Source organism: Actinomycetes bacterium (assembly GCA_022396035.1).
Taxonomy (GTDB): Bacteria; Actinomycetota; Humimicrobiia; order Humimicrobiales; family Humimicrobiaceae; genus Halolacustris.
In genome coordinates this window covers 1-52,006 of sequence record JAIOXO010000011.1, presented here as the reverse complement: position 1 = coordinate 52,006, position 52,006 = coordinate 1, and the positions used below count along the sequence as shown (strand labels likewise).

52 protein-coding genes are annotated in these 52,006 nt (G+C 39.0%); 7 read left to right on the top strand and 45 right to left on the bottom strand.

Annotated elements, in window-relative coordinates; genetic code table 11:
* The 24 genes from K9H14_05065 to K9H14_04950 form a co-directional block, all read right to left on the bottom strand.
* The coding region (locus tag K9H14_05065) for a hypothetical protein (GenBank protein ID MCG9479565.1) at positions 1 to 345 on the bottom strand (345 nt) is incomplete at its 3' end.
* A 225-nt stretch (positions 346 to 570) separates the two neighbouring features.
* On the bottom strand, positions 571 to 1,599 hold the full coding sequence (locus K9H14_05060; protein ID MCG9479564.1) for an NAD-dependent epimerase/dehydratase family protein: 1,029 nt from the start codon (positions 1,597 to 1,599) through the stop codon (positions 571 to 573).
* On the bottom strand, positions 1,584 to 2,894 hold the full coding sequence (locus K9H14_05055; protein MCG9479563.1) for a nucleotide sugar dehydrogenase: 1,311 nt from the start codon (positions 2,892 to 2,894) through the stop codon (positions 1,584 to 1,586). Before K9H14_05055 ends, K9H14_05060 begins: the two co-directional genes overlap by 16 nt.
* 178 nt (positions 2,895 to 3,072) lie before the next feature.
* The gene (locus K9H14_05050) at positions 3,073 to 4,056 is read right to left on the bottom strand and encodes a glycosyltransferase (GenBank protein MCG9479562.1); all 984 of its coding nucleotides are present in this window, start codon (positions 4,054 to 4,056) and stop codon (positions 3,073 to 3,075) included.
* Entirely contained in the window at positions 4,053 to 4,991 is a 939-nt protein-coding gene (locus tag K9H14_05045) for a glycosyltransferase (GenBank protein ID MCG9479561.1), read from the bottom strand. The genes K9H14_05050 and K9H14_05045 overlap by 4 nt, the downstream gene beginning before the upstream one ends.
* Positions 4,992 to 5,139: 148 nt before the next feature.
* Positions 5,140 to 5,643, bottom strand: coding sequence for a UDP-4-amino-4,6-dideoxy-N-acetyl-beta-L-altrosamine N-acetyltransferase (gene pseH, locus K9H14_05040; protein MCG9479560.1), 504 nt, complete (start codon positions 5,641 to 5,643; stop codon positions 5,140 to 5,142).
* A gap of 86 nt (positions 5,644 to 5,729) precedes the next feature.
* A complete protein-coding gene (locus K9H14_05035) occupies positions 5,730 to 6,836 on the bottom strand; it encodes a DegT/DnrJ/EryC1/StrS family aminotransferase (protein ID MCG9479559.1) in 1,107 nt (368 codons plus the stop codon).
* Positions 6,837 to 6,915: 79 nt separating this feature from the next.
* Positions 6,916 to 8,535: a methyltransferase domain-containing protein gene (locus tag K9H14_05030; protein MCG9479558.1), complete on the bottom strand. Its 1,620-nt coding sequence runs from the start codon at positions 8,533 to 8,535 to the stop codon at positions 6,916 to 6,918.
* A gap of 12 nt (positions 8,536 to 8,547) precedes the next feature.
* On the bottom strand, positions 8,548 to 9,555 hold the full coding sequence (locus tag K9H14_05025) for a glycosyltransferase (protein ID MCG9479557.1): 1,008 nt from the start codon (positions 9,553 to 9,555) through the stop codon (positions 8,548 to 8,550).
* A complete protein-coding gene (locus tag K9H14_05020; protein ID MCG9479556.1) occupies positions 9,536 to 11,065 on the bottom strand; it encodes a lipopolysaccharide biosynthesis protein in 1,530 nt (509 codons plus the stop codon). The genes K9H14_05025 and K9H14_05020 overlap by 20 nt, the downstream gene beginning before the upstream one ends.
* Before the next feature lie 141 nt (positions 11,066 to 11,206).
* Positions 11,207 to 12,214 carry a hypothetical protein gene (locus K9H14_05015; protein MCG9479555.1) on the bottom strand — a complete coding sequence of 336 codons (1,008 nt, stop codon included), beginning with the start codon at positions 12,212 to 12,214 and terminating at the stop codon, positions 11,207 to 11,209.
* Positions 12,215 to 12,750: 536 nt separating this feature from the next.
* Positions 12,751 to 13,680, bottom strand: a complete 930-nt coding sequence (locus K9H14_05010; protein MCG9479554.1) for an SDR family oxidoreductase — start codon at positions 13,678 to 13,680, stop codon at positions 12,751 to 12,753.
* Positions 13,681 to 13,687: 7 nt separating this feature from the next.
* Entirely contained in the window at positions 13,688 to 15,046 is a 1,359-nt protein-coding gene (locus K9H14_05005) for a UDP-glucose/GDP-mannose dehydrogenase family protein (protein ID MCG9479553.1), read from the bottom strand.
* Entirely contained in the window at positions 15,046 to 16,047 is a 1,002-nt protein-coding gene (rfbB, locus tag K9H14_05000; protein ID MCG9479552.1) for a dTDP-glucose 4,6-dehydratase, read from the bottom strand. The genes K9H14_05005 and rfbB overlap by 1 nt, the downstream gene beginning before the upstream one ends.
* Positions 16,048 to 16,056: 9 nt before the next feature.
* The gene (locus K9H14_04995) at positions 16,057 to 16,512 is read right to left on the bottom strand and encodes a dTDP-4-dehydrorhamnose 3,5-epimerase family protein (GenBank protein MCG9479551.1); all 456 of its coding nucleotides are present in this window, start codon (positions 16,510 to 16,512) and stop codon (positions 16,057 to 16,059) included.
* Positions 16,505 to 17,713: a glycosyltransferase family 4 protein gene (locus K9H14_04990; protein MCG9479550.1), complete on the bottom strand. Its 1,209-nt coding sequence runs from the start codon at positions 17,711 to 17,713 to the stop codon at positions 16,505 to 16,507. Before K9H14_04990 ends, K9H14_04995 begins: the two co-directional genes overlap by 8 nt.
* Positions 17,714 to 17,750: 37 nt before the next feature.
* Positions 17,751 to 18,674 carry an NAD-dependent epimerase/dehydratase family protein gene (locus tag K9H14_04985; GenBank protein ID MCG9479549.1) on the bottom strand — a complete coding sequence of 308 codons (924 nt, stop codon included), beginning with the start codon at positions 18,672 to 18,674 and terminating at the stop codon, positions 17,751 to 17,753.
* A gap of 46 nt (positions 18,675 to 18,720) precedes the next feature.
* Positions 18,721 to 19,422, bottom strand: a complete 702-nt coding sequence (locus K9H14_04980) for a glycosyltransferase family 2 protein (GenBank protein ID MCG9479548.1) — start codon at positions 19,420 to 19,422, stop codon at positions 18,721 to 18,723.
* Between the two features lie 74 nt (positions 19,423 to 19,496).
* A complete protein-coding gene (locus K9H14_04975; protein MCG9479547.1) occupies positions 19,497 to 21,380 on the bottom strand; it encodes a DUF4214 domain-containing protein in 1,884 nt (627 codons plus the stop codon).
* Positions 21,381 to 21,479: 99 nt separating this feature from the next.
* Positions 21,480 to 22,247 (bottom strand): GerMN domain-containing protein, encoded by a 768-nt coding sequence (locus K9H14_04970; protein MCG9479546.1) that lies wholly within the window; start codon positions 22,245 to 22,247, stop codon positions 21,480 to 21,482.
* Between the two features lie 35 nt (positions 22,248 to 22,282).
* The gene (locus K9H14_04965; GenBank protein ID MCG9479545.1) at positions 22,283 to 22,780 is read right to left on the bottom strand and encodes a hypothetical protein; all 498 of its coding nucleotides are present in this window, start codon (positions 22,778 to 22,780) and stop codon (positions 22,283 to 22,285) included.
* Positions 22,781 to 22,816: 36 nt separating this feature from the next.
* Positions 22,817 to 23,347, bottom strand: coding sequence for a hypothetical protein (locus K9H14_04960; protein ID MCG9479544.1), 531 nt, complete (start codon positions 23,345 to 23,347; stop codon positions 22,817 to 22,819).
* 12 nt (positions 23,348 to 23,359) lie between these two features.
* Positions 23,360 to 24,376: a metallophosphoesterase gene (locus K9H14_04955; GenBank protein ID MCG9479543.1), complete on the bottom strand. Its 1,017-nt coding sequence runs from the start codon at positions 24,374 to 24,376 to the stop codon at positions 23,360 to 23,362.
* Between the two features lie 56 nt (positions 24,377 to 24,432).
* Positions 24,433 to 25,956: a hypothetical protein gene (locus K9H14_04950; GenBank protein MCG9479542.1), complete on the bottom strand. Its 1,524-nt coding sequence runs from the start codon at positions 25,954 to 25,956 to the stop codon at positions 24,433 to 24,435.
* A gap of 124 nt (positions 25,957 to 26,080) precedes the next feature.
* Here K9H14_04950 and K9H14_04945 point away from each other — a divergent pair, with 124 nt between their 5' ends.
* Together K9H14_04945 and K9H14_04940 are read left to right on the top strand one after the other, a co-directional pair.
* Positions 26,081 to 26,968, top strand: a complete 888-nt coding sequence (locus K9H14_04945; protein ID MCG9479541.1) for an NAD(P)H-binding protein — start codon at positions 26,081 to 26,083, stop codon at positions 26,966 to 26,968.
* A 5-nt stretch (positions 26,969 to 26,973) separates the two neighbouring features.
* Positions 26,974 to 28,017 carry a hypothetical protein gene (locus K9H14_04940; protein MCG9479540.1) on the top strand — a complete coding sequence of 348 codons (1,044 nt, stop codon included), beginning with the start codon at positions 26,974 to 26,976 and terminating at the stop codon, positions 28,015 to 28,017.
* 367 nt (positions 28,018 to 28,384) lie between these two features.
* Here K9H14_04940 and K9H14_04935 read toward each other — a convergent pair whose 3' ends face one another.
* The 7 genes from K9H14_04935 to K9H14_04905 form a co-directional block, all read right to left on the bottom strand.
* The gene (locus K9H14_04935) at positions 28,385 to 28,708 is read right to left on the bottom strand and encodes a type II toxin-antitoxin system RelE/ParE family toxin (GenBank protein MCG9479539.1); all 324 of its coding nucleotides are present in this window, start codon (positions 28,706 to 28,708) and stop codon (positions 28,385 to 28,387) included.
* Positions 28,695 to 28,964 carry a type II toxin-antitoxin system Phd/YefM family antitoxin gene (locus K9H14_04930; GenBank protein MCG9479538.1) on the bottom strand — a complete coding sequence of 90 codons (270 nt, stop codon included), beginning with the start codon at positions 28,962 to 28,964 and terminating at the stop codon, positions 28,695 to 28,697. Before K9H14_04930 ends, K9H14_04935 begins: the two co-directional genes overlap by 14 nt.
* A 239-nt stretch (positions 28,965 to 29,203) precedes the next feature.
* On the bottom strand, positions 29,204 to 29,410 hold the full coding sequence (locus K9H14_04925; protein MCG9479537.1) for a dodecin family protein: 207 nt from the start codon (positions 29,408 to 29,410) through the stop codon (positions 29,204 to 29,206).
* 166 nt (positions 29,411 to 29,576) lie between these two features.
* Entirely contained in the window at positions 29,577 to 30,506 is a 930-nt protein-coding gene (locus K9H14_04920) for a DUF4214 domain-containing protein (GenBank protein MCG9479536.1), read from the bottom strand.
* Between the two features lie 147 nt (positions 30,507 to 30,653).
* Positions 30,654 to 31,718, bottom strand: a complete 1,065-nt coding sequence (locus tag K9H14_04915; GenBank protein ID MCG9479535.1) for a DUF4214 domain-containing protein — start codon at positions 31,716 to 31,718, stop codon at positions 30,654 to 30,656.
* Between the two features lie 116 nt (positions 31,719 to 31,834).
* Positions 31,835 to 32,392, bottom strand: coding sequence for a chromate transporter (locus K9H14_04910; protein ID MCG9479534.1), 558 nt, complete (start codon positions 32,390 to 32,392; stop codon positions 31,835 to 31,837).
* Entirely contained in the window at positions 32,389 to 32,943 is a 555-nt protein-coding gene (locus K9H14_04905) for a chromate transporter (GenBank protein MCG9479533.1), read from the bottom strand. Before K9H14_04905 ends, K9H14_04910 begins: the two co-directional genes overlap by 4 nt.
* Positions 32,944 to 33,097: 154 nt before the next feature.
* On the opposite strand from K9H14_04905, the gene K9H14_04900 reads away from it, so the two are divergent.
* Together K9H14_04900 and K9H14_04895 are read left to right on the top strand one after the other, a co-directional pair.
* Positions 33,098 to 33,418 carry a cupin domain-containing protein gene (locus tag K9H14_04900; protein MCG9479532.1) on the top strand — a complete coding sequence of 107 codons (321 nt, stop codon included), beginning with the start codon at positions 33,098 to 33,100 and terminating at the stop codon, positions 33,416 to 33,418.
* A 102-nt stretch (positions 33,419 to 33,520) separates the two neighbouring features.
* Positions 33,521 to 35,416 carry a diguanylate cyclase gene (locus tag K9H14_04895; protein ID MCG9479531.1) on the top strand — a complete coding sequence of 632 codons (1,896 nt, stop codon included), beginning with the start codon at positions 33,521 to 33,523 and terminating at the stop codon, positions 35,414 to 35,416.
* Here K9H14_04895 and K9H14_04890 read toward each other — a convergent pair.
* Genes K9H14_04890 through murA form a run of 4 tightly spaced genes read right to left on the bottom strand, consistent with a single transcriptional unit; the run spans position 35,409 to position 41,142 of the window.
* Positions 35,409 to 35,981 (bottom strand): sugar transferase, encoded by a 573-nt coding sequence (locus K9H14_04890; GenBank protein MCG9479530.1) that lies wholly within the window; start codon positions 35,979 to 35,981, stop codon positions 35,409 to 35,411. The two genes, K9H14_04895 and K9H14_04890, sit on opposite strands and share 8 nt — an antisense overlap.
* Positions 35,981 to 37,849 carry a polysaccharide biosynthesis protein gene (locus K9H14_04885; GenBank protein ID MCG9479529.1) on the bottom strand — a complete coding sequence of 623 codons (1,869 nt, stop codon included), beginning with the start codon at positions 37,847 to 37,849 and terminating at the stop codon, positions 35,981 to 35,983. The genes K9H14_04890 and K9H14_04885 overlap by 1 nt, the downstream gene beginning before the upstream one ends.
* Before the next feature lie 4 nt (positions 37,850 to 37,853).
* Complete coding sequence (locus K9H14_04880; protein ID MCG9479528.1) at positions 37,854 to 39,869, bottom strand: LCP family protein; 2,016 nt, start codon at positions 39,867 to 39,869, stop codon at positions 37,854 to 37,856.
* 1 nt (position 39,870) lies between these two features.
* Positions 39,871 to 41,142, bottom strand: coding sequence for a UDP-N-acetylglucosamine 1-carboxyvinyltransferase (murA, locus tag K9H14_04875; GenBank protein ID MCG9479527.1), 1,272 nt, complete (start codon positions 41,140 to 41,142; stop codon positions 39,871 to 39,873).
* 215 nt (positions 41,143 to 41,357) lie between these two features.
* On the opposite strand from murA, the gene mgtE reads away from it, so the two are divergent.
* Entirely contained in the window at positions 41,358 to 42,713 is a 1,356-nt protein-coding gene (gene mgtE, locus K9H14_04870) for a magnesium transporter (protein MCG9479526.1), read from the top strand.
* A gap of 66 nt (positions 42,714 to 42,779) precedes the next feature.
* Positions 42,780 to 43,208 (top strand): hypothetical protein, encoded by a 429-nt coding sequence (locus K9H14_04865; GenBank protein MCG9479525.1) that lies wholly within the window; start codon positions 42,780 to 42,782, stop codon positions 43,206 to 43,208.
* Here the strand turns inward: K9H14_04865 and atpC are convergent, their stop codons facing one another.
* The 10 genes from atpC to K9H14_04815 are packed head-to-tail and all read right to left on the bottom strand — an operon-like array spanning position 43,209 to position 50,451.
* Entirely contained in the window at positions 43,209 to 43,595 is a 387-nt protein-coding gene (gene atpC / locus K9H14_04860) for an ATP synthase F1 subunit epsilon (protein MCG9479524.1), read from the bottom strand.
* Positions 43,595 to 45,043, bottom strand: a complete 1,449-nt coding sequence (gene atpD, locus K9H14_04855; GenBank protein MCG9479523.1) for a F0F1 ATP synthase subunit beta — start codon at positions 45,041 to 45,043, stop codon at positions 43,595 to 43,597. The genes atpC and atpD overlap by 1 nt, the downstream gene beginning before the upstream one ends.
* A 17-nt stretch (positions 45,044 to 45,060) precedes the next feature.
* Entirely contained in the window at positions 45,061 to 45,975 is a 915-nt protein-coding gene (gene atpG / locus K9H14_04850) for an ATP synthase F1 subunit gamma (protein ID MCG9479522.1), read from the bottom strand.
* Between the two features lie 13 nt (positions 45,976 to 45,988).
* Positions 45,989 to 47,497 (bottom strand): F0F1 ATP synthase subunit alpha, encoded by a 1,509-nt coding sequence (gene atpA, locus K9H14_04845; protein MCG9479521.1) that lies wholly within the window; start codon positions 47,495 to 47,497, stop codon positions 45,989 to 45,991.
* Positions 47,493 to 48,068 carry an ATP synthase F1 subunit delta gene (gene atpH / locus K9H14_04840; protein ID MCG9479520.1) on the bottom strand — a complete coding sequence of 192 codons (576 nt, stop codon included), beginning with the start codon at positions 48,066 to 48,068 and terminating at the stop codon, positions 47,493 to 47,495. The genes atpA and atpH overlap by 5 nt, the downstream gene beginning before the upstream one ends.
* Positions 48,069 to 48,542 carry a F0F1 ATP synthase subunit B gene (atpF, locus tag K9H14_04835; protein ID MCG9479519.1) on the bottom strand — a complete coding sequence of 158 codons (474 nt, stop codon included), beginning with the start codon at positions 48,540 to 48,542 and terminating at the stop codon, positions 48,069 to 48,071. It lies immediately after the preceding gene.
* 52 nt (positions 48,543 to 48,594) lie between these two features.
* Complete coding sequence (gene atpE, locus K9H14_04830; protein ID MCG9479518.1) at positions 48,595 to 48,825, bottom strand: F0F1 ATP synthase subunit C; 231 nt, start codon at positions 48,823 to 48,825, stop codon at positions 48,595 to 48,597.
* 14 nt (positions 48,826 to 48,839) lie between these two features.
* Positions 48,840 to 49,592, bottom strand: a complete 753-nt coding sequence (atpB, locus tag K9H14_04825; GenBank protein ID MCG9479517.1) for a F0F1 ATP synthase subunit A — start codon at positions 49,590 to 49,592, stop codon at positions 48,840 to 48,842.
* A gap of 9 nt (positions 49,593 to 49,601) precedes the next feature.
* Positions 49,602 to 49,973 (bottom strand): hypothetical protein, encoded by a 372-nt coding sequence (locus K9H14_04820; GenBank protein ID MCG9479516.1) that lies wholly within the window; start codon positions 49,971 to 49,973, stop codon positions 49,602 to 49,604.
* A 22-nt stretch (positions 49,974 to 49,995) separates the two neighbouring features.
* Positions 49,996 to 50,451 carry a cytidine/deoxycytidylate deaminase family protein gene (locus K9H14_04815; protein MCG9479515.1) on the bottom strand — a complete coding sequence of 152 codons (456 nt, stop codon included), beginning with the start codon at positions 50,449 to 50,451 and terminating at the stop codon, positions 49,996 to 49,998.
* Positions 50,452 to 50,587: 136 nt separating this feature from the next.
* Between K9H14_04815 and K9H14_04810 the strand changes: the two genes are divergently transcribed.
* A complete protein-coding gene (locus K9H14_04810; GenBank protein MCG9479514.1) occupies positions 50,588 to 51,760 on the top strand; it encodes an MFS transporter in 1,173 nt (390 codons plus the stop codon).
* Positions 51,761 to 52,006 lie beyond the last annotated feature (246 nt).

Genomic DNA, 52,006 nt, shown 5'->3' with positions numbered 1-52,006 from the left:
TAAAACTTTGTATCGCCGATCATCATAAAAAGGCAGATAAACTCTATAGAAAAAGAATTCTGGTATATAATTCAACAGTGCTTTATCACTTAATTGTTTTTCTTTTTTATATAAATAATATCTAAAATAGTGAAGGGGATAACATTTCCAATAATTTTGGATAAGTAGTATTTCTTTTTTTATCTGTTGGCTACTTTTTTTATTAGAGCAATTTTTAAAATCTTCTTCTGCATTCTTTTGGTTCTCATATGTTATTCTAAATATATACCTATGTCCATACTCCCCAGCTTTAAGAAAATAATATATAGGAATTTTATTACTTTCTAAAATACTAATATTATTCAACTCCATCCAAGCTTAAAAGGTTAAAACATATTATTTTAAAGAAATTAAATAGAATTTACATATCTTTTTTTAATTCTTTCAATTTAAAAAGTATATTCTCTCTATATAATTTTTATATATATAAAAAAATCTACTCTCTTATTTTTTGAGTATATATCCTTCATTTATCATTCAAAAATAGCCATGATTTCCAATGAGTTTTGTTTCCAAATAGAACCTTCGACTTTAGGCATTTCCCAATTGTAATACCTTTATTAAATCAACTAATCCTCTATAGAATTTTTTCACCGGTTTATATCCAAGATCTTCCCTTATTTTCTTTAAAGATGCTAAGCTTTTATCAACATCTCCTTTCCTTTTATTTTTATAAAAAACATCTATTTTTCTATTCAATTTTTTTTCTAAGAATTTAATCATTTCATTTAAGCTAATTATCTCCCCACAAGCTACATTATAAAAATTGCCATACGTTTTATGATTTTGAGAAACCATTGAAAGTAAATTAGCATAAACAACATTGTCTATATGGGTAAAATCCCTACCTTGTTCTCCATCTCCAAATACTGAGAGTTTCTTATTTAAGCTTAAATTCTTTAAAAATATAGGGATTACTGCAGAATATATTGAGTCCGGGTTCTGTCTTTTTCCAAAAACATTAAAATACCTTAGTGATATTGTTTTAAGTCCATAGAGTCTATAAAACAACCTTACATAATACTCAGAAGCTACTTTTGTAGCAGCATATATTGATTTTGGATTAAGTGGCATTTCTTCTATTTTAGGCAATTTCTCTGAATCCCCATATACAGATGAAGATGAAGCAAAGATAAATTTTTTTACATTATTGTCAATTGAAGTTTTCAGCATATTCATAGTTCCACATACATTTACTTCATTAACTTCAATTGGTTCTTCCAGGGATCTCTGTACTGAACCTAGCGCAGCTTGATGGAATACCACATCTATTTTTCTTGTAACTTTCTCACAATCCTTATAACTTCTTATATCTCCTTTCACAAAGGTAAAATTTAAATCTTTCCTATATCTAGATGCGTTTTTTATAGCAATATCAATATTACTCTCAGTACCTGTTGAAAAATTATCAATTCCAACTACCCTAAAATCTTTTTTCAAAAAGAATTCTAAAAGATTGGAACCAATAAATCCTGCTACTCCAGTAATAAGTATATTTAAATCTTTAACTTCTGGACTATTTTTTAAAGATATGTTTTCTATTGTTATAACCTCCAGTATCTATATCCAATTTCCTCAACTATTGTTTCTTGAAATATTCCCTTTATATCAAATATATAAGGCTTCTTATTTCTAAACTTAGATTTTAATTCTAATAAATCAATATTTTTAAAACAATCATGAGCAACACAGAAAACTGCTGCATCTATATCTTTTATATGATTATACTCTATAAGATTAATATTATAATTTTCTAATACCTCTGTTCTATCCGCTACAGGATCATAAATTAAAGCGTTAATTCCATACTGGATAAAATAATTATATAAATCAATTATCTTAGAATTCCTTACATCTTGTGTATTTTCTTTAAAAGTTGCCCCAAATAGAGCTAATTTTAATCTACCTATAGAATCATGGTTATTTAATAACCTCTTCAATATTTCATTGCCAATAAAATTGCTCATATTATCATTTATTCTTCTTCCAGCTAGAATTATTTCTGTATGATATCCAAGCTCTTGAGCTTTATAGGTTAAATAGTATGGATCTACACCAATACAGTGTCCTCCTACCAATCCTGGCTTAAAATTTAAAAAATTCCACTTAGTGTTAGCTGCATTAATAATCTTTGTTGTATCAAGTCCTAATTTTGAAAATATTATTGCAAACTCATTAACAAGTGCTATGTTTAAATCCCTCTGAATATTCTCAATTACTTTTGCTGCTTCAGCAATTTTAATACTCTCTGCTCTATATGTACCCGCCTCAATAATTTTAGAGTAAACCTTTTCAATTATATCTAATGTTAACCTATCCTGTGCTGAAACAACTTTTACAATATTTTCTAGAGTATGTATTTTATCACCAGGATTTATCCTTTCAGGTGAATATCCTATATGGAAATCAGTTTTATTTTTGTATCCTGATACTTTTTCGAGGAGAGGGATACACACCTCCTCAGTAGCACCAGGGTATACAGTTGACTCATAAACAACTATTGAGTTCTTAGGCATATTCTTACCAACAATCCTAGTAGCATTTAGAACTGCGCTAAGATCTGGATCATTATGTTTATCTATCGGTGTTGGTACTGCTATTATAAAAAAATTTGCAGTCTCTAAATTCTTTTCATCCGAGGTTATTACACAGTCTATAGTACCTTCATTATTCTTTTCAACTATATTATTTTTATTCTTTAGCTTTTTAACTTTCGTCTCATCTATATCATAACCTATTGTTTTAAAGTATTTACTTAAATTCATAAGCAAAGGAAATCCTACATAACCTAACCCTATTAATGCTATTTTTTTATTTTTATTTTCAAGATCTTTAAATAAATTTTTAACGGGCATAAATTTTCCACCTTTTTAAAATAATAATTTCTAAATATATTCTTACTAAATTCTTACCTTTGCCTTTATTAATATTTAGGATTTTCAAATAATTGTATATCAAACATAAACTTATCTTTTACACCCTTGGCCAAACTTACTATTAGATATACGTTCTGTATATACGAGAAATAAAAATTTAAAAAGAATTTTTTATTTTTACAAACATTTTGTTTAAATATTCAATATTAGTTCTTCTAAAACAACTAACCATCATACCTAATATAGCTTTTAATTTTAAGGTAAAAGATCCTTTTTGGAATGCTAATATAAACTCCTTTCTCGCTTCTTTCCTTTTTTTGTTTAAAATAAAAAATCTTCCCATTTGAATGTGGTGTTTTGCTTCAATAATTTTCCTTTTTATTTTTAATTTATTTCTCTGTTTGGCATCTAGGGAATCAACAAAATATAGTTTATAGCGTACACGGTTCTTAATCAATTCAATTTTTCGGCGATTAGTATTTTGATCTGGGTGTCTCCTCCAATAACCTAATAATTCATTCTTGTAAAAAAATCTACCCTTTAAAGCAAGTTCCAACCAAGTTGGTAAGTCTACGCAATATGAATTTGGGTATTGCTTAAAGCCCCCAATAGACATTAAGGAATTTTTTCTTATCATTATTGTAGAAGAAGGAGAAATAAAATTATCTAATAATAACTTATTTATGGCTATACCAATTGGATAATTATTTAGAACAGATCTACTTAAATTATGGAACCTAATCTTTTCTATTATTTCATTATTTTCATTTACTTGTAAACCTCTTCCCCAGGATAAAATAATCTCATTATTTTCAAATACAGGTATTTGCTTTTCCAATTTATTGAGCGGCCAATAATCATCTCCTTCCAGAATAGCGATGAGAGAACCCTCTGAAATATTAAGGGCTTTATTATAAGTTTCATGTAACCTATGTATTCCAAGGTTTTTTTGTTTAAAATATTTTATCCTCTTATCATTGTAACGAGATATTATCTCAGGAGTTCTGTCATCAGAACCATCATCTATAATTATTTGCTCCCAATATCTATAAGTCTGATTTATAACACTTTCAATACAGGTAGATATAAACTTTTCGCTATTATAGGCAGGGGTAATTATAGAAACCAAAGGATGCTTCATTGGATATTCCTTACTTTACTTTTTAAAAATTTCAATATTCTATAATTAGATGTATACAATTTTCCGCCCAGTAAAGAATTTAAGAACAATAAATAAGCTTGCATATTTAAAGGATTGGCCTTTATCGCTTTTTTAAAATATTTTTTCCCATTTTTCGTATCATGGGCTTCAGCCATAAATTTTCCTATATAAAAATACCTTTTAGATAGTATTTTTTTATTTTTACTAAACTCTGAAAAATGTTTTCTTAATATTTTTTTACTAGATTCTATTAGTGCATTGTGATTAGTAGAAATAGAAATAGGCGTATAATAAACATTTACCAGTGGCTCATCAATAAATTTAAATTTAAAGTATCTGGATATTCTTAACCATAATTCCCAATCATGTAGCCTCTGAATAGACACATCGAATAATCCTGCTTTACTAAAACAGTCTTTTTTTAATAATGCAGCCTGGAGTGTTACAAAATTACCGTTCAACAATTCTTCATGAATCCATCCTTCTTTTTTCTTTATTATTTTGTTTGGTTTATAACTTTTACAACCTTCGTGTATTTTCCAAAAAGCAGAATAAACTACCCCTGTATCATCATTCATATCATTAAAGACTTTTATCTGCGTTTCAAGTTTCTTAGGAAACCACTCATCATCACTATCAAGAAACGCTATATATTCAGCTTTAGCCATCTTAATTCCTGTATTTCTAGCGGCAGCTCCGCCCATATTTTCTTTATGCTGTATATATTTTATTTTTTTATCCTTTAATTTATTTATAACTTCTTTAGTATTATCTGTTGAACCATCATCTACTATAATGATCTCAATACCATTATAGTTTTGAGCAAGTACACTTTCTATAGCTCTTGGTATCAAACTAGCCCTATTATAGGTAGGTATAATAACACTAACTTTTGGGGATTTTGCTTTATCCATAATTTCTTAACTACCTCGTGAATTGGTTAGAATTAATTAATTTTTTTATTAATATCAATTTTTATGATAAATACTAAGCTTTTATAATTATATTACCAGACAGTATGCGAGGCTAAGCAAGTTTTATTACAATGATAATTCTTTTATTTTAATCCTTATCATTAATTTTTCCTTTTCTCATTAAGCTCATTACCAAAATATTTTTAATATCACTGTTTTTTAATATTCTTTTATCTAAAATCTTTTCTTCTACAAACCCACATTTCTTGTACAACTCAATTGCCTTTATATTATCAGTAAACACTTCTAGATAAATATAGTTTAAATCTAATTCCCTAAAAACATACCCAATTAATTTTTTTATTAGAATTTTCCCATAGCCTTTACCTTGATGTTCAGGGGTAATACAAAACCCTAACTCACAAGAATTCTTTAAATAATCAATGTTCTTTATTTGTCCATAACCAACTGGTACATTGTCAAAAGCAATAAATACTAAATGGCTTTTATCCTTTAGGAATCGTCTATACCATTTTTCTTGGTCCTCTTTTGAAATATTAGCATCAGTAAAAAGATATTTATTTATAAGAGAATTATTTCTAACCTTTCTTACAAACTCTAGGTACCCCTCGGTTAATGGAAATATTTTCAAATTACTTCACCAACCTTTATTTATTATTGAAATAAAAATTACCATTATTTTTTTAACATTTAAATCATTTTATACCTCTAACCATTTCAGTCTTTAAAACTCAAAATGGATTCAATAATGTAATCAACTTCCCTGTCTGATAAACCTGGATATATTGGTAAGCTAAGTATTTTTTCCGCTACTCTCTCAGCAATTGGCAAGCTAGGTGTATTACCATAACATTTATATTGATGAATTGGTTTATAATGAACTCCTGTAGCAATTCCCTTCGATTTGAGATATGAGCTTAACTCATCTCTATTTTCACATTTAATGCAATATATATGCCAAGAAGATTGATAAATATTGTCATCATCTAGCGGAGTTTCTATCCATTCAACATTTCTAAAAGCATTTGTATATTCCTCTGCAATCTTTTTCCTTTTAGTATTCATAGAGTCTAATTTTTTTAACTGGATCAAGCCAATACTTGCACTAATATCGTTCATATGGCATTTCAATCCGATTTCATCAACAAAATATTGCCACCAATATGATTTATCGAGTTCAGTTCTATCCCAAGTTCCTTTGTCAATACCTAACCACCGTAATTTTTTAGATCTTTCATACCATTTCTGATTATTTAAAGTTAATGCACCTCCATCACCTGTTGCTAAATTTTTAACAGCATGAAAGCTAAAACATCCTATATCACCTAGACTTCCACACTTTTTATCTTTATAAATTGATCCACATGCATGAGCAGCATCTTCAACTATAGGAATCTCTCCAACAATTTCTCTTAATTTGTCTATATCAACTGCTCTCCCACTATAATGTACTGGTATAACAGCTTTTGTCCTTGAAGTAATTTTTGCTTTAAGATCTTCAAAATTAATCAATAATGATTTTGGGTCTATATCTACAAAAATGGGGGTAGCTAAATTATAAGTAACAACATGAGCAGTTGACACAAAAGTCATTGTAGGAACAATTACTTCATCTCCATGGTTAATATGTAACAATTTAAGTGCAAGGTCTAAAGCCGATGTTGCAGAATTCAAGCCAACTGAAAATTTTGTACCTATATATTTTGCAAATTTTTTCTCAAACTCTACCGTCTTAGGACCCAGCCCTAGCCAGCCTGACTTTATGACTTCTTCTACAGCTTTTACTTCTTCTTCACCCATAAATGGTTTAAATACTTGGATCATTGTACACCTCTTTAATATATTTTAATGCAAATTATATTTACAATATAATTGCATCCCAGCGCTATGATAATTTTTTTTATTAAATTTCAATGATTGTAAAAATGATATGTTCTTTGACATATAAATCCAAAACTTTTAAACCATTAGCGGTAACAATACTTTTTAAATTTCTCTTTGTAAAAACATGAACATGATGGGGATCACTATGATAATCTTTTTCTGTCACAGATAAAAAAAGCTTACCCTTAGGTTTTATAATTCGCTTCACTTCCTTTAAAAGAGCTCCAGTATCTTTAATGTGCTCTATGACCGCTAACATATACGCATTGTCAAAAGTTAAATCGTCAAAAGGTAATTTTAATATATCAGTAACAACAAATTGTAAATTTGGGAGTTTAAAGTTATTGATAGCATATTGGACTGCATATTCCGAAGCATCTACACCTATTATTTCAATATTTTTATTCTTTTTAGCCACTAGGTACGCTCTTACCCCTATTCCACACCCTAAATCTATAATTTTTTTTTCCAAAACATCTCTATTTAAAAGCTCCTTTGTTATAATATGACTTTGATACCATTCTAGTGAAAATCTATCTCCTTTCTTTGATAATTTATTTAAGTTTTCACACCAGTCTTTATCAAGTTCACTTTTTTCTGAATCTATTAAAATCTTCTTTACACTTTTTTCATAAGTATATTTCTTATAAACTTCCTTCTGGCCTTTAATGGCAATTTTATTCCTTTCTTCTCCATTTACTAAGTAAAACTTTATAAGATCAATTAATTCATTTTCTCTAGTATACCAAACTAAATGTTTTCTATTAGTAAAAACTTTCTCCAACCCTGGAGTATATCGTTGGATATAAAAAGAACCGGTAGCTAAGGTATTAATTAAACGATTAGAAAAATATGCCTCAAGTTTAGTATGTTTTGGATCAAGAATTCCAATATTTATCTTTGCTTTACTGCAATATTTACTAAACCCCTTACCATAAACCGGATTTCCAAAATTAATACCAGTGTTTTCCCAAGCAGATCCAATTACTTTGACATTGAATAAACGTGATAGTTTCTTTAGCAAAGGCAACCGTAAGACTTGATTGTTATTTCCTATAAATAGCACATCATATGCTTTCCTACTTTTATAATGCTTAAACACATCCGGCTCCGTTGGGCAAGGCATATATTTAAAATTATTAAACCCCTTTCCTTTATTTACCTTAATATGGGTCTTGTTGGATATATAGATATAGTTTGAAACTTTTGCCAACTCGCAGTGATAGGACGAATATATTGCATCTCCATAAAACACAGAAATAGTGCAATTTAATTTTTTTTTAAGATCAGAAAGAAATTCTGATGATATCATATTATCTTTAACGCTACCGCCCAAATGGACGTGATTAGGTTTAAAATTCATTATTTTTTTATTAAGAAATGCCATATCTTCTCTAATTATATCGAAAGTTATCGTCTTTCTAAATTTCCGGAAGGCTTTAAGCCAGTAAAAATTAGAGTTATCTGGGCTAAAATAATCAATATAAAAAACTTTCCTACCTTGGTTGATGCCAAAATTATACTTTTTTGGTTGGAACCCCCTAAAAATATAGGCAAAAATGCTTTTTAAAAAACTAAAAAAACTTTTCTCTCTATAAGCTTTAAATACCCTTTTTGCTACTACATAAATTTGATTCATCTAATTATCTTTTTATTTTATGTTTTCTATTTCTTCTAAAAATTGATCAGTTATCTTTTTCCAAGTATTTTTAAGAGCTATTTTTCTTCCTTTCTCCATTAATTTTGACCTTTTCTCTGGATTATTTAAATAATACTTAATAAGCTCCCTTAAATGTTTGGGTGATTCATACTGCGGAACAGCGCCTTCAAATATCTCTTCAATTCCAGAATTCTTATCAGAAATACAAAATCCACCGCTTGCCAATATATCAAAAATTCTAACAGATACAAAACCTTCTTTTCTCATATCTTCATGATGATCATTCAACGTAATCAAGGAAGAAGCATAAAGCTCATTGAGTTTTTGATTATCAAAATATTGTCCACCATAATACTTTGGTGGCAATATATCTTTCCATCCCCTACCCCAAACTTTAAAGTTATAGCAAATTTCTCCTAAGTCCCTAACAATTTTCCTACCTCCTTGTATTGATTTAGTATTACCAATAAAAATTACATCATATTTTATCTTTCTTTTTATAGGTTTTTTTCCTGTTGCACCTATCAGGAGATTGGACTCAAACCCCATTCTATTAATTTTATTAATAAATGAAGAAGATAAGCAAAAAAGCTTATCATATTTTTCTAATATTTTCTTATCGATCAAATCTGGATGACTATATATCCAGATAATATTATATGAACTTTTTGGTATTTCGGAAGGGATTCCAAATAAATGAATGGAAACATCAGGACTAAAATCTGTGATAGCATACCCCATTTTCCCGAATGCTTTAGCTAATTCATATTTGACCCAATAGTCACCCCCTTGTATGCTTGTATAAAAATCAATAGTAGTATCAGAAGGACTTATTATATTTATCCTTGTTTTAGATAATAATTCCATTAAAGACTTTTTAAATTTTTTTAACTTCATAGGATATAATGTGAAAACTATTTTTAATAGTAAAACTTCAATAAAATTCTTTTTTCTTTTTAATATAATCTGTTTTAAATAGTTAGCTATTTTTACCTTCAAAACTCCTCTTTCTTTTTATCCCTAAAGAATTAAATATAAGTTTCATGTCTTCAAAAACATTATAGTGTAAAATTTTACGATATAAAAAAATAATACCTATAAAAGCTACAATTCCAATAACTATAGAAAACAAAAATCCTACTAAGCTATACTGGTTAAAAAACATCCCAAGTATAAATATAACAGAAGCCATTACAACAGTTCCACTTAAAGGGGGCAGAAGTATACCTTGAAAATCTTTGAAACTGAGACCAGCTTGTTTTTTAGAACCAGCAAACCAAACCGGGATACAAGCGCAAACAGCTAAAAGTACAGATAAGGACGTGCCAGCTATTTTCCATAGCATAGTTAGTGGGTATATTGTTATAGCCAAAGTAATCACCCTACAAAGATTCATTTTAAAATCTAGATCTGGTCTACCTCTTGAATTAAACAAGGCTCCTCCAGTACCAATCATTACTCTAACCATAGCAGAAATAGCTAATATTTTTAATGCTGGTACCATGGGCATCCACTTTTCACCAAGGAAAATTTGCGTAAACTGCGGTGCTAATATAAATATTCCTCCAGCAAGTGGCATGGAAAGGAAAATAATAAACCTTACCGTTCTTAGATAAGCATTTTTTAACTTTGGAATATTATCTTGTAATTTTGAGTAAGCAGGGAATGCTACCCTTGATAATACACCTATTTCTGAACCTGGTAAATTTGCAAAACGGAAAGCCATTTGATAAAAACCAAGTGCAGTAGCACCTAATACTTTACCAAGAAAAATATCATCACCTTGTATTGCAAGAAAAACCACAATACTCGAACCTAGAACCCATTTCCCAAAATTAAAAAGCTCTTTTGCTTGCCTAATATTAACCTTTATTCTTGGTCTGTACGGTTCAATTATATAGGACATTATACATCTTGCCATATTTCCTGCTAATAGGCCAAAAACTAAAGCCCATACAGTCTTTAATAATAGAGCCAAGGTTAATGCTACCGTTACATCAACTATTGTACCCACGAATTGATATTTAAAATAATTTTTAAACTCTAGCTCTTTTTGAAAATATAAAACTGCTATATTTTTTAAGTTATGTAAAATAATTGAAGCTGCAATTACCTGAAGAATTGGTTCTGCATCAGGAGCACCAAAAAAAATAGAAGCTGGTTTTGCTACGAAAAAAACTATAACCGCTATTGCGAATCCTCTAATTAAACCAATCGTCCAGGCAGTGTCTAAAAAACTTCTGGTTTCTCCTTTCTTCTGTATCAGAGCATATTGGAAACCACTTTCTGTAAAAGTTTCAAGTATTGATAAGACCAGTAGTGCTATACCAAAAAGACCAAAATCTTTAGGTGATAAAAGTCTTGCTAATACAATTGTCCTTAGTAACTTAAATACTCTATCGGTAATTCTTAAAGAAAAAACCCAAAACCCTCCTCTTATTGCTTTCGAGGATAGGCCTCTGCCAGGAGAAAATTTAAATTTTTTAAAAATATTAATTATTTTTTTCAAAATGGTTTAATAAGCTTTTTTCTAAATTGCAAACTTGAAAATAGATATGGTAATTTAATATTATTAAATAATAAAAACTTCACAGTTATTATCTTAAAAGGGTTTCGGTAGTTATTTTATATAATACCATTAGAAAATTATTTATTTCCTTCTATAATTTCCTCTTAGATTGAGAAAGTAATTAGCTAAAAACGCTGCCACAACTCCAACTATCAAACTTAGAAATACTATAATTATTAAATTCCTTTTCCTATTACTCTCACTCTTATAAACTGGCTCCTCTGTCAAAACCTCTACCCTATCGGTTATAACTTCCTCATCTACTTCAATAGTTGCTTTCAAATTTTCTAAATCCATCAGTTTTTTATGATTGCTAAAAATTTCCTGTTTATAGAGTTCTTTCTCTTTATGTATCTCAGCTATTTCGACCTGTATCTTATTAGGCGGCATTACCAAGCTATAAAAAGAGTAATTGTCAATAGTACTCTCCTTTTTAATCTCATCAACCAATCTCAAATTATAATCCACTATAAACCTATGCAGCTGTTCATATAAACTCTCTAACTCCTTATCAAATTCTACTAATATAGTTGCAAAATTTCTGTTTTCATTTTCCAGTAATTTAACATCTTCTTTAATAGTATCTAAAAAACTATTAAAGGCATCCTTGTTGTCTCTTTTTACAAACTCGTCAAAACTATTCACAAGGGTTATTACAATATCACCAGCCAGTTCCTTCTCAGCCTTTGACACACTAACATTGAATATAGTGGTATTTTCATTCAGTGCTATTCTAACCGCATCAGATGTTAGCCATTTATTATAATCTTTAACACCTTCCAAATCTCCCAAGGGCCTAAATACATCCTCAGTCTTAAATAAGGCAGGGGTATTATCAATATTTATGAAATTTAGCTCACTTGCTTTAATGGGATAAAATTCAGAAAGCTTATCATTTGTATAATCTTTTCCAATATCAAACCTGCAAGTTGCAGTATGTGTAACTGGCTGCATAAAGACATATAAGAGACCTAATAACAGAACCACTGTTACCGACCCTAAAAACCACCATTTTCTGTTTACAAAAACCCTAAATATCTCCCTAAGGTCTATCTCATCCTCTTTTATATTCTCATTATTTGGATTCATAAGTAACCTCTCAAACTGAAAATATTATATTTAATTATTAAGATCTAATGAGGATATTAGCAAATAAATTTTTAATAATAAAAAAATCTATGAATGCTTCCATTTTATAATATTTTACTAATATTACTGACATAATCAAACAACATCCAAGGTTATTGTTAATTATTTTCTTTTTTATATAAATATACGATTTCCTCTAAAGCTTTTTTCTTTAGCCTATAGCAGTACCTAGCACTTTCCTCAGCCATTCCCCCAACTTTATTTATAGGACAAGAATAAGTGTAATATGAAATAAGAATTTTCTTATGCCTATCATCTAGCTCCTCTAATAATTCTGCAAGCTTAGTCTTAGAATCAAACTACTTTATAAACCACCAGCAGATGTCTTCTCTTTTTTCTCTACCTTATTGCTGTTGGGAAAAACCATTGAATTAGACTCCAGGAAATAATGATCTTTTAACAATTTTAAACATTTAATTACTTCGGTTTTACTGTCTTGCATTTTAATTAATTAATATTAGAAGATTAACAATAAATCATTTACCCTGAAACCATTTAATGGTTTCGACTATGCCCTTCTCAAACTCTACCTTAGGCTCCCACTTCAAAATTTTTCTTACCTTAGAAATATCAGGTTTCCTAACCATTGGGTCATCTTCGGGAAGATCCTGAAATACAATCTCGCTTTTACTGTTAGTCATAGACTTAATTTCTCTAGCCAATTCAAGAATAGTCATCTCCTCAGGATTGCCTATATTTACAGGCAAATGATAATTAGAGTTTATTAACCTATATATGCCCTCCACCATATCTGAAATATAACAGAAGCTCCTGCTCTGCCTGCCATCTCCATAAACAGTAATGTTTTTCCCTTCCAAGCACTGGCTTATAAAATTAGGTATAGCCCTTCCATCATTTTTCCTCATCCTGGGTCCATATGTATTAAATATCCTCACAATATAGGTATCTACACCTTGCTGCCTGTGGTATGCCATAAGCATGGCTTCAGCAAATCTCTTGGCTTCATCATATACACCTCTGGGTCCTACAGGATTAACATTTCCCCAATACTCTTCTGTTTGAGGATGTATCTTTGGATCCCCATAAACCTCAGAGGTGGAGGCAAGTATAATCTTTGCCCTCTTAACCTTGGCCAGTCCCAATATATTATGGGTACCCAATGCCCCAACTTTCAAAGTCTGTATAGGCAATTGCAGGTAATCAATAGGACTTGCAGGAGAGGCAAAATGAAAAATTAAATCTATATCTTCCTTGATATCTATAAATTCTGTTATATCATGATTTATAAATAAAAAATCCTCTCTTCTTATATGTTCAATATTCTCCAAAGAGCCAGTAATCAGATTATCCATACATATGACTCTAAAATCCCTTTCCAGCAAATAGTCACATATATGGCTGCCTATAAAACCCGCCCCTCCGGTAACCAAAGCAGTTTTTTTCATTACAACTTCACCTCCCAATACCAAAATATTTAAAACCCTGTTTCTCTAAATTTTTCCTGTCAAAAATATTCCTGCCGTCTATTATCAGGTGGTTATTCATCAGCTTCTTTACCCGATCAAAGTCTATTTGTACAAACTCGTCCCATTCAGTAGCCAGTATAAGTACATCTGCCTTCTCTAAAGCATCATATTTATCAGCGCATATTTCTATTTTCTCATTTAAAAGTACAGGCCTATCCTTCACTATAGGATCATACGCCCTAACTTTAGCTCCCAGCTTACACAAACTATTCATTATACTAATACCGGGCGCATCTCTGGTATCATCGGTATTGGGCTTAAAAGATATACCCAGAACCGACACAGTTTTACCATTAACATCCTTTAGTTCATCCTGTACCTTCTGGATAATCTTAAGCCGCTGCTCTTTATTAACATTAATTATGGAATTAAGAATCTGGGGAGTTATCCCATGCTCACCGGCAATATAAGCAAGGGCAGATACATCCTTGGGGAAACATGATCCTCCCCATCCTATGCCAGCTTTTAAAAATTGGGGTCCTATTCTTTTATCCAGCCCCATTCCCTTGGCTACATGGGTAACATCTGCTCCCACTTTTTCACATATATTGGCCATTTCATTAATAAAAGAAATTTTGGTAGCTAAAAATGAATTTGAAGCGTATTTAATCATCTCTGCACTAGTGAGGTCTGTTACCACTACTGGAACCTTCTGGCCCTCAGGAATAAGCCTCTCATCTTCCGGCCAGTCAAAGTCCTGCTCTATAAGTGGTCTGTAAAGCCCCAGCATCCTCTCTATGGCCTGTTTAGATGATGACCCTACAATTATCCTATCTGGAAAGAAAGTATCCTCTACGGCGCTTCCTTCCCTTAAAAATTCGGGATTGGACACTACCTCAAAGCTAACATTCTTATTAGTATTATTAGCCTCTATGCTCTCCGATATTATCATAGATACCCAGTCCCCTGAGCCAATAGGTACTGTACTTTTATTAACTACTATCTTCTTACCATTAATAAATTTTCCAATATCAATTGCTACCTGCTCTACATAACTTAAGTCTGCCTGGCCGTTAGGTAGCGACGGGGTACCTACTGAGATAAAAATGATGTCAGATTCAGCAACCGCTTCAGGAATACTGGTAGTAAAAAATAATCTTTCAGCCTCCAAATTCTTCTTTATCAAATTTTCCAGGCCAGGCTCATATATGGGACTTTTTCCTTTTTTTAAAGTATCAACCTTATCATCAATTTTATCTACACAAATAACGTCATTACCGATCTCAGCCAAGCATACCCCAGTGACCAAACCCACATAGCCTGTGCCAATTACACTGACCTTCACTACTTTACCTCTTCCTCTTTTTGCTTCAATACCCGCCACCAGTCTTCATTATTTAGATACCAGTTTACCGTCTTCTCCAGAGCCTCTTCAAAATTTGTCTGGGCACTCCATCCTAACTCTTTCCTTATCTTGCTGCAGTCTACTGAATACCTCCGGTCATGGCCCAGCCTATCGGTAACCGGTTCAATCATGTCTTCTGATTTTCCCAGTATCTCAATAATTTTTTTGGTAATCCATATATTGGGTTTTTCATTTCCTGCACCAATATTGTAAACTTCTCCAGTGTTACCTCTATGCAACACTATATCCAGCGCCGAACAGTTATCATCCACATAAATCCAATCCCTTACATTCATGCCGTCCCCATAAAGAGGCACCTTCTGGTTATCTATTAGATTGGTAACAAAAAGGGGAATAAGTTTTTCTGGGTACTGATAAGGACCAAAATTATTGCTGGTCCTGGTCACTACTACCGGAGTACCGTAAGTCTTGTAAAATGACCTAACTATCATTTCTGCCCCTGCCTTGGAGGCAGAATATGGACTATTGGGTTTTAAGGGATCATCTTCTTTAAAAGAACCATTAATAATAGAGCCATATACCTCGTCGGTACTTATCTGCATAAACAGTGAACATTCGTGCCTCTTTACAGCCTCTAACAATACAAAGGTACCATATACATCCGTCTGTATAAACACACCCGGGTCCTCAATAGAACGGTCAACATGGGACTCTGCAGCAAAATTTATAACTGCATCAATACCATTGTGGCCAAATATATCTTTTATCAACCCCGTATCTGCAATATCACCTTTAATAAACCGGTAATTTTCACTATCCTCAACGTCTTTTAAATTCTCCAGGTTACCTGCATAGGTAAGCTTATCTAAATTTATAATCTTATACTCCGGATATTTCCTGAGCATAAACCTTATAAAATTGCTTCCTATAAAGCCTGCTCCCCCGGTTACCAAAAGTGACTTGAAATTCCTATCCTCCAATTGTTCCTCCTATCCGTCTTTCCTGTCCCAGTCATAAGGGATTTCTTTGCTATGTGGTGCTACCCTGAATTCATCAGGCTTATCGTAATTATAAGGTTCTGTGGGTACATTAATGCAAATAGCCTCATTCTCGCTAATGCATTTAAAGCCATGAAATACATAAGTGGGAATCTGAAGCAATATAGGATTATGTTCACCCATAAAAAATTCATTTACTTCCTTGTAGGTAGGAGAATCCTCCCTGGAATCATATAGGACTACTTTCATCATTCCCCTGACCACTACAAAGTTATCAGTCTGTTTTTTGTGGTAATGCCATCCCTTAACTACCCCCGGGTAAGCCGTGGTCATATAAGTCTGGCCAAACTTTATAAACAAATCATCATCACTGCGGAGCATCTCCATCAATCTACCCCGCTCATCAGGGATAACCCTTATTTTTTTTACCTTAACCCCGTCAATCACTTTTCTCTCCCTTATCTTTGGTTAACATCTCAAATGCCTGAACCGTGTCCTTTATGCTCTCATTCCAGGAAAAAACTTCATCCACCCTCTTCTTGGCCATATCTCCCAATTGTTTAGATCTACCAGGATTATCTATAGCCCATATAATTTTATCCACAAAGTTATCTATAGAATCATTGTTTGCATATATACCGGAATCAGCCAAAAACCTTCTATTATTCTTGGAATCAAAACAGACCACCGGAAGGCCTGCCCCCATATAATTTATAACTTTGCCGCTGGCTTCGCCGGCCTTATCCATCTTTGGTTCTAAAGCTATATCACTTATGGACAGGTAATTGGGTAACTGAAAATAGTCTACCATTCCCGTAAAATGGACCTTCTCGGATATTCCCAGCTCATCTACCTGTTTTTTGGTATCCTCCACCGGGTAACCTACAATTAAAAAATGTGTTTCCGGTGATTTCTCCAGCACCTCAGGCATAGCCTCCACCAAGTTATCTATCCCTTTGGCCTTAAGCAGAGCTCCGGTAAAGATAACTACCTGCACTCCTTTAGGTATATTCAGCTCCTCCCTTAAGCCCTGGTTAGGTTCAATATCAAAGAAGTCGGTATGCACCCCATCTATTACCACTTTTACCCTGTCCTCAGGCACCCCGAACCTCTCTTTTACTATATCCCCATTAGACACTGAGCTACAAATAAAAAAATCAGGCATTCTGCATATAAACTTTTCAAAAGTATAAAAAAACCACCTAAGTGGCTTCTTTATACCTGTAAACCAATTAAATGTATCCAGCTCTGCAGTCAGGCTGCCCTGCACATCAAATACTAAAGGTATTTTGCCAAAGGTAAACAGGTATTTAATAAGGCCACCCACAAACGCACCTTCATGAAGATGCCCGTAAATGATATCCGGTTTTTCTTTTATATACACCCCTAAAGCCTTAAAAAATAACAGTAAATCAATGTAAAATTTATGCCAGGATGGTCCTGCTTCCAGTTTTTTGTACCAGGGAATATTAATAATCCTTCTTATGTCCAAGTCAGCCACATCCCTGCCATTATGATAGGTAACTATAATATTGGTATAACCATAATTAGTCAGGGCCTTCATTTCTCCCAGGATACGCATGTGGCATCCCCTCTCAGCAAAAAAGGGGGTGGGTACAATGTTTAAAACTTTCTTACCTTTGTTCATAGCAACGATTTTACATTACAAAATATATAAAGTAAATTTATGGCTTTCTTTGTTTAAACCAATTATAAGTTTTTTCCAATCCCTGTTTCAAACTTACCGTGGGCTCCCAGCCTAAAACCTGTCTAGCCTTATTATAACTTAAAACACTCCTTCTCTGTTCACCTTTTTTAGCTGGGCCGTGAACTTTCTCTACATCAGTACCAGATATTTGCTTTAAAATCTTAAAAAGGCTTAATACATCACTCTCAATACCGGTACCAATATTTAGCCCTCCCACAAAATCATTATCCAGGGCTTTAATATTTGCCTCTACCACATCCCCCACATAGACATAATCCCTGGTTTGTTTACCGTCTCCATTTACAATCGGATCTCTTCCATCCAGGATTTGTTTAGAAAATATGGCTACTACCCCTGCTTCTCCAAGAGGATCCTGGCGGGGGCCATATATGTTGCCATACCTTAAGGCAATATATTCTAATCCAAAATTCTTCCAATAGTAATAAAGGTATTTCTCAACCGCTAACTTGGCCACACCATAGGGCGACACCGGATTTAAAGAATGTTTTTCATCAGCGGGGAAATACTCCTGTTCCCCATATACCGTTCCTCCACTGGAAGCAAATATTATTTTTTTTGCTTGGCTTGCCCTGGCAGCTTCAATAATATTTAAGCTGCCGCAGATATTAATATCAGCATCCTGTCTGGGATCCTCTACCGATATCCTTACGCTTATCTGGGCAGCATCATGTATGACCACTTCCGGCTTCTCCTTAAGAAATATATCTTTTATGGAGTCATCACGGATGTCAGTATGATAAAAAACAGCATCGTGGTTAATATTCTCTTTCCTACCGGTTACAAGGTTGTCAATAATCACTACCTTATGGCCTAAACCTATTAACTTATCCACAGTATTGGAGCCAATAAAACCTGCTCCTCCGGTAATTACTATCTTCAAGGTGGTTATTTCCTTTCATCCAGGATGACATTAAGTCAAAGTTGGTCTATCTTCTCTTAAAAATACCATATTTTATAATAACATAAATTGCTCTGAATCCATCTTTCCAGTTAATTTTTTTTCCCTCTTCATAACTTCGGCCATAGTAAGATATACCCACCTCATATATTCTCCATTTCCCTCTGGCTACCTTGGCAGTTATCTCCGGCTCCAGTCCAAATCTGTTCTCAGTTATCTCTATGGAATCTACAACTTCCTTTCTAAATACCTTATAGCAGGTCTCCATATCGGTCAAATTAAGATTGGTAAACATATTGGATAAACTAGTCAGTAAGTTATTGCCCACTTGATGCCAGTACATATGAACCCGGTGAGGTCTTCCTCCCAAGAATCTTGAGCCGTACACTACATCCGCCTTATTATCCAAAATTGGCTGAAGCAGCCTGGGATATTCATTGGGCTCATATTCCAGATCAGCGTCCTGTATTATGACTATATCTCCAGTAGCATTTTTAAATCCGGCCCTGATAGCAGCGCCTTTGCCCATATTCCTGGGATTGTAGATTACTTTGTCCACTATAGGCTCAATCTTATCTTTCAATATTTTTACAGTGGCATCTGATGAGCCGTCATCAATTACCAGGATTTCTTTCTCTATTCCATCCAGGTTAACCTGTTTTACTTTATTAATTATTTGCTCCAGGGTTCTATCTTCGTTATAAACCGGTATGATAACTGAAAGTTTCAATGCTTACTTCCTTTTTTTAATCCTTTTATGAAATATTCTTATAATACAAAATAGGTAAAAATATATCCATAGCTTTAATCGAAAAGTAACCCATGCCTTTGCATCACTGCTTTAAATTCTGCCGAATCCATAATTCTTGCAGCTACCTTATCCCTACCCACTTTAGCTTCCAGCTCCGATAACCAATATTCAAGACCGCCGACATCAGGCTCCCGCTGCAGAAGGCCCATATAAATAGCTCTAACAAATTCCTTATCGGTTGCACCAGAATTACCCTCCACTAAAGCCTCCAGAACTAGATCATACATTTCATTGGGGTCAGTTAAAATCCTTCTTACCCACAGCTGCTGCTGTTCCGGATTGGGTATATCACCTCCATGCTTGTAAATATGTGCAATTAGATCCTCCAATTCATACTGCCTGAAATCATAAAACTTTATTTCAGCATTAGGCTGGTTTAAATAAACTATATCTTCCCGTAAAAAATCAAAAGACCATCTGGAGGCCAGTGTCTGAATACTGTAGCTATCTAATTTTTGTCCGTAATCCTCCAGCCCCTGAAGCGGGCCTATGGTCCACACCCTCTCATGGCCTAAAATCTCTCCCTTCAGTTGTTGGAGATCCTTTTTCTTGCTACCTTCCATATTGGTAAAATCAAAATTTTCTCCGGTATAGAAGTAAAACTGGGGCGGATAATAAGTATCCTGGTCAATATATACATATATCTTGTCTTCTTCTTTTCTGTTCTCTAAATAATAATTAATAACTGATTTTAACTCCACTTTGTAAGTAGGCTCCACCAGATGATACGCCTTGGGTATGGAGGGCAGGAAAAATAATACAACTAAAAAAATTATAGCCAGACTTTTACGGGCTTTTTTTACCCACCCATAAGTTAAATATATTCCATATGCGCATACCAACAGTACCAGAGGAACCAGGTATAGTACAAGACGGTCTCCAAAAGGAATAACCCCTGCAGCCGAAGCAATTAAGGCCAACAGAATTACTCCCCACCCATATACACTCACATGAATTTTTTTGTGTTTGATCAGAAATATAGTACCCAAGAGAAAAAAAGCTATAAACACATAAGCGTAGATATCAATAATTACCGGAAACCTGCCAGTTAGTATGGTATCTGTATTGGTAATATAAATGAAAAAATCCTTAATGGTTTTAGGCAACCAAAACAGATCCTGTATATTAGTAGGAGGAAAGGGCATGAATCCTCCCCTCCAGTAATCATGTAGAGGCTCAAAAGAAAAATTAGGATTACCCAGGTAAACCAAAACATATTCAGCCAGAATATTTAATCCCCATAGGACTGTACTCGCCGCAAAAAAGATTAATCCTCTTTTTTCTCTTTGTTTAATAAGCCATGTCAGTGAAACTGCGGCAAACAGCATAACTATAATAATGGCGCTAAAAGAAAACCATATGGCGACCAGCCCTACTATAGTTATTACTATCCAATTTCTTAGGTCAAAGCCATTCTCTTTTATCAGCAGAAAGAAATACAAGAATAATAATGAAAAAAATACATCGGCAGAATAATGTTTAAATTCATTAGCATAATAAATTAGACGGTATGAAGTAATAAAAAGAAGCATGGATATGGCCGCTGGCAAGGGTTTAAATAATCTCTTGGAGATAAGAAAAAACAAATAAAGGGAGCCCAACCCAAAAAGTAACGGGGTTATTCTCAAAGAGTAATCAGATATTCCAAATAATAAAGTAAAAAATTTAGAGAGAAACAAGAATAATAAGGGTGCGGTCTGATTATAATCTAATGGCCTGGCCAGGTCCATAAAAGACCGGTCCATATTCAAAGCCAGCATAGCTTCATCTACCCACAGGGACCTGCCTCCTATATATTCCCGCAATATAATAGCAATGCCTAAAAATAACAGAATATAAGCAAATAGGTATTTTCTTTCTAATTTAAGCCTTGCCAATTTAATAGCCTTTAATAAGTCTAAACCTATATATTAAAACTCCTAATGTATGTCCCAGGCTTTCCTAGCTATAAAAAGAAATATTTACTCCCCAAACACCTACTCCTCCACCGCTATAAGCTCCTCTTTCCTTATAGCCGGCAAACTTAAATCAACATTGCCGTACACCTTGATCCTGGTGCCCTCAATATTAAAAATAACGCCTTCAATTCCCGGTATCTCGGTCAAGGTATTAACTATAGAATAAATCACCATCTCATCCAGCATCCGGTTATCCAAGCTGTTATCCAAAAACTCCTGGGAAAGATTAACCTTGGCCAGATTTTCATTCACCTCGGTATCAATAAGATTGGTCCCTCCGGGTATAACCGGAAATAGATATGACTTGCTGGGCCCTTTTAAAAGCTCCTTGGTAGCATTAATTAACGCCGACTCCCTGGTTCCGGCCACAATGGTTCTCTCCTCCGGCTCCAGCAGCATCTCCTGGCCCAGGGAGGCAAAATAGAAGTTAATGGTCAACCTGGCAGAAAGCTCTTCCTGCCCTTCATCCCCATAGCTACCCCGGTTAAAAAAATTGCCAATTTTGTCCCAGAGACTCACTTCCTCCTCCACCGGTTCTTGGGTCTCTGCCTGCTGCACCTGTGGCTGTTCCTGGACCTCTTCAACCTCTACAGCCATAGTCTCGGCAGCCCCAATCTCCTGCTCACCACTTCCGGAAAATTTGGACTTAAAATTGGAAAGTAAATCTGGATTATCAATAGCGTAGAAAATAAAGAAACCAATAGCAAAGAAAACCACCATAAAAAAAGTAAACCTTGCTACCGAGGAAAAGCAGCCCCTTCTCTTTGGTCTTTTTTTTGCTGTCATATAAAGATATTAGCTACTGAAACCAAATATGACAACTACCTTAGGAAATTAAGGTAATAATTTCTGACCCTTACAAAAAGATCCGGATTCTTCTTCTGTAAAATAGAAAACAGCCGGTCATCTATAAGCTTGCCGCTATTGGCAGATTTGGCAAAAGCCTCCAGAAAAAATTCTATAGCTTCCCGGTCCTGTTTATCCACTGACTCTATAAGAGAAGAAAAATCCTTCTTCTTCTCTTCCAGCCTGTGCTTATGCTGCTCTATCTCCTTGTAATCCCTGCTGTCCAGACAAGCCCCACACCAGTCCAGGCAGCTTTTCTCAGGATCTTTGAACACCAGCTTGCCATCCACATAATCAGCTACCTGCTCGTCCATCCTGTACACCCGGGCATGGCACTGGGGGCAGCTAACCTTTCTCTCATCAGCAAAAAACTCAATCTGGTGCCCACACTGAGGACAGCTAACTATAGAAGTATTAAAATCTTTTAAATACCCTGTATTCTGGCCAGGGCAGCCAGTTTTAAATTTAGCCATATTACAATAATATAACCATATAACCTGAGTTACAAATTACTGTAAACCAGCCAGTGATTTAAGGGTATCCAGAGCATCAATAGCCGGTTGGTACTTGGGGTAGATCTCTAAAGCCATTTCCAGTTCCTCTATCGCTTCCTCAAACCTCTTCTCATACTGCAGTTTCATAGCATTGCCATGATGGGTCCTGGCAGTATCCACAATCTGCCGGGTTTCTTCAAATTTGGCCTCCAGATCAGCTAACAGCTCTTCCTTTCCCTCCATATCCTCATCTTCGACTGCCAGCACCGCATTACGGTAAGCCTTATTGGCCTCGCTATACAAACCCTGGGCATAAAGGTCATCTGCTTCATCAATTAAATCCTGTATTTCCTGGGGTACAGGATCAGATTCAGCTACCTCTTCTGCCTCAGCCAACTCTTCTTCGGCTTCCTCAATTTCTGCCTCCGTCTCCCCTACGGCCTCCACCTCTTCAGTTACTGTCTCCGAAACTTCCCTGCTGCATCCAAGACCAAACACCAATAAAATAATTAAAACCAATACTAAAAACCTAAATGCAAACCTCACTTAAATTCCTTTCTACTTCTTGTACAATCTTATGATACTGGCCTCAGGCGGGCAAAAAAATCTGAACTGTGAATACCTGCCCTCGCTAAGACCCCTGGATACATAAAGCACAAATTCCTTAAAATAAAACAGCCCGGAAGCAAACTTATGGCTGAGCTTGCAGCCGGTAAGTAATGCTCCCACCCCAGGCAGCCTTACCTGTCCCCCATGGGTATGGCCGCTAAACACAATATCTGCACCCTGCTCTGCCAGATCCACCAGGGTCTCACTGTCCGGAGTATGCACCAAACACAGCAGCAGCTTGGCTTTTTCTTCCAAAAGGTGGAATTTCTTATCGCTTAACTTAAATACCTCCGGGTACTTTTCCTGGTAGTATCTATCCTTCTCAACCTTGGCAACAGGAATATTATTAGACTGTCCAAAAGCAGCCTCCAAATCTTTTCGTAAAATAATGGGGTCATCAATACCCGCTACCCTGATTCCCCGGATGTCTTCATCCGGGCTGTCAATCTCCGCTACCTGGTTTTGCAGCACCTTAATCCCAATGCCATCCAGTTCCTTTATCAACCTCTCAATGTCATTCCTGCGATGGTAGGTTCTCTTTCGCTTAAACATGTTCTTTAGGAACTCTGAAACCTTCTTATCATAATAATCATGCACCCCCAGAACCGCAAATTTACCGTACCTTGCTTTCAATGGTTTCAGCATTTCTATAAGGTGGGAAATATTTTTATCCTGCTCCACCAGGTCTCCGGTTATAAACAAAAGATCCACTTCCAGGCTGGTCAGGCTTTGCACAAACTCAAACATCCTCCTGCCTTTAAGATTCTTTCTGAGATGAAAATCAGATAAATGGAGTATGGACAGGTAAGGCTTGCCTTTCCTGTCCCTGCTTTTTTTGCCTATCTGCCTTAAGAAAATATCCACCTGGCTCAGCTTGAAATTGGTGGTTTCAAACCTAAAGGCATACAGGTATAAGGCCACCGCTGCCGCAATAATCAATATAGCTATTAAAAGGTAAACTAGCACTTATACAATTAATATGTCTTATAAAATAAATACACATATTACCACAAATAAATCCTTTATCCCAACCTTTTTGAATTAGGTAAATTGGATAAAATCCAGAGATAGGCAAGAGGGAATATGTGAAGAAGATATCTCTCCACCGAACCGGCAAAATCAGGTATAAGGGCAATGGAAAAAAATACAGTAATCAACCCTAAGAATAAAAATATAAAAGGTACCCAGTTGGCCCTGACAAACAGCCTCTTTACATTTACCCAGAACAGCACCAATAGCACCGCCCAGGCCGGCCCGTAACCCGAACCCAGAAAAGCCCGGGTAGAGTCATAGGCTGAAAACAGCACTTGACCGGTCATCACCCTGGCTGCCTCTGCCAAGTTTAAGGTACTGCTTCCTCCAATAGCCTGCTGCCATTCAATAGAAAGCACCGGCAGCCCCAGCCCGTACTTAAGTAACCAGAAAGGCGCAACCAGCGCCGCTGACAATAAAACCGCATACAAGAAATTTAGGACAGCACGGCCTTTATGCTTTAGCCTAATAACATCTATAAAGGTAAAAATTACACTTACCAATAAAAAAACCGCCATAAACAAAGCGCCCTCGCTCCTGATATTGGCCAGCAGCGCAAAGAATACAGCTGAAAGAAGCAGGTAACTGCCTATCTTTTTCTTAACCCGGTACAGGTATAGAAAATAAACCGCCAGCACCAGCACTACCGAAAACAGCAGATTGGTATACTCTATGTAACCATGGTCAGCAATAACCGGAAGCACCGAAAAAACAAATACCAGCAGCATGGATAGCAGCTGGTTAAGCTTCTTTCTAAAGAAGTGATACAGCACAAACAGACCCGAAAGATAAAACAGGGGAAATATAATCTTTACCAGATTCTCATCCACCCTGCCTATCCAGGTATAGATCCAGCACTGCAGCAAAGACAGATAAAGGGGATAGCTGTTATGGGAAAAATCATAGCCATGCTGGGTATAATAAGTAAAGATATCACTATCTATAAAAAAAGCCTTGGCCTTCAGCGACCAGCAGGCTATAGCATCCCAGAACCGGATGGGAAACAGGAAAGTAAAGAATACCACTATGATAAAACTGCCCAGAGTAAGCAGGGCCAGGATCATAAACAATACTGTACCCAGACTGAGCCGGCCCAAACTGAGAGAAAACCTGGACCTTCTGGACCCTGTTACCACCTTCCCCTTTTTAATCTTCAGGTTATCCTCCAGGGTAACCGATCCCTTTATCATCCTCTTCAGCCTCAGCTTCTCCCTATAATTAAACCTCTTGCTAAAATACAGGTAAAACGAGAGACAGGAAAAGAATATGGTAAACATCAGCATATATTCAAACCTTAACTCCAGGCCAAAAAGTGACAGGGCTATCATAAATATGGTTACCAAAAAACTTCCTATATAGAAACACAGGAACGCTATAAAGAACTTTCCGGAAAGATTTTTGTACTCCAGGTCCAGAATCTTCTTTCTAAGCAGGAAAAAATAGACCGGCACATAACCTATCAGTACCAGAGAGGCAATAGACATAAAATATTTTATATACAGCAGCAAATCCATAAAAAATTAGTTGTTTCTGTTTATAATATAATAAACCAAGAGATTATATAACAAAAAAATTGACCTTTATTTTTATAGTATTAATATTAATTACATAAATAAATTTTACCAGGAGTTTGGTCACATGATTGTACTTATAGGAGCAACCAGTTTTATAGGGCCAACAGTTTTAAAAAAACTGCTGGAAAAAGATTATGAGGTAAAGTGCTTTGTCAAGTCAGGCACAGACATATCTTCACTGCAACAGACAGCCAGCGCCCTTAAAAAAGAAATCACCCTGGCCCGGGGAAACCTGAACAGCGCAGACACCATATTCTCTTGTGCAAAGAAAGCAGAAGCCATAGTGTACCTCACCGATCTAAAAAACAGTTACTATGTTAAAAATACCCTGAGTTCCGCAGCCAGAGCAGGAGTAAAAAGGATTGTATTTTTAGGCTCTACTACCGTTCTGGTACCACAGGAAACTAAAATAAAGCAGGATAAGATTGCCTCAGAGAAAATGATAGAAAAAAGCGGTCTGGATTACACCATCTTAAGGGCATCCATGATTTATGGTTCAGAAAATGATACCAATTTTTCCAAAATGATTAAGTACATAAAAGATAAAGGTTATTTCTACCTGTTTGGCAAAGGAGATAACCTTATACAGCCGGTATACATAGAAGATGTAGCCACTGCCATAGCGGAGGTAATAGCCAATGAAAAAACCTATAACAAGACCTATGAACTGGCAGGAAAAGAACCCATAAAATATTCCCAGATGCTGGATATAGTAAAAGAGAAGATGGGCCTGGATTTCAAAATAAGGAAAGTGCCTATGGGGCTGGCCAGCTTTATAGTATCCATATATTCCAAGATGAGCAAGAATCCCCATCTTACCCCGGACCAGATACAGAGGTTAAAATATGATAAAACTTACTCCTACAGCCAGGCACAACAGGATTTTGGCTTTTCGCCATTAAGCTTTGAACAGGGAATAGAAAAACTGGTAAATAGGCTAAAGCTCCAGTAATTTATATGAGGACAACCAAAAAAAACATATACATATCAGCAGCAGTACTGCTGGCAGTTCTGCTGCTGCCATTTATATTCCCTACCTTTTACGGGACCCTGGGAAACTCCAATAATACAGTTATAGACCTTGCTAAGCCCATAGATACCAACCCCAGGCAGTTCATTGCGGCTAAACTGAAATCCATTAACAGTCAAAACACCCAGTTTCCCCGGGGGACTGCGGTACTGTCCTGGGAACAGGACAGCCCCCTGGCAGTAGAAAAATTTGATATCTACATAGACAACCTAACCCATACCTATTACATTCCTGTTGGTGAGAATCCATACTGGAGATCTGCAGGTAAAATAATTCAGGTAGACTTGAGCTTACCCCAGGTACAGGGAATAGAATTTGAAGTAGAAAGCCTAAAACTAAACCAGAGAAGACTGCCTGCGCTTGACAGTTACCTTAACAGCTATTTTAAGCAGACATTCTCCCTGGATCATATTAACCGGTTCCTGATCCCTTCCTACCTTATACTGGGCCTGGGAGCTCTGCTATCTATCATATACTATGCTGCTTTTAGGCCCAGCCCCCGGTTTAACCCGGTGGTTGTAGTATCTCTGACTATCCTGGTTCTATTTGCCCTTAATTTTTTAACCGCCCAGATATATACAGCTAAAAGTTACTGGCTTTCATATAAGAGCAATATCCAGCAAAAAGACCTATCCTCTACCTATCAGGGGTTCTATGATTTTGAGAAATTTATAGCCTGGGTAGGCCGGAGCCTTCCCCAGGAACAGAATCTATCAGTGCTGGTTAAGGGCCAGCCGGTATACATAATGTCTGAAATGGCCTACAACCTCTATCCCCGGGATATCAGGTTTATAGACATATCGGAAAAGAGCAACAGCCAGGTACTGGAAGAAATAGATACCGTCAGCAGGGACGGCTATAACCATGTTGTAATACTCTCCGAACAGGACCTGCCCCAATCATCCAAGTTAAGCCTAGTGGATAGCTACAGGGAAGATGCCGGATATATCTATTTGTTCAGTGCCGAATAGTCTAGGAAAAATTTATTCATTTTATATGGTGGTGGCAGAACTTAACTCAGAATGATTTTTTGAGAAAATATACCTGATTCACAAATACAGGAAATAAATTTAATCTTTGAACATCGACAGACAACTTTTAGACCCCACCGGTAAAACCTCATGCTATTTTGCGATTTTGGTAAAGAATGATTAAAATATTTCTCAAGAGTGCTAAAAATAACATTAATGTGAAATGAAATATCCAGATCTAAGACATAAATTAAAAGATTATGGGATTTTTTCTATCAGAGATGTAGAGAAAGCCACTGATAGACAATTTCACCGAAGGAGATTAAATGATTAGCAGTATGAAATTAAATCTTATAATTTGCTATAATCACATTTTCTTCATATCTTCTTTTAGCAGATGAGGATAATTCCTTGCACAATGTAAAATGCGATAAATTATGACCTTGCCATCAATAAAACGGTAGAATACTATATAAGGATTAATAATAATCATTTTAAAATTGAACTTTTTCATTGATCGGTCAATAAGAGGTACTCCGGATTGTGGGAAATCTTCAAGTCTACGTAGAGAATTCATAATATTATCAAGAGTATCATTTGCTGCCTGCAGACTATCTGGCATAATATAATCAAATATCTCATCCAGGTCTCCATATGCAGCTGGAAGTAATTCTACATTATACTTTTTCATTGATTTTATCCCTTAAAAGCTTATGGGCTTTATCAAGCGGAATTGTAGCCTCTCCAGAAAGACGCTGCTGTTCTGCAAACAAGAGTTTTTCACGCAAATCAAGCATTGCTTCTCTGCGCTCAAATGCTTCTATACTCATTACAACAACATCTCCTTCACCATTTCTTGTAATATATACCGGCTCCTGTCTTTCATGGGCAAGCTTTGCTATCGCGTTATAGTCATTACGTAGTGTTGTGGATGATTTTATAATCATTTTATATCCTCCAATCATATTTTTCTACCATTATTATATGATTATTATATCAGAATATAAATAGGTTTAAAAAAATAATTTTGGAGACTTTCGGTTAAGCAAGTTATTCTCTGTAATTTTATAAACTCAAACAAATCAATGGCTAAAATTTCTATTTAATTAATCATGGAAACAAAGCAGAATAAAAAACCATAACCAGCAAAAAGATCTATTTCCCCAGCATAAAGACACACTGCTTATTAATCATCCAATACAAAACTAACCTTAAGCAGTACCCTGTACTCGGTAATCTGACCCTGCTCATCTACCCTTACTTCAAAATCCTTTACCCATGCAGATTTTACATGCCTGAGGGTTTTGGTAGAACGTACAATTCCCTGCTGTACAGCATCCTCAAAACTCTTATCCGAAGATGCTTTAAGTTCAGTAACCTTTACCAATGTCATTTCAATCCCCTTCTCTTATTTAATAAGCATTGTTATAAGTATATTTTACCCCTACCACTACATATTTTAAATTAAATATTTACCTTTTCCGGGGAAAATAGAATGTAAAATAGATTAAACTTACAGAAAGGATTTAAAAAGAAAGGTCCCTGATAACCAAAACTGCCTAAGCAGCCACATCGTTTTCATTCCACCACCAGGTGGAAGAATCATATATGCTATCTATAGCTCTCCTGATATAATCAATATACCATGAACGAGCACCTATGCCATAACAGGTCTCCAGTTCCTGGCTTAAGGCCAACTTTTCAAAGTCGGCAATACTCATAGAATCAGCCAGATCCCTATTGGCCATATGGTTTAACTCATGGGAAAGAGTAGCCGTTATTATACTCAGCCGGTCCGGGCCAAAACTTTCAAAAGAGCCCAGGTCAATATAGATCACCATACGGTCAATATCTGCCATGGCAGATGCAGAGTAACCCGACAGGTCTCTTTCTACTATCCTTGAAACTAAAGACAGCTGGTTATAAGCTTGGGGATGGCCGCCCTTCAGCAATTCCACTACCTGGCCCAGGGTAAAGCTAAATGAATCAGAACCCCATATATTTAACTGTGGCTCTTCTGTCTCTCCTGCTGCAGCATAACCTCCAGTCCCGGGCTGGATGCCATATTTCTCACACAGCCGGGCAAATTCAACCGACCCAACAAACCCATCCAGCACAAAACTTCTGCTTCTGCCCCGCTGAAGCTGGCCCAGCCATCCGGCATAGCCTCCAGGATCGGGAGGACGGTTAAAGAAAGCCCTATACATAACTTGCAAAAACTGCTTATTGGAAGTGTTTTTAGCCTGGAACTCTTCAGAGAATATAAATCTCCGGGCCACATCGGCCCCGCTCAGTCTTCCGCTTTCCAGATAGCTTACCCAGTTTTCTAAACCTGCCTGGTCCGGCTGCCGGTCCAGGCACAGGTTATAGAAGCGGGTTACAAATTCTTCCACACCGCTATCTTGGGCAAAAACCAGGGAAGGCAAAGAGAAGAAAATAAGAAACGCCACTACCACTATGGAGACTATTTTTATCTTTATTGTATGCATACAATTATAATATTTTTATTTTAATAAATTATAGCAGTAAACAGGCACTTTTGCTAAACCGCTAAATTTATATTACAGACAGCGTTACTTTCCGGAAAGCCACAACCACCCTTAAAGATCTAGATATACCGCGCTTTATACTTATGCCTATTTTACCAGTACCGAAGCCAGGTTACCGAACACAGTATTGGCCACCACAGCAGAGCCGGTAGAAGAATAATGGCACCAATCTATAAGATTAGCAGAAATATTTGCATTCAGCGGCCCGTGCACATCTATAAGCCTTACTCCCCTCTCGGAAGCAATCTCATGCACCTTGCTAACATAGCTCATATAATCGGACTTGGTGGGAAATTCATTGACCTTAATGGGGCCAAAATTCTGCAAAAATACAATAGCCCCGGTAGCTTTGGCCTTATCCGTCAACTTGCTCAGATATCTATCATAATTAGTCAGTCCATTGCCGGCATCATTAGTGCCGTAAGCTATAACTATGATATCCGGATTATGAACAGCCACCGTAGAATCAAAACGGCCATAGCCGCCGGCAGCAGTTTCCCCATTCTGGGCACTGGCAATTATATTGAAATTGGCTCCGGGATAATTCTGCCTCAGCAGCTGGGCTAACCTGGGAACCCAGTCAGACTTAACAATTAAAGAATCCCCCATGCATACCACCGTAATATTACCGGTAGCACTTATGGTAGCCGGGGTTGCGGCAGCACCACTGCTGCCCCCGCTATCACGGTCATCCCTGTCGCCGCCGCCAATAGAGCCAGGCCTTATGCCATACTGTGCACAAAGAGCTTCAAACTCTACCGAATTTACAAAACCTGCCAGTACAAATCTCCTGCTCTGGCCCCGCTGAAGCTGGCCCAGCCATCCGGCATAACCTTCAGGATCGGGGGGACGGTTAAAGAAGGCCCTATACATAACTTGCAAAAACTGCTCATTGGAAGTGTTTTTAGCCTGGAACTCTTCAGAAAATATGAACCGTTCGGCCACATCGGCGCCGGCCAGATAACCTGACTGCAGATGGCCTACCCAGTTAGCCAGGCCTGCCGGATCAGGCCCCCGGTCCAGGCACTGCTTATAGAACCTGGTAACAAAAGCTTCCACTCCCGAATCAGCAAACACCATGGAGGGAATAGACAATGAGATTATCATAATAACTGAGAAAATAACCGCAAAAACTTTCATCCTCTTAGACATAGACCTTCTCCTCTATAAAAAAGTATTAGAAATTATTAGATATGAACATACACAGTAACCTTAATTTTATAAAAAATTATAATTTTGTCCAGAAAAAAATAAATCTCCTGCCATGATTAAAAAATCCCCATATAATAAAGGGCCACCCCTGCCGCCCCGGAAGCCAAAAGCACATAGATGGGATTAACCTTTAGCAGAAGCAAAAGGGCCAGACTAACCACCGTAATAATTATGCTGGCGGGCTCAATGTTTCCAAAACTTAAGGCCCCGGCAAACCATACATTCTCAGCCACAAAAACAACCGCCACTATTATCAAAGCCAGAACTACCGGCTTTACCCCCCACAACAGCCTCTTTACCACCGGATGTGACCTATACCGGTAAATAATATGGGCGGTAGATATAATCAATATAAAAGATGGAAGTACCACTCCCAGCGTAGCCGATACCGCACCCCCGATGCCGGCAGCACTAAAACCGGCCAGGGTGGCGGTATTTACCGCTATAGGCCCGGGGGTCATCTCCGATATTGATATAATCTGCACAAACTCCCGGGCGGTAAACCAGCCATTGGCTACCAGCTCCCTTTCAATTAAGGGAATCATTCCATAGCCGCCGCCAAAGCTAAACAGCCCGATTTTAAAAAAGGAAGCAAACAGCCTTAAATAAATCATCTCTTCTTCCTTTTTATTACATTAATACCGTATACGGCCAGACCTAAAGCCAGCCCCATGATGATGGTATAAATGGGGTGTATATCCAGCCATAATATAAGGGCCAGGGCAGCCACCGATATTACCACAGATATGATACCCTTCATGGCACTTTTACCCACCCTGATAGCTGCCACTATAAGCAGGGCCACCACACAGGCTCCTATACCTTTAAGCGCTGCCTGCACCGCTCCCAGATTAATGAAGTAGGTAAAGAAGGCAGCCACCAGAGTCATGATAGCAAAAGAGGGCAGCACCACTCCCAGCGTAGCCAGTACAGAGCCCCAGTAGCCGGCTACCCGGTAGCCTACTATGGTGGCTGAATTTATGGCTACTGCTCCCGGAAAGGACTGGCTTATAGCCAGTATATCGCACATATCCTCGTAATCTATCCAGCATTTTTTCTCCACAACCTCCCTTTCAATCAGGGGGATCATGGCAAACCCTCCGCCAAAGGTAAACGCCCCTATCTTGAGAAAGATTAAAAAAAGGTCCAGTCTTGTTTTTTTCATTTACTAATCCTCTTAAAAAAGGCTGTATATATCTCTATTATCATAGAAGGGTTAAATCCTTATTACAAGCACAAAGCTAAATACCGGTGGTTTGTAATTTGGCCTGTCTGCTGATTTAATTACTACCAGTATTATAAATAAAGATAGGAGAACCATGATTGAGAAAACCTACAAGTTCAATAGAAGCGACCAGAAACTTATTGAAAAGATAATAAATGATGAAAATGTTAATATAAACCACATGATACTTTATCCCGATGATATACTGCCTGCCCACAAATCCAATTCCAATGTCTACCTTATAATAATAAGTGGAACTATGAATATAGCCCTGGACCAGCAGCCGCCTGCTTCCTATCAGTCAAAAACCATAGTTAATGTGCCCTTTAAAACCAGGATGGACATCAGGAATAAAGGGCAGCAGCCTTTAGAATTCTTTGTAATAAAGGCACCCCATCCCCGGGATATGAAATAATAGGCTAAAAATAAAAAACCGGTAAATGTATTGAACTAACCTCATTTTTTCTTATAATATTGGTTACGGTTTTAATCTCATAAAAGCAATAAAGGGGAAATATTGCAATTTAATGCCTTTAGCATAGCTTTAATAGCTGCAACTCTGATTAATGGACTTCTTAGCTATTACACCTGGAAAAGGCGGAAGTTTAAAGCCAGTAGAGAGCTGTTTTTTCTATTACTGACAGCTACCATATGGTCTTTCTTTGCCATATTTGAAGCCTTAGCTAAAACAGTTTTCTATAAAGAGCTTTTCTCGGTACTCACCTATATTGGAGCTACAACAATGCCGGTTATGCTGCTGTTGTTTGCCTGCCGCTATATCAACATGGATAAATGGGTTACTAGAACCAGAACAATTCTGCTGTTTGTAATGCCTGCAGCCACCATAATAATGGCTGCTACCAACCGAATACACGGCCTGGTCTGGCCACAGATAAGTCTTGGCCAGAACAACCTGGCAGGCATTTATGGAATTTATGAACATGGCCCCTGGTTCTGGACTCATGCGGCTTACAGTTATCTTCTAATACTTATTACTTTCATAATTCTGTTTACCGGTTTATTCAGGTCCAGACATATTTACAGAAGCCAGTCCAGGATACTTATTCTTCTGGCATTCATACCCTTTGTTACCAACCTGATCTATGCCTTTTTCCCCCAGCTTTTAATAGGGATTGAATTAACTCCGGTTATGTTTACTTTATCCGGGATACTTCTGTTCTTTGCCCTGTACCATTATAAACTGCTAGAACTGTCTCCTATCGCCTGGGAAAGCATAGTAGATAACTTGGGCGCGGGTATAATGCTTCTGGATGACCGGGGAAGGATAGCGGACATAAATTCCACCTTCCTGGAAATGCTGTCAGTGGGAGAACCTGAAATTGGGGGTTCTTTCCATAAAACCTTAAAAGAATACCCTGAAGTAGAGCAGTTTGCAGGCAGTGATGAAAACACCAGGCTGGAAACTTCAACCAAACAGGAAGGCAAAACCTGCTTCTATATGTTTGAAAAATCACCTATATTTGATAAGGACAGAAAACGCAACCTAGGTACTGTACTGGTAGCCAGAGACATCACCTTTTTTAGAAGAGCCCAGAGAAGGATAAAGGAGAGTGAAAAAAAATTCCGTACCTTGTTTGAACAATCCCTGGACGGCATTTATATAACCACCCCTCAGGGAAAGTTTGTAGATATCAACCTGGCTCTGGTCAATATGCTGGGATACGGCAGCAAGCAGGAACTTATGGCCATAAATCCTGACCAACAACTTTATCTATCAGCCCATGATCGCCCATGCCCTCATCATGGAAACAAGGTGTTCAATACCAAACTTAAGAGAAAAGACGGCACCATAATAGATGCAGAGATAAGCTCTACCGTAATCTATGAGCAGGGCCAGCCCATATACTGCCAAGGAATAGTAAGGGATATAACCCAGAGAAAAAAGATAGAAGACCAGTTAAAATATCTTTCCTTCCATGACAGCCTTACCAATGTTTATAACCGTGCATACTTTGAACAGGAAGCAGATAGGATAAACAAGGGGCTGGACAGATTTAAACCGGTAAGCATATTGTCTATAGACATCAATAATCTCAAAGCAGTGAATGACCAGTACGGCCACCCCAAAGGAGACCAGTTAATCATTCAGGTAGCAGACATACTGGCCAAGTTTATAAGGAAAAGCGACATTTTGGCCAGGATGGGCGGGGATGAGTTTAATGCCATACTTCCCGACACCAGCGCTTCTACTGCTGAAAAAAGAAGGGAAGGGCTGCAAGAAACTATCCAGGAGCATAACCATACCCACCCCGATAATCTTATAAGCATAGCTATTGGCATTGCCACCACCAGGGAAGATGAAGAAGATATAAATGAAGTGGTGAAAAGGGCTGATAAACTGATGTATGCCCACAAAAGAGCTGCCAAGTCTACCCGTTATGAAGCTAATTAGCTCCCTTGCCGGTAAGAACCGCCTTAACCGTTACCAGGACAATCTTTAAGTCCAGCCAGAAAGACATATCCTGCACATAAGCAGCATCATACTCAACCTTTCTGGGTATATCCAGGCTGTCCCTTCCTGAAATCTGGGCCAGCCCGGTAACCCCCGGCCTCGCCCGGTCGGCTCCCTTTTCCTTCCTTAACCCAATAAGCTGCTGCTGGTTATACAATGCCGGCCGGGGCCCCACAAAACTCATATCACCTTTGAGTATATTGGCCAGCTGGGGAATCTCATCCAGGCTTACTCTCCTGAGGAAAGTTCCCAACCTGGTATTGTAGAGCTGCTGGTTTTTCATCCGGTCGGTAGGGATATCCGGTGTTCCTTCCTTCATGGTCCGAAACTTGTAAATGGTAAAATATCTGCTGCCCAGCCCCACTCTTTTCTGGGTAAAAATGACTTTTCCCGGAGAATCAATGGCGATAGCTATGGGTATGATAATCCACAGGGGCAAAAAAATAATAAAAAGCAGAACAGAAAAAATAATATCCAGCCAGCGCTTAATATAATTGTAAAACATTACTGCCTGTACCACATCTTGTTTTGGTCAAAACTGGGCAGAACCTTTTTTAAATCCTTAAACAGGTTTTCATAATCATAAAGGGTAATCTCCTTTTCAATGTTGAAAAGGATATTAAGCATTTCATCCCGGTTAACCTTACCATTTTTCTGGGCCATAAAAATTGAAGGAAAATCAGTGGTAACCAGCTCTTCATCCCTGCAGGTAAGCTCCTCATCCAGCTTCTCCCCGCTGCGGATACCTGAATAGGATATCTTTATATCCCTCTCCGGTATAAGCCCGTACAGCCTGATCATATTCTTGGCCAGATCCAGTATATTGATGGGGTCTCCCATATCCAGTACATAAATCTCTCCCCCGGAACCCATCACGCAGGCCTGTATAACCAGCTGGGAAGCCTCGGAAATGGTCATAAAGAACCGGTTCATATTGGGATGGGTGACCATAACCGGCCCTCCCTTTTCTATCTGGCTTTTAAATATGGGAACCACGCTGCCCTGGCTGCCCAGCACATTACCGAACCTTACAATGATAAAAGCGGTATTCCCCGTCTTGGATTTGGAGACCAGGTACTTTTCCGCCAGTGTCTTGGACAACCCCATAACACTGTTGGGATTTACCGCCTTATCTGTAGACAGCATCACAAACTTTTTTACCCCGAACTGTGAACAGAGCTTGGCCAGAGACTTGGTGCCTATAAAATTGTTCTGCAGGGCCGCTTCCGGGTTAAGCTGCATTAAGGGAACATGCTTGTAGGCGGCTGCATGAAATACATAATCCGGTTTGTATTTTTTGAATACCCCCCTGATGCTCTCTTTATCCCTGATATCAGTTACTATGGGGATAGCGCTGTTAAAATTATGCTCATCGGTAAGTTCCTGCTCTATCATAAACATGTTGTTTTCAGCATGGTCCACCATAATAAGTTTGGCTGGTTTAAACCTTATAACCTGCCTGCATATCTCCGACCCTATGGATCCGCCAGCGCCGGTAATCATAATGGACTTTCCCTCAAACTCGGAGAAAATAGCCGAATAATCAATCTTTACCGGCTTCCTGCCCAAAATATCTTCAATCTGTATATCCCTTACCTGATACAGATGGGCCTTGCCGTCAATTATCTCGTACAGGCTGGGAAGGGTCTTGCATACCACTCCTTCTTCCCTGGCCTTAAAAGCAATCTCTTTTCTAACCTCGCCCGAAGCCGAAGGCATGGCAATAATTACTTCATCCACCGAAAGCTTCTTGATAATCCTCTTGATATCCTGGGTCTTGGCCACTACCCTTATCCCATGAATCTGCTGCCCCAGCTTGGCCTTGTCATCATCTAAAAAACCTACCGGCTGATACTGGGTATTCTTCTGCCTTATCATCTCTCTGGCAATCATCTCTCCTGCATCCCCGGCCCCGATAATCAACGCCCTCTTTTTCCTGGTATAAATGCTTCCAAACTTAAGCTCATTAAACAGCCTGGCTGAATAACGGGAAGTAGCCACCATAATCATGGTAAGCAAAAAATCAATGATAAGGATGGATTTGGGAAAATAGGGGGTTTCAAAAATATAGAAGACAAAAATCATAATAGCAGCGCTTAAAACCAGACACTGCATAATAGTGATAAACTCCCTGAAGCTGGCATATTTCCATATTTTTCTATACATGCCGAATACGGCAAATATAAGCAGCTTGACCCCTATGATTATCAGGGTATATTCCCACACATAAGCAGAATACTGGGGTGGGAGTGAAGCCAGGCCCCCTAAATTTATCTGCCCCCTTAAATAAAAGGAAAGGGTAAAGGCTGAAAAAAATATGAGTATATCAAATACAACCTGTATGACTATGTTTTTAATTTTAGAAAAATTCATGTAACTACTCTATATTATCCAAATAATCCTTGCCCACTATTACCGCTACATTGCTGTCCTGACCGTAATCCTGCTCAAACCGTTCCGGTTGGATTTGGATCTTTTCGTAGCTATCAAATACCAGGGCCAGCTGGTCGGCCTTATCTTTGTTCTCCTTGGTATAATATATAACAGTTTTTTCATAATTGAAACTGTCAGCATTGGCCAGATCGGAAATCTTAAATCCATAAACCCTCAAATAAGAGCTCATCCTTGAAGCTACCCCGGATATGCCATTGCCATTGGCTATAAATATGCGGGTATCAGAGGTAATAGACTTGTCCACAGTCTGGCCTACATCCACATTTATTTCCAGGGGAGTCACCCCTTCAGCCGAGAACCAGGCAATTCTTTCATGCACCAGGTCATACTGCAGCAGGTATCTCCCCGGCTCCTCGGGGGCAAACACCACTATGCCCTGCTCCAGCTCCTGGCCCGGTTCCAGATCATTTATATGCAGCCTCCTGCCATTATCCCAGATTACCGGTTCCCTGGTATCCCGGTCCAGCCAGTGGTAACCCAGGTTTATTTCCAGATCGGGGGAGTTTTCCCATACTATGGATCCCGTATTTTTTACCCATATGGTAACCGGGTACCTCTCTCCCGGTTTCATGTACAAGGGGGTGGTACCAAAATCATCATACAGGGCTGCATAATCAACATCTACTGCCACCATCTTTTCATAGGGAGGAACTCCCTGGTAGGAAAACCAGGTTACGTTTTCCTGCACCATATCCACCTGCAGGATATAGCGGCCCGAATCCGATGGAGCTTTGATGTTTAATTGGAAGGTAACCTCTTCACCCGGCTCTACCAATTCCCGGGGCAGAAAGGTCCTATCCCCATCAAACACTACCATCTGCTTGGTATCAAAATCTATCCAGTGATAGCCTAAAAAGAAGGCTTCCTGCTTTCCGTTTCTCTCCCAGGGCACCACTCCCGTATTCTTTACCGTAACCTTGAACTTGTAAGTAAGGTTGGCCGACATGGAATCAGGAAGGGTATTTACCTCGGCATAAGCGGCATTATATTTAGATGCAGGCTCCCCTTGTGTAATCCTCTCCCACATGGCCCTGGACTCTTCAATATCCGGTATCTGCACCGATATGGTGCCGTCCTCAATCCACTCAGGATGCGAAGGGACGATAGCCGTCTGGAATTTATCCGGCTCAAAAGAAAGCGCCGCCTTGGAATATTTGAGTATGGTCATAACATCCAGGTCAGTCCTGGTGTTTTTTACCAGCAAATTAAAATAATAGGGTATGTCGGACACATAATTTAAATTAAGCTTCTGTTCCACCAGAGCCTTAAATATCTGCTGCTGCCTCTGGATCCTGCCTATATCCCCCAGCTCGGTAGAACGGTCCCGGGTATAGGCCAAAGCCTGCTCCCCGGTCAAATGATGGTTGCCTGCCGAAAGAAAGGTTCCGCTCTTTTCATCTTCCATGGGCCTTTCCACCACCACATCCACTCCCCCCAAAGCATCTATCAACTGCACAAATCCATTAAAGTCCAGAGTTACAAAATGGTTAATATCAGCATCCAAAAAATCAGACACCGTCCTTATCATCAGCTCTTCCTGCCCGTAAGCATAAGCAGCATTAATCTTATCCTGGCCATACCCCGGAATATCCACCAGAGTGTCCCTGGGTATGGACATCAAAGTGCCCTCTACCTTGGCCGGACTGAGATAAAGCAGCATTATAGTATCCGCCCTGCCTGCCTCTTCTTCACTGTCCCTGCTGTCCCTGCCCAGTATAAGAACAGTTACCGGCTCCTGGGGGGATTCTATGGGGGCAAGTATACTTTCTATCTCTGAAGTGGTGCTGGCATTAATGGTCTCGTTCAGTGAATTTATGTAATAAAAGAATACTCCTGCAGCCGCACCCGCCAGCACTATAAGGGAAGCGGCCACTATTATAAGTACCCGTCCGTATCTGGGTATCCTGAAAAACCATCTTTTATTCTTTTGTTTTTCCATACTAGTCAACTCTTTTTATATCTGCGCCTATACTGGCCAGTTTTTTATCCAGGGTTTCATAACCCCGCTCCACATGGTATATATCCATAACCTCGGTGATACCTTCCGCAGCCAGCCCCGCCAGTACCATGGCCGCTCCAGCCCTCAAATCACAGGCAGTAACCGGGGCCGCTGAAAGCTGTTCCGTGCCCCGTATTATAGCATGATGTCCGTCAATCTTTATATTGGCTCCCATCCGGTTCAGCTCATCCACATACATAAACCGGTTCTCAAATACATTTTCAGTTATTATGGAAACCCCGGGAACGGTAACCAACAGCACCGCAATAATGGGCTGCAGATCGGTTGGAAAACCAGGATAGGGCAGAGTGCTTATATGTACCGGCTTTAATTTTTCTGCCGCCCTTACCTTTATCCGGTCCGGGGATAGAACCTCTATATCTGCCCCCACCTGCTTTAATTTAAGCAGAAAAATTTCCAAATTTTTAGCTGCTGCCCCTGCCACTTCCACTTCCCGGCCGCACAGGGCAGCCGCAGTTATAAAGGTGCCGGCCTCAATACTATCAGCCATAACCTCATAGCTGGTACCGTTAAGCTGGCCTACACCCCTTATGGTAATACAGTCAAACCCCGCCCCTTCAATATCTGCACCCATGGATTTAAGAAAATTGGCCAGGTCTGCAATCTCCGGCTCCCTGGCCGCATTGTTTATTACCGTTTTGCCCCGCGCCAGGCAGGCAGCCATCATTATATTCTCGGTTGCTCCCCGGGAAGGAAAATCCAGGTCTATAAGTGCTCCCTTCAGCCTCCCGGAGCCATTATTTATGCAGGCATGCACATAACCGTGCTCCATGTAATTTTCGGTACCCATGAACTCAAAACCCTTCAAGTGCAAATCTATCTGGCGCGACCCAATATTGCATCCTCCGGGTATAGCCACCTTTACCTTGCCAAACCGGGACAGCAGGGGTCCTGCCACCAGTATGGAAGCCCTCATCTTCCTGACTAGCTCATAGGGGGCCTCAAAGCTGTCTACCGAATCCGGGTTTATGGTCATAGTTTTTAAGGCAGGGTCAAACTCCACCCCGGCCCCCAGTGTACGCAAAACCTGGGCCATGGTGTTTACATCTTCAATTGCGGGAACATTGGTCAGGGTAGTCTTACCGTTAGCCAGAAGGGCTGCTGCCATCAGCTTTAAAGCCGAGTTCTTGGCCCCACCCACTTTAATGCTTCCACTTAGTTTCTTTCCGCCACTTATCAAATATTTTGCCATAAATATCTGCCTAATGTATCCAAAGTACTGGATATTATAACAAATAAGATAGCTAAAAAAAATAAATGCTTATCACTTTTGCTGTCCGCGCTGCAGCTTGAGTATCCTAAACTTAATCATCAACTCATCTTATTATATATCTTACTATATTGCCTGCATAAGGCTTTTATTATATATTAAACTCAACCTGTTTATTTTAATAGTAAAAGAGACCCATGTTAACCTATGAACATTACAATCTGATAGAGGAACTCAACCGCCTCATAGATTCCAGAAAATGGAGGGAAATAAAAGAACTGCTGAGGCAGATTCCCCCTTCAGATTTTGTACAGCTGCTGGATGATTTTGACCAGGAGACCGGCCTGGTCCTTTTCCGGCTTCTTCCCAAGGAAGAAGCTGCCCGGGTATTTGCCCAGCTGGAACCCCAGGACCAGGAAGCCCTGCTTAAAAACCTGGGCAGCCAGAGGGCTAGGCAGGTAATACTGGATCTTCCTCCCGATGACCGTACCGAGGTATTCGGGGACCTGCCCGGGCCGGTAACCCAGAAAATTCTAAACGCTCTCCCTCCCCAGGAAAGGAAGGAAGCCCTGGCCCTGCTGGGCTACTCTGAAGACAGTGTAGGCCGGCTTATGACTCCCGACTATATAGCAGTTAAGCCTTTCTGGCTCATAAGCCGCGTTCTTGATCACATCCGCAGCATGGGAAAGGATGTAGAGACCATTGATATCATATACATAGTAGATGCCCACTGGCACCTGCTGGACAGCCTTCCTTTGAGAAAATTTATACTGGCAGACCCGGATCAGAAGGTAGAAGCCATTATGGACAAAAAAATGGTATACCTGCATGCTGACCAGGACCAGGAAGAGGCGGTAAAAATCATGGCCGATTATGACCTGACCGCCCTGCCGGTAACCGATAAGGATAATGTGCTTATGGGTATAGTGACCGTAGATGATATACTGGATGTCCTGGAAGAAGAAACCACCGAAGACTTCCACAGGGTAGCAGCGGTGGCCCCGGTAGGCATTAAGTATTCTTCTGCCTCCCCTTTTACCCTGTACGTTAAAAGGATAGGATGGCTGGCCATACTTATGGTAGCCGGCTTTATCTCTTCTACCATAATAGCCCATTTTGAAACCTCCCTGCAGGCGGTTATTGCCCTCAGTTTCTTTATACCGGTGCTTATCGGCACCGGGGGAAACACCTCCACCCAGTCTTCCACCCTGATTATAAGGGCGCTTTCTACCGGAGAGCTTACAATTAGAAAATGGTTTTATGTAGTAAAAAAGGAACTGCTGACCGGGCTGTTTTTAGGGGTATCCATGGGGGTGGTATTCCTGCTAAGGGTAATCATATTAAAAGAAGGGCTGCTGCTGGGGATAACCCTGGGGCTGGCGGTGGTAGCCATTATAATGATAGCCAACCTTTTGGGGTCTCTGCTGCCGATTTTGCTAACCAAACTGAAACTGGACCCTGCAGTTATAAGCAGCCCCCTGCTTACCACAGTGGTGGATGCACTGGGTTTGCTTATCTATTTTTCCATAGCCGGGCTCATCTTTTCCCTGTAATTTTTTAAAGCCGGGCTTAATTTTTCACCAGCCTCTGCTATAATAAAAATAAAAAGGGCATAAACTATGCAAATTAAGTTAAAAGAAAACCAGCAGCAGATAAACCAGATGGTAGAAAAATTCATTGCCGTGGCCGAAGACATAAAAGCGGTATATGAACAATCCAGAAAAACAGATGATTCTGTACAGACCAAGGCCTATATCCTTACCAATTTAAAAATAATTTATGTGGAGTTTCTAAAAAATGATGCCTTCCTTAAATGCTATCCCTTAAACAAAGGCATTGCCTACCAGATAGAAAGGCAGACCGGCAAGTATCTGCTGGATCCCGGGAACATAATCAATATAAAGATAAGGGTATCATCTGATGCCAGCATCATATTCAGATTCGATAGCCAGCCTGACCGTGCCGGCTATATAACCACCGTTGACCAGGAAAAGCAGGCCGCCTATGATTTCCTTCTGCAGCTTAACAGCCTGCTGGCAGAAATCTAATCATTTTCTTAACCTTTTCAGTGTACCAATAGCCTGTATTACTTTCTTGGTCTCTTCCGATATTTCTTGCACTATGTCATGTCTCTTGCTTACTTCCTCTATGGCCTTATGGCGATCCTGGTAAGTAGTTTTAATTGCTCTTCCAGTAAGTATGTTGGCATTATTATTAAAAAACTCCATATAACCTTTTTGCACCGCAACATATTTTTCTTCCAGTTCTGATTTTAGTTTTATAATACCCACATCCAACTGGCATACCACAGGCATATGGCCGGCCAGGATTCCCATACTGCCCTTAACTGAAGGCACCCCCAAATAATTAACCTTACCCTCGAAGACAACTTCTTCCGGGGTAACTATGGATACATTTATCCTATCCTCAGCCATTACTGTTTATTTTCCTCCTGGTTCTGCTCTTTTAACATTTTTTCTCCTTTTTGTTTGGCTTCCTCGATATCTCCAACCATATAGAAAGCCTGATCAGGGTAATCATCGCATTCGCCTTCCACAATAGCCTTAAAACCCTTTACGCTATCTTCCACTTTTACATACCTTCCCTGTTTGCCGGTAAACTCTTCAGCAACTGAGAAAGGCTGGGAGAGAAACCTTTCTATCTTCCTGGCCCTTTTTACCAGTTGCTTATCCTCTTCAGATAATTCATCTATTCCCAATATCGCTATAATATCCTGTAATTCCTTGTTTTTTTGAAGGATTTCTTTAACCTTTCTTACCATCTGGTAATGTTCAAATCCCACCACGTCAGCCTCCAGGATTCTGGAGGAAGAAGATAGAGGATCTACCGCAGGATATAAGCCCCTTTCGGATACCTGCCTGGAAAGCACTACTGTTGAATCAAGATGGGCAAAAGTGGTGGCGGGAGCAGGATCAGTCAAATCATCTGCAGGAACATATACGGCTTGCACCGAAGTTATTGAACCCTTCTTGGTGGAAGCAATTCTCTCTTGAAGCTCACCCATCTCGCTGGCAAGGGTTGGCTGGTAACCTACCGCAGAAGGCATACGGCCCAGTAGAGTAGAAACCTCCTGCCCTGCCTGTACAAACCTGAATATATTATCTATAAATAACAGCATATCCCGCCCTTCATATTCCCTGAAATACTCGGAAATGGTTAATGCAGTTAAAGCTACCCTGAGCCTGGCCCCCGGGGGTTCATTCATCTGTCCAAACACCAGAGTCGTCTTGTCCAGAACCCCGGATTCTTTCATTTCCCGCCATAAATCATTGCCCTCCCTGGTTCTCTCTCCAACTCCGGCAAAGACAGAAAGGCCGCCATGTTTTATGGCTATATTATGTATTAATTCCATTATTATTACTGTCTTTCCTACTCCGGCGCCTCCAAACATTCCAATTTTGCCTCCTTTCACAAAAGGACACAAAAAATCAATAACCTTAACCCCTGTCTCCAGAAGTTCAGTCCTGGTGTCAATATCTTCGATGCCCGGAGCTTCCCTGTGTATGGGCAGCTTGATCTTGGTCTGCACCTGCTTCTGCTTTAAATCCCTGGTCTGGCCCAGGACATTGAATATTCTCCCCAAGACTTCCTTGCCTACCGGCACCATTATTGGCTGCCCGGTATTTATTACTTCCATCCCTCTATAAAGTCCGTCAGTAGAAGACATGGCTACTGCCCTTACCTTCCCTTCTCCTATTGACTGCTGGACTTCTGCCACTATCGATTCTTCCCTACCCTCTGGCAGCGGCTTGGATATCTTAAGGGCAGTATAAATTTCAGGGATTCTTTCCGGGGAAAATTCTACATCAATAACCGGACCCCTTATACTTACAATTAAGCCCTTTTCTTGCTTATCAGCCATAAAACAATACTTCCTTTCTAAGTGTTTATTTCTGCCCCTGAAATTATTTCTATTATTTCATTAGTAATCTGATGCTGCCTTATTTTATGGTAATCCCTGGTAAGTTGCTTTATAAGGTCATCAGAATTATCACTGGCTTTTCTCATAGCAGTCATCCTTGCTCCTATCTCACTGGCTGTGGATTCCAGAAGAATTCCATATACCACCGTAAAGATATATTCAGGGATTATAGCTTTAATTATTTCTTTTAAAGAAGGTTCATAGCCAAATTCGGAAGGCAAATCTTCAACCCGGCATATAAAAGTCCCGGGAGCTTCTACGTGACTCTCTCTTTCTGAAAGCTTCTGTTCTATAGGTATGGGCAGTATCTGCATAGTTCGGGGTTCATGCTGCATTGGACTGATATACTTGGTATAACAAACCAGCACCCGGTCCACCTCTCCCACTGAATACCTGGATATCATAGCCCTTGAAATCTCCCTGGCGTCCATAAATTTAGGCCAATCTGAAAGATGCTCATAAGCCTTTGCCAGCTTAAAACCCCGGAAACTGAAATAATTTTTACCCCTGGTTCCAATAATATCTAACCTGACTTTTTTATCCTGCTTTTCAAATTTCCTTATATTCTTTTCCAGAAGTTCAATTATATTAGAATTATAACCGCCGCACAGTCCTTTATCTGCAGTTACCCCCAAAATTAATATATTTTTTTCATTTTCCCTTGTTTTTACCAAACGGTCATTTATTACCTGGCCAGTTAACCCCAGGTTGCAGATAAAATCCTCCACTTTACTGATAAAAGGCCTTGCTTCCAGCATTCTCTGCTGAGCTTTCTTTATCTTGGAAGAAGCAATCATGCCCATAGCCCGGGTAATTTTCCTGGTACCTTTTACACTTTCTATTCTATCTCTAAGATCTTTTTCTTTGGGCATAGCTTAATATCCTTTATTGAGAAAAACCCGATTTAAAATCCTTCACTGCCTGTTTGAGCTCCTGCTCCAATTCCTGGTTTATGTCTTTGGTTTCTCTTATTTTTTTAATTATATCTTTTTTGTTGTTATGCATATAAGTTAAGAACTCTTCTTCAAACCTGCATATATCCGAGACTTTTATATCATCCAAATATCCATAGGTCAGTGCAAAAATAGCAATTACCTGATCTTCCACTGCCATAGGCTGATACTGTCCCTGCTTGAGTACTTCCACAATTCGCTCTCCCCTGGTTACTTGTTTTTTGGTTTCAGTATCCAGCTCGGTACCAAACTTGGCAAAGGTTTCAATCTCCCGGTATTGGGATATATCCAGCCTCAGCATCCGCGCTACTTTTTTCATAGCCGGTATCTGGGCTGCACCCCCCACTCTGGAAACCGATATGCCTGCATTTATTGCCGGCCTTATACCAGAATTAAACAACTCTGTATCTAAATAAATCTGGCCATCAGTAATAGAAATCAGGTTGGTGGGGATATAACCGGATATATCTCCACCCTTTACCTCAATAACCGGGATAGCAGTTAAAGAGCCTGCACCCTTTTCATCGGAAAGCTTGGCCGAACGCTCCAATAATCTTGAATGAAGGTAAAAAATATCACCGGGATATGCCTCCCGGCCAGGCGGTCTTCTGAGCAGAAGCGATATCTCCCGGTAAGCAACTGCATGCTTGGAAAGATCATCATACATAACCACGGCATGTTTCTGGTTATACATAAAATATTCTCCCATAGCACAGCCTGAATAGGGTGCCAGGTACTGCAATGCCGCCGTCTCTTTGGCGGTAGCTACAACTATGGTAGTATAGTCCATGGCTCCTTCCTGCTCCAGCTTTTCTGCAATCCTGGCCACCAGAGAAGTTTTTTGACCAATAATTACAAATATGCAGTAAACATCTTTGCCTTTCTGGTTTAAAATAGTATCCACTAAAAGCGCAGTTTTGCCTACCCTCCGGTCAGAAATTATAAGCTCTCTCTGTCCCCGTCCAATAGGTACCATAGAGTCTATGGCCTTTATCCCTGTTTGAAGCGGCTCTCTTACCGGTTGCCTTTCCACTACTTCCGGGGCTTTAAATTCAACCGGACTAAATATCTGGGTATCAATATCACCCTTATTATCCAGGGGAATGCCCAGTGGATCTACAATCCTTCCCACCAAAGCTTCACCTACCGGAACCTGTAAAACTTTGCCTGTTCTCTTAACCAGATCGCCTTCCTGAATTTTAACCGATTCCCCTAAAATTACTCCCCCTATCTCATGCTGGTCCAGGTTTAGAGCCAGGCAATAAATACCACCGGGAAGTTCAAGCATCTCTCCTGCAACTGCTTTTGATAATCCAGCAATCTTTACTATGCCGTCTCCAGCCTCAGTTACAGCACCCACTTCCTCTATCTGGGGTTTGGCCTCATATTTTTCTATCTGCTTGCTTATAAGGTCTGCAATTTTTTTTGATTCCATACTAATTGCCAAGTTTTTCACTCTCCAGCTTTATTTCTTTTAAATTACTTTTCAGATCAATAAGCTTTCTGCTTATGCTCAGGTCCATAACCTGATCATCAATGTTTATAACCAGTCCGCCAATAATACTGTTATCTACAATATTCTTAATTTTTACCTCTCTCTGGGTTTTTTTATCCAGGCTTTTCTTAATATCCTCTATAGTATCCTTATCCAGCTCTATTGCGCTTATTACTTCAATATCCAGCTGTTTTTTTAATTGGGAAACCTTCTCCCCATATAGCTTATTTATAATATCCAGCTGTTCCATTAATCCCATTATTGCCATAGAGGCTACTGCAGCCTGGGTAATAGACGAAACCTTTTCTTCCAGTATCTCCAATAAAATTTTTACTTTCTCCGAATTTTTTATCTGGTCATCCCTTAAAAGTTGCTTAAATTTAAGATTGTAGTCTACCTCTTCTTTAACCCATTCCAGTTCTCTTTTTAACAAATCCAATTGGTTTTCACTTGCAGCCAGACTGGCCAAGGCATTTACTATTTTCTTTATTTCTGCCGTCTTAACTTTGTGACCCATCTAAGCCCCTTTGATATCCTTTAAACTTTCCTCTATTAACTTTTGATGCTCTTTTTTTGATATATTTTTGGTAATTATTTTCTCTGCAATGCTGACAGCCATATCAGCAACCTCATCCTTTAACTCTTCCAATGATTTTTCTTTTTCTCTTTCTATTCTGTTTATAGCATCCTCCATCATCTCTTCTGCTTTCTTCTTGCTATCTTTTTCTATCTCTTCTTTAATATTTCTGGCTTCCTGTTTGGAGTCTTCAATAAGTTTTTTGGCCTGCAGCCTGGCTTTATCCAGCTCCTTTTTCTGATCCTCCAGTATCTTTTGGGCTTCCTGCTTCTGCTTATCCGAGGAACTTATTTTTTCTTTGATCTCTTCCTGCCGCCTGGCTAGAACCTTATCTACCGGCTTGAGTACCAGCTTCCACAAAACTACCACCATAATAATGAATACTATAATCAGCCAAAAAATAGTACTGCTCATAGGGCTAATTATTTTTATTAATTGTTCCAACTTTTTACACCCTTTCCAAAATTTACACCACAAATATAAGCAGGAAAGCTACCACCAGAGCATATAAGGCAATGGCTTCGGCAAAAGCGATTCCTATGAACATTGCAGTCTGGATCTGGCCCGCTGCTTCCGGTTGCCGGGCAATACCCTCCAGAGCTTTGCCCACCAGGTTACCAATAGCCAGGGCTGGTCCTATAGCCCCTACTCCAATTGCAAATCCTGCTGCAATTACTGCAGCCGCCTGTGAATCCATTAACATCCTCCTTGTTAGTCTTTTTTACTTACTGCTTCTCCTATATACATTGATGCCAGAACCGCAAATATATAGGCCTGTATAGCTCCAACAAATATTTCAAATATAGTCATTATCACACTGAAAGGAACTGCTGCAATTGCTATAAAATAATTCTTAAAATAAATTATTAATCCCAGTAATACATAAATTATAATATGTCCTGCAATCATATTGGCGGCAAGACGTATGAACAGAGAAAAAGGTTTGGCAATTGCGCTTACTACCTCTATGGGAAACACAATCACATACATCCATGCAGGAACCGAGCGGGGAGCAAAAGTCCTTACATACCCTCTTATCCCATTTTTTACCAAATCTGAAACCTGCACGGTTAAGAAAATAATTACCGCCAGCACCAGAGGTACCAGGGGATTAGCGGTAGGCGTATAAGCACCAGGTATTATTCCTATCAAATTATTGGCCAGGATAAAAATAAATAATCCAGTAATAAGAGGCCACCATTTTTTACCTTCCTCCCTGCCCATCATATTATATACTATATACCTCTTTATAAATGATATCAGCCACTCCACTATAGTTTGTTTTTTGCTGGGCACTATCTTTGGCCTGTAGGCCAAAAATATAAGTATGCCCAGAAAAACGAATGCGGCAGCAAACATAGACAGGGTGAGATTGGTTACAGATAGGTCCAGACTCCCCAGTTTAATGGGGATAATTACCTTCTGATAAAAATGCTCCAGTACCTCCAAGCTTCTTTCATTCATGAGAACACCCTATGGTTTGAACATGGCATTTTTGTATAACAGAAACAATTCCAGAAACAAAAATATGGTAAACAGGATTATAAAAGATATAAATAAAGAATAAATATCCAGAAAAGCCAGTCGGGTAAAGATAAAAAAAACACCGGCCAGGACCAGTAGTTTTATCCAGAAAGCAGCAAACATGAATTTAAGCTTGCCCCCGTCCCCGTAAAGCTTGGAATATAGGTAAAGATTGGCAACAAACAGGCCAAACACCAAAACCGAGCTGAGCAGTACCGACCAGAAAAGCGGTCCCGGCTGAAAAAACCACAGCCCTATAAGGACGGCTGCCAGCACCAGGCCGCTAATGATTAAAGTTCTTTTTACCAGGGTGTTACCCACAGCATTCCCTTCTATAAAAAAGCTAGAAATTCAGCTTTATCAGCTCAATGCCCGCTTCCCCCATAAGCTCCAGAGATAATGGATCAGAGTAATCCTCCAGATGGTAAACAGTTCTGATGCCGGTATTTATAATCATCTTGGCGCACATTACACAGGGCTGGGTAGTACAATAAATGACTCCTCCCTTTATCTGTACGCCATGATAAGCTGCCTGCAGCAGGGCATTCTGTTCGGCATGCAGGCCCCTGCAGATTTCATGCCTCTGTCCCGAAGGCACTCCCATCTCTTCCCTTAAGCAGGTTCCTATTTCCAGGCAGTTTCTGGTTCCTTTGGGAGCGCCGTTGTAACCGGTAGTAAGAATCCTTTTATCCTTTACTACAATTGCTCCCACCTTTCTCCTCAGGCAGGTAGACCGGGTGGCAACCTGTTTGGTGATTGCTATAAAATACTGATCCCAGCTGGGCCTTTTATCCCCCATATAGTTTCCTTCTTACAATTATTTTATTCATTTTATAATAATATGCCATTTTTTAAAAATAAGCATACCCATATTTTTCTGGCTATAAGGCCGGCGGTTATGCTATGTTATATTATTACCATTAAACATTTACCACATGCAAAATGTTCAGAAAGCTAATAAGCGGGTACTGGCCCTTTCTGCAGGCAGCCACTTTATGCTGGACATATACCAGAGCTTCTACATCGGGCTTATACCGCTATTGGTCTCCAAGTTCGGCCTTTCCCTGTTTCAGGTAAGTCTGCTGGGAGCCACCAGCATTATAGCCAACAGCCTGTTCTCCCCGGCCTTCGGCCTGCTCTCAGACCGGTACGGGCTGAAGAAATTTATGGTTATGGGAATAATTTTAACCTCGGTCTTTTTAAGCCTGCTGGGAGTGATGCCCCATTACCTGCTGGTACTTATATTTTTATTTATAGGCAATCTGGGAATAGCCAGCTTTCATCCCCCCAGCGCAGCCATGGCCGGCTACTATGGAGGCAATAAGAAAACCTTTAGCACCTCCCTTATAAATTTCGGGGGCAATTTCGGTTTTGCCCTGGGTTCCCTGACGGTAATACTTATCCTGGAAAAGATAGGCATTCAGTATACCCCCATAGCCATGGCCGGCGGCCTGATTGCCGCATGGGTATTAATCAGAAAACTGCCCTCCGATAAGCATATACCGGTAACTATAGACCCCAACCTGCCCCGTCAGAGGTTGGGGGCAGCAAAAATATTCCTTCTAGCCAGCCTGGTATTTACTGTATACTCCCTGTACATATTGTGGGTAAGCCTATTCAATTATATGCCGGTGTACTACACGCGGGCAGGATTAAATCTTATTCCCATAGGCATAATGCTGTTTCTGTTTGGAGCCCTGGGAGGGGCCGGCGGGTTTATAACCGGCCACCTTAATGACCGGTTTAAAAAAGGGCCGCTTATAATACAGATAAGCATAGCCATGGCCATCCCCTGCCTCTACTTTATATTCATACCCGATACCTTACCCAGCATGATCCTTTTCGTCCTGGCCGGGGTGTTTCTCATTCCCATACAGCCGGTATGCATAAGGACTGCCCAACAGCTTTGGCCGGCTAATATCGGACTGGCTTCCTCTCTTATACTGGGCTTATCCGCCGGACTGGCCGGATTAACCCTTATACCCCTGGGCAAAGCTGCAGATATCATAGGCATTGCCGCCCTGATCAGGGCAGAGATAGGGTTCCTGCTGTTATCGGTTGTCCTGCTGTTTTTCTATCCGCTGGTGGCCAGGAAAATTAAATCCTGAGATTTACATAACTTATCATGCCTGTTTAAATCAGGTTTAATTAGTTCTTGCTGAATAATTCAGTTGAGAATATATCAGAATATGGAAAATATGGACATAAACAAGTTAAAGATGCAGTAAATAGTATGGCTGATTCAGCATCAGCAATTACCATAGAAAGATTTGAGAAACTAAAAACCACAGGCAAGACCATAGTCTCCCAGGTGGAATCAAAACTTGCCCAAAAGCCTGTAGCTAAAAGGATAC

Bases quoted from the DNA above. Each gene is read 5' to 3' on its own strand.
- K9H14_05055 (MCG9479563.1), bottom strand. From the start codon at position 2,894: ATGCCCGTTAAAAATTTATTTAAAGATCTTGAAAATAAAAATAAAAAA.
- K9H14_05050 (MCG9479562.1), bottom strand. From the start codon at position 4,056: ATGAAGCATCCTTTGGTTTCTATAATTACCCCTGCCTATAATAGCGAA.
- K9H14_05045 (MCG9479561.1), bottom strand. From the start codon at position 4,991: ATGGATAAAGCAAAATCCCCAAAAGTTAGTGTTATTATACCTACCTAT.
- K9H14_05035 (MCG9479559.1), bottom strand. From the start codon at position 6,836: ATGATCCAAGTATTTAAACCATTTATGGGTGAAGAAGAAGTAAAAGCT.
- K9H14_05030 (MCG9479558.1), bottom strand. From the start codon at position 8,535: ATGAATCAAATTTATGTAGTAGCAAAAAGGGTATTTAAAGCTTATAGA.
- K9H14_05015 (MCG9479555.1), bottom strand. From the start codon at position 12,214: ATGAATCCAAATAATGAGAATATAAAAGAGGATGAGATAGACCTTAGG.
- K9H14_05010 (MCG9479554.1), bottom strand. From the start codon at position 13,680: ATGAAAAAAACTGCTTTGGTTACCGGAGGGGCGGGTTTTATAGGCAGC.
- K9H14_04990 (MCG9479550.1), bottom strand. From the start codon at position 17,713: ATGAACAAAGGTAAGAAAGTTTTAAACATTGTACCCACCCCCTTTTTT.
- K9H14_04970 (MCG9479546.1), bottom strand. From the start codon at position 22,247: ATGACAGCAAAAAAAAGACCAAAGAGAAGGGGCTGCTTTTCCTCGGTA.
- K9H14_04965 (MCG9479545.1), bottom strand. From the start codon at position 22,780: ATGGCTAAATTTAAAACTGGCTGCCCTGGCCAGAATACAGGGTATTTA.
- K9H14_04950 (MCG9479542.1), bottom strand. From the start codon at position 25,956: ATGGATTTGCTGCTGTATATAAAATATTTTATGTCTATTGCCTCTCTG.
- K9H14_04945 (MCG9479541.1), top strand. From the start codon at position 26,081: ATGATTGTACTTATAGGAGCAACCAGTTTTATAGGGCCAACAGTTTTA.
- K9H14_04940 (MCG9479540.1), top strand. From the start codon at position 26,974: ATGAGGACAACCAAAAAAAACATATACATATCAGCAGCAGTACTGCTG.
- K9H14_04935 (MCG9479539.1), bottom strand. From the start codon at position 28,708: ATGAAAAAGTATAATGTAGAATTACTTCCAGCTGCATATGGAGACCTG.
- K9H14_04930 (MCG9479538.1), bottom strand. From the start codon at position 28,964: ATGATTATAAAATCATCCACAACACTACGTAATGACTATAACGCGATA.
- K9H14_04925 (MCG9479537.1), bottom strand. From the start codon at position 29,410: ATGACATTGGTAAAGGTTACTGAACTTAAAGCATCTTCGGATAAGAGT.
- K9H14_04920 (MCG9479536.1), bottom strand. From the start codon at position 30,506: ATGCATACAATAAAGATAAAAATAGTCTCCATAGTGGTAGTGGCGTTT.
- K9H14_04915 (MCG9479535.1), bottom strand. From the start codon at position 31,718: ATGTCTAAGAGGATGAAAGTTTTTGCGGTTATTTTCTCAGTTATTATG.
- K9H14_04910 (MCG9479534.1), bottom strand. From the start codon at position 32,392: ATGATTTATTTAAGGCTGTTTGCTTCCTTTTTTAAAATCGGGCTGTTT.
- K9H14_04905 (MCG9479533.1), bottom strand. From the start codon at position 32,943: ATGAAAAAAACAAGACTGGACCTTTTTTTAATCTTTCTCAAGATAGGG.
- K9H14_04900 (MCG9479532.1), top strand. From the start codon at position 33,098: ATGATTGAGAAAACCTACAAGTTCAATAGAAGCGACCAGAAACTTATT.
- K9H14_04890 (MCG9479530.1), bottom strand. From the start codon at position 35,981: ATGTTTTACAATTATATTAAGCGCTGGCTGGATATTATTTTTTCTGTT.
- K9H14_04885 (MCG9479529.1), bottom strand. From the start codon at position 37,849: ATGAATTTTTCTAAAATTAAAAACATAGTCATACAGGTTGTATTTGAT.
- K9H14_04880 (MCG9479528.1), bottom strand. From the start codon at position 39,869: ATGGAAAAACAAAAGAATAAAAGATGGTTTTTCAGGATACCCAGATAC.
- murA (MCG9479527.1), bottom strand. From the start codon at position 41,142: ATGGCAAAATATTTGATAAGTGGCGGAAAGAAACTAAGTGGAAGCATT.
- mgtE (MCG9479526.1), top strand. From the start codon at position 41,358: ATGTTAACCTATGAACATTACAATCTGATAGAGGAACTCAACCGCCTC.
- K9H14_04865 (MCG9479525.1), top strand. From the start codon at position 42,780: ATGCAAATTAAGTTAAAAGAAAACCAGCAGCAGATAAACCAGATGGTA.
- atpC (MCG9479524.1), bottom strand. From the start codon at position 43,595: ATGGCTGAGGATAGGATAAATGTATCCATAGTTACCCCGGAAGAAGTT.
- atpD (MCG9479523.1), bottom strand. From the start codon at position 45,043: ATGGCTGATAAGCAAGAAAAGGGCTTAATTGTAAGTATAAGGGGTCCG.
- atpG (MCG9479522.1), bottom strand. From the start codon at position 45,975: ATGCCCAAAGAAAAAGATCTTAGAGATAGAATAGAAAGTGTAAAAGGT.
- atpH (MCG9479520.1), bottom strand. From the start codon at position 48,068: ATGGGTCACAAAGTTAAGACGGCAGAAATAAAGAAAATAGTAAATGCC.
- atpF (MCG9479519.1), bottom strand. From the start codon at position 48,542: ATGAGCAGTACTATTTTTTGGCTGATTATAGTATTCATTATTATGGTG.
- atpE (MCG9479518.1), bottom strand. From the start codon at position 48,825: ATGGATTCACAGGCGGCTGCAGTAATTGCAGCAGGATTTGCAATTGGA.
- atpB (MCG9479517.1), bottom strand. From the start codon at position 49,592: ATGAATGAAAGAAGCTTGGAGGTACTGGAGCATTTTTATCAGAAGGTA.
- K9H14_04815 (MCG9479515.1), bottom strand. From the start codon at position 50,451: ATGGGGGATAAAAGGCCCAGCTGGGATCAGTATTTTATAGCAATCACC.
- K9H14_04810 (MCG9479514.1), top strand. From the start codon at position 50,588: ATGCAAAATGTTCAGAAAGCTAATAAGCGGGTACTGGCCCTTTCTGCA.